The sequence below is a fragment of the Butyrivibrio fibrisolvens genome (genome assembly GCF_037113525.1).
GTDB lineage: Bacteria > Bacillota > Clostridia > Lachnospirales > Lachnospiraceae > Butyrivibrio > Butyrivibrio fibrisolvens.
Genome location: NZ_CP146963.1, coordinates 230,686 through 288,356, shown reverse-complemented (window position 1 = coordinate 288,356; position 57,671 = coordinate 230,686). Strand labels below are relative to the sequence as shown.

The following is a 57,671-nucleotide window of genomic DNA, read 5'->3' as shown; positions in this document are numbered from 1 at the left end:
TTTTCCTCTTCTGCCTGAGTCTTAAGATCTTCCTTGATATACTCAAGAAGTCCTGCCTTATCAGTAACGCCTTCAATACCAAGAGCTGTAACCTCTTCGTCTGTATAAGCAGGTGCAGAGATCTTATTGATAGTAACTGAAAAGATTACATCTACACCGGCAAGGTCAGGTGCCTGATAATCTTCAGGGAATGTAAGGTTGATATCTACAGTAGTTCCAACTTCTGCTCCGATAAGACCATCTTCGAATCCAGGAATGAAAGAACCTGAACCTATTACAAGGTCATATCCTTCCTCTGAATCATCTGTGCCGCCCTCGAAAGCTTCAAGTGTATCAGCATATTTACCTACATAGTTGATATTAGCTGTATCTCCGAGTCTTACATCTGTACGGTCTGTAACCTCTACAGCTTCAAAAGATGATCCATAGCTTGAAAGGAGTGTCTCCTCTGCATCTTCATCAGTTACATTAACGATCGGAACCTTAACTTCAAGGCCCTTATACTCTCCAAGTGTTACATAATCACTTGCTGTATATTTGGACAGGTATCCATCCTCTGAAAGAGGTTCAGCAGCTTCAGCAGATCCATCAACAGCTCCCTGAAGTGACTCTGCATTGATACCATCTGCAAGTGATGCTGATGTATTTGCGCTGTTTCCTTCAGCAGAATTATTTGTTTTGTTACATCCTGCAAGTAAAGCCCCACTTAAAACTGTTGCCAATAAAATAGTCAGTTTCTTTTTCATAAATAAAAATCCCTTCTTTTGTGCCTGTTGGCATTATATATTCAGCATAAGCCGAAATCAGATTTGAACTTCCAGTAATACAGAATCTTTTGTGCAAGTCAACTTTTACCATATTACCATACCTTACCCTGTCTTTAAAGCCTCAATAACAATAGCAATAAAAAATTTGTTAAATATGTAGGGAAGCGTTGCCTGTTTTTTTTAAAAATGTTAATATGTACTACGCACCAACTGTTTTTAGTTAATTATTTGGGAGGTTAAGTTTTGAACGCACTTAAAGAAAATTGGAAGGTTGCTCTTGTTGACGCCCTTGTCCTTGTAGTTGTAGTATTTTTGTTTGTATTTCGTCATCCAGTCCTTGCTATAGTTACTCTTGTTCTTGGCATTGCCGGAACAGTTCTCTATATTATTGGATCTAAGAGACTTGCACAGCAGGAAGAGTCTAAAGCACAGCTTGAAGCTGCTAAGCAGACTGTATCAATGTTCATCATCAGTAAGAAAAAGATGAAACTCAAGGATGCAGGACTTCCTTCAGCAGCACTTGAATCTGTTGGAAAACTCGCTCGTAACCAGAAGGTTCCTGTACTCAAGGTTAAGGTTGGATCTCAGATCATGACTCTTCTCTGCGAGCCTGAAATATTCGATTCTGTTCCTGAGAAGAAAGAAGTTAAGGCTACTGTAGCCGGTCTTTATGTAACTTCTGTTAAGGGTCTTCACGGAAACAAAGGCGTTAAGAAGGTTGAAGAAAAGAAGGGATTCTGGAAGAGAACTCTTGAAAAGGCTCAAGAAAAAGCCGGAGCTAAGCAGATTAAATAAATCAGTATCATATCGATTACTATAATAAAATCCGCAGTGACTGCGGATTTTATTTTTTGTTTAAATATAAAATTGTACCAGATTCTTCTTATTATCTGATTCTTTCTATATTAGATAATAGCAAACACTTCCCATATCAGACACTTTATATGTCGTATTCATTTATATGTCATATACTTTCGATATCGATCTTGATATCTGAATTTGATGTCACCTGTCCATCCATTTCAAGCACGTACTTAACATGAGCGCAAAGATGATCTTTTTCTTCTGTAACTTCAAGGATATCAGTTTTGACCTTCATATCCATTGCGCCATATGGTGTGTTATAGGTTGATACGTGATCAACGCCTTTTTCAAATACCATTACAGATGCAAAACTTCCCTTCCTTACCATCTTGATCCTGGTGGGTGTTATACGAAAAGAAGTCGTTACCATCTCGCCTGATTCATCTTTGGCTTCATCGCCCTTTATCACATTAGTTCCATCATCTGTAACGTCCCATGTACAGGTTCCTTTAGACTCGATAGTATCAGGGCTTGATTCTCCTCTATCGTGGATTCCTATAACCGTTATATTGGCTTTTTTCTCCATTGTTATCCTCATTTCTTTACTTTATATCTATGAAATATCTCTTATATCCTCATATAATCTAGTACATAAAAAGCCCTTAGATAAAGCTGATTCCAGACTTTAATGATATATGTTCCATCCTATTCAAGGATATATCAAAAATACCATCCAAATCAACTTTATCCAAGGGCTCATTTTTATAGCTGGAGGCCTGCCTCAATTCCTTCGTACACAGCAGTCCTTACCTGTCCGTCTTTCATCGTGATCGTTACAGGTCCAAAAGCTCCGCTATTCCATGGATCCGAATATCCTATCTTTTTAACAGGGAACAGCTCATCATCTGTAAAGTCCTCGTGACTTTCTTTTGTGATAGTCTGCGATATGAGAACATAAGGCTTTGAAGCATCATAAAGCTTAGGCCCTGACTTCATTCTTGCATATACAACTATAGATTTTTCAGAATCAGGATTTGTACCTGTAGATCTTACCAAATCTATATCTTCCCAGCCTGCAAAAATTGTCATTGCAAGCTGCTTTTCTTTTCCCATATGGTCTTTGCCCTTAAGGATTATTGCTTTATAATCGCCTTCTTCCCTGCGAATTACTTCTGTGCCGTTGTCAGGAAATCCGTATGAACCAAGGGTTATGGTTACAGGTCTTTTAAATAAAGCCAGCTTATCTACACGAACAAGACCTGAAGGCACAGGAAAATCTGCAAAGTCCATGCTTTGAACCCAGTGTCTTTCATCTTCAATCTTATAATCAAAGAACGCACGCCTGTACAAAAGTCCGTCTCTTGACCCTGACCAGAAAATCGCATTGGGATAGAGCTTCTTCCCATTATGATCATCGCCAATAACATACATCTGGGACTCTACTGCAAGGTCATTTCCTGTTACAGGCGTTGATTCCCATGGATACTTGCTGTTATAAGACAGCTTATTGTAGTTCCACATGCCATGCATGTCGTTTGATGTCTTAAACACCTTGGCACTTCTAAGTATCGTCTCGCCGTTATCCTTATGGTTCGTAAAGCAAAGCGCCGGCCCACCAAGCACAGTCTCCTTTACTTCATGCATCCTTATCTTGTCAAAAGAATTCTCCGTTTCCTTACTAGTCCAGAAGGGGTGATCCTTGGGAAGGTGGAGGCAAAGGAATGCCTTACCAAGCCAAAACGGTGACTCTGCACAGGAATAGCCCTGAACAAGCGGCGTAAACTGTCCGTAAAATCCAAGAGTAGGGACTCCGTTCCACAAAAAATCGTCACGCGAAAGGAACTGAAGAAGCGAACCTGAGCAGATACGCCTGGAAAGTCCCGGATCAGCCTCTGAATTTCTAAGGAACATATTTGCATCAAAAGCACTTGTTGCTGCGTTCCTGTAAATACAACTTCTGCCCCACATGTTGGTGAATCCGTCATTATCGAACATGTCGCTATAGGTCTTCATGAGAGCATTGGAAGCTTCTTCTATCTTCTTTGCAACATAGGGCATCTTCTCATAGCCGTACCAGTTGCACCATATAGGGCCATAGACATTGAATGCCCAACAGGAATAATAATCAAAGCACTGTCCATCCCTGTACCAGCCATCACCAACATAGTAGTTAAGGATCGCCTGAGCATGGTCGCCCATTATCTCATCATCAATCTCGTATCCGCATTTATAAAGAAATGCCAGATCCAGCATGTTGAAAAAACGCCAGTTCTGTGGAACTGTAGGGTTATATGCATAGCTTTTCAAAAAGGACGCTATATCACCTTTTTCCTTGTCAGTATACTTATCCCATATTTCCTCGCGGCAGGCATCAAGGCCTATCACAAGAGCGCAGGTTTCAACTGTCTGCTGAAAGGGCTTTATAGGGTCATCAGCAAACTTGCCAACATGGAGCTCTTCGTATGTACCTACATATGCAGGGTCATCCTTTTGACAACAGCTCTTATAGATCTGGTGCTTGTAGTAATCAGCAAGCTTTATGCCATTAATAGTAATTTCAGGCTCGTTATGGATCATTACAGACCCTATGAAAAAAGATCTGGTGAGCCCTTCAAATATTTCCGCTTTCTGCTCGGCAATGAGGGCTTCTCCTGTGCTTGCCTTATGAGGATAGGTTACATCCGTTTCCTTTCGCGGCATTACAACAGGCTTATCTATAGAATCTATGTGATTAAAAACACCTTCAAGCATATACCTTCCAGCGCTAAGCCAGCTGTCTAACGTAAGTCCCGTGTAGGGGCTAAGCTCAAAATCTGTAAACTCAGGTACCCATTTATTCTTCTCTGTCATAATACTTCTCCAATTTCAAGACCGTATCTATAACAGCAGCAATATATTATCTACTGTTACTTATCTTCATTAATCACCCGCTTACCAGATATATGTCTCTTCACCTGTAATTCTGAATATCGCCTCTATAAGATAGTAATCTCCATAGATTATCGGGAATTCATGTTCCTTGTCATGATATGCTGCAGTGCAGGACTTAAGTATATTGTCTGTGTCTGGATTCCAGTCACTGTCTTTTTCTACCAGATAACGAAGTATTCTTTCTACTGTCTGTTCATATTTTACCGCAGTTTCTTCTGCTCCATCTATAAGGTCTTTGCCCTCATTTCTAAGCGTCTTTGCAAGAAGGAGCATTCCGCTTGCTGCTATGGATGCGGCACAGGAGTCTGTATAGTCAGGCTCTTTGGGCTGTCTGAAGTCTACCGGTATTCTTCCACTTTCAGGAGTATTGTCGGCAAAAAAGTCTGCGCATCTTACGGCAGTTTCAAGATATCTCTTTTCTCCTGTATGAAGAAAGCTCATTGTAAAGCCGTATAAAGCCCAGCTCTGGCCTCTAGTCCATACTGATCCCTTTCCATATCCCTGGCCGCCCGGCTCATCAACGAAATCGCCTGTCTCTGGGGCAAATATTACGATATGTCTTGCAGATCCGTCTTCCCTTATAAAGTGCTTGATTGCTGTATCTGCGTGGATCATAGCGATCTTTTTAAATCTTGGATCGCCTGTGAGCTTTGTAGCAATATATAAAAGGGGAAGATTCATAAGACAGTCGATTATCGCCCAGCCTGCATTATCGCCCTTTTCATCATTCCAGGCACGGATGAAGCCTGCAGGATTGAACCTTCCTGCAAGATTAGCTGCTGCCAGAAGGAGTCTGTTTTTGGACTCGTTGCTACCAGTAAGGATCATGGAAGCGTGAGAAGTTGTAAGCCATTTAAAGCCTGAATCATGGTCCATTCCATTGTAATTCATAAGGTTTCCATCAAGCTTTTCTTCAAGCTCCATAGCTTTTGTTTTAAATATATCTTCTTTGGTAGCCCCATAAAGCTGCCACATCATTCCGCCCCAAAAGCCGTTGGTCCACCAGCACAGGTTCTTATCTGTCCAGTCATCGAATACACCATCATAGGCAGTGTACGGAATTTTATCTCCTATCCTTCCGGCAACGGCCAGTTCCTTATTTTTGATCTTTAATGAAATCTCTTTAGCATAATCTAACATATCGTGTCTTCCTTCCATTATTATCTTATGTAGATGTCAAAGGTATCATTTGAAACCTTTTTATATATTTACTTATAACTTGCTCTATTCACAGTCGATGCCATCATCTTCCTGACATCTGTGTCCAATAGCTTATTAGTGCCGGCATATTGCTTAAAGCTCTGATATCAGTTTAATAAATTGACTGTTCTTTTATAATATCTGATAATACATAATAACTAACATTTTCTGCTATTTATGTTTTTATTATATGGAGAAAAAATATGTACGAAGTCTATTACGGAGGCATAAGCAAAGTGCATCCCACAGGTTTTATGATGTCACGTCCAAACGGGGCAGGTCACTATGTTATTCTGCTGATAAGATCAGGTGGCACATATAATATCGCAGGTTGCGAGAAAATTGTCCCCCCTGGAAGCGCTGTTATCCTTGACCCTAAGGTTCCCTACTCATATTCAAATCCCAAGGGACAGTATATAGATGACTGGCTCCACTTTACTTTCGAAGGAGAAAACCTGATATCTAAAAAGCTCCTTCCCCTTAACACTTTTTTCCAGATAAGTGATATTGAAGATCCTGCAACGCTTCTTGGACAGGTTCTGTTCGAGATGTCTTATACCAAAAACGCAGATATTCAAAGAGATAATATAGACTGCCTTATGAACGTCCTTATGAACCATCTCTATAGCGCTTATACCATGCAGGATGATCCAAGGTATAAGAATCCATTCTATCCACAGTTTCAGGCTCTGCGCCTATCCATGCAGGGAGGAAATTTTGATGACATCAGTATGGCAAGAAAGGCTGAATCCATGTCTATAAGCGTGTCCTATTTTCAGCATCTGTATAAGGATTTCTTTGGAATATCTTATCAAAAAGATGTGATAGACATGAGGATTGAATATGCCAAGAGAATGGTGAAATCAACTGACAATAAAATAGAGCTTATTGCTAAGCTCTGCGGATATAGTAACGAAATACATTTCTATCGTCAGTTTAAAGAGATAACCGGAATGACTCCGAAACAATATAAAGAGCTGAATTCGTAAATTCAGCTCTTTTAATAATTAATAGACGAGTTATTTGGTTTATTCTGAATGTGTCAGTACACTAGTTTTGATTGTTTGAATCCTTACCCGTCAAGGTGTCACAGGTGTCTGACTAGGCGTAGCATTAGGATCTGCCGCCGGCGCTGCATTAGGGTCAGCCGGTACTGCATTGGGATCAGTAGGGGTCTGCGCCGCAGCGTTTGGATCTGCAGGTGCTGCTGTTGCCGCATTTGGATCTGTAGTCGTAGCATCAGGTGTAGTAGACTGAGTTCCCTGAGAAGAACTTTCACCTGGATAAACAACATTACCTGTTGCCGGATCTGCCATTGCTCCTGTTGGCTGACCTGTAGCAGGATCGATAACAGCACCTGTATATGGATCATACCATACAACGCCGCCAGTATGAGGATCTATCATAGACATAAGACCTGCATATGGATCCGTCGTCTCTTCCTGAGTGGTACTAGGCGTCGTAGTCTGAGTACTTGTCGTTGTAGTAGTATTATTTGTGTTCTTGTAATATCCGGAAACTACATTACCATCTTCATCAAGAGTATATCCGGAATCAGCCTGGATCTTTTCACTATATTCAAGGACTTTGGAAGACGGGCTGTAATTTTCTTCTCCAAAAAGATATTCATGGAGCCATATTACATTAGCTTCAAGGGTAACAGGAACTACGCAGCTTCCCTTTCTTCCAAGTGTTGCACCTGTTCTCATGTCAGAATTCGGGATACCTGTCGTATCTACTATGCTGTAGCTTGTGATGTTAGATACGTATCCAAGAATTTCTGATGTGGACAGTGATGTATATATTTCATCAGTTACTGCATCAATTATGGCATTAAGCTCTGAAAGCGAAGCCTTGCTGGCTGCTTCAAATACTTTTTCCAAAACGATTCGCTGTCTCTCGGTTCTCTTAAAGTCATCACCTGAGGTGTATCTGATCCTGCAATATGCAGTTGCCTGAAGACCGTTAAGGTGCTGATATCCTGACTGGGTAACAGCTATATATTCCTTGCCCTGCTGACGGGCCATTATCTTCTGGTAGTCATTAAGGTGCTTAACTTCTGCATCTGTAAGCTCTAAGTCTATTCCGCCAAGAGCATCTATTACATCAACAAGTCCCTCAAAACCTACTGTGATGAAATCTGTGATATTAAGATCCAGATTCATGTTTAGCATGTTGATAGCCTGTGTAGGTCCGCCCTGTGCATAAGCACTGTTGGCTTTGTTATAAGAGTCATTACCAAGATTAAGATATGTGTCTCTGTAAACTGAAACCAGCTTAACTTCTTTGGTCGAGTTGTTGATAGAAGCAATAAGGATAGTATCACTTCTTGTATTGTTCTCAAGATCACCGGTTCTTGTATCTACACCGAAAAGAGCAATATTGGTATAACCCTTCATCTGTCCGCTTTCAGCATTAGCCTTAACTTCAGCACTGATATTTTCCTGAAGTTCATCTACTGAAATGGCGACCTTCTGGACACGATCAAGTTTTTTTACAACATAAAGAACAGCGCCTTCGAAAAGTATCACAAGAATCTCCAGAATGATGATAGCCATTCTGAGCTTTCTTGATCTGCTCATCTTAGACGCTTTCCTCTTGGTCGGCACCTCTTTATTTTCAGTTTCTAAAATTTCTTCTTTGATATCCACAATAAGACCTCGATATTCTCGAACTATCATTCAAGTTTACTTGTAACCCCTGAATCTATAATTCAAGTCTGTATTCTAATATATATCATCCCCAAGGTCAAATTATCGCGGAATTTTTAACACTTTTTTAAGAAAAAGATATACGAAATACAACTGGATAATCTGACTTAATATCTGAATGAATGTGCAATCCATCAGTTTTGTGCTGGAAACTGCAACTTCCTCCAAGCACTTCTACATCACTTATTACCCCAGTAAAATGATTCTGATCCTCGTCGCGCCTTCTTGCAAAACTTTTCACATGATAGTCTCCGTTTAAAGACGCCTTCATTACTATAACATACATGTGATCATCTTTGACAGTAAATCTGAAATCTTCTGAAGTGTATTCCTTTGCTGTTTCAGTAAAATAGCCATCTTCTACCTTGGTAGGTCCTTCTGAAGATCTTTCATAAGGCTTTGTTCCGTATATGGCTTCACCGTTTACTTTAAGCCAGCTTCCTATCTCTTTTAACACCTTAGTCTCTTCCTCGCAGATAGTTCCATCGCCCTTAGGACCTACGTTAAGAAGAAGTCTTCCGTTTTTGGAAACTACATCCACAAGGTTCTCTATGATCTGTCTTGAAGTCTTATAACGGTTGTCAGGAATATATCCCCAGGAATAATCTCCTATAGATGTATCTGTCTGCCATATATATGGCTTAGCCTCAGCAAACTGGCCTCTCTCAACATCAGGAACGCCGCAGCCAAAAGGAAGTGCTCCATACTTGTAGTTTACGATTCCTGTAAGGCCAAGCTTCTCCATATGATTGTAATAGTACGCCATCATCTTCCTTACATAAGGTCTTGCAGCGCTGTGGTGTATCCACCAGTCAAAATAAAGAACTCTTGGCGCAAATCGGTCTATAAGTTCAACTGTTCTTGCAAGCCAGTCCTGAAGGAATTCTTCTGAAGGAGTCGGCTCGGAGAAAGGATCCATCTGATCTTCGCATTCCTTCATTGACGGCCAGTAGATATGACCTCTTTCTTCCTTGCCAGTCATATCTGAATCAAACTCTCTTGCATGGGACAAAAACCACCAGTGCTCTATCCTGTGTGATGATACTCCTGCTATCATCCCGTGCTCTCTTATAGAGTCTTCCATCTCGCCGACTACATCGCGCATAGGTCCCATCTTAGCTGCATTCCAGTCAGATATCTTACTTTTGTACATCTGAAATCCGTCGTGATGTTCGCCTACAGGAACTACATACTCAGCTCCGGCTTCTTTAAAAAGGTCATTCCACTCATCAGCACTGAACTTCTCTGCCTTAAAAAGCGGAATGAAGTCTTTGTATCCAAACTCTTTGTGAGGACCATGTGTCTTGACATGATGCTCAAATTCTCTTGTTCCCTGAATATACATCCCGCGTGGATACCATTCATTGGCATAAGCAGTCTGTGAACATACACTAAAATGTATGAATATTCCGAATTTGGCATCAGCGTACCACTTTGGTACAGGATATGTAGAAATAGATTCCCAGGTATCTTTATAAGGCCCCTTTGCTATCTGGTCGTCTATACGGGCCATTTCTTTTTGAAGATCGAATTTCATATTTAACCTCTTATCGCGAGCAAAGCAAATGGCTAATGGTTCAAATTGGCGGAGCTCGCGACACCAATTTGGTCTTGAAAAAGGAACATTTTCAAACTTAACCTCGTTATTTTTTACAATTTCTGAGTTATATAACCCGATAAAGCGATTTGCATAATACAAATCGCTTTATCTGATCATCTTGATATATTTGCCATAAAAATCATTATACTCTCTTAAATACAGGGATACTGTCTATAGGAGCCGGCGCCTTAACTGTGCATCCGCCTTCATATACCTTGCCATCACGGATGTCTTCCCACTTTCCTTCAGGAAGGTATACTTCTCTTTCTGATACACCTGCTTCAAGGACAGGTGCTACAAGGTACTTACTACCGAACATGTACTGATCATCGAGTTCCCAGCACTTCGCATCTTCAGGGAATTCAAGGAACATAGCACGCATGATTGGAAGACCTGTCTTATGAGCCTCTTTGTTGAGCTCGTCAATATATGGAACAAGACTTTCGCGAAGCTCTAAGTTCTTTTTCATAACATTAAAGACTTCATCGCCGCATGCCCACATCTCAGTAGGTGCGCCTGTGTGGAGGTATCCGCCGCCCCAGTCCTTGGTAGTGTCAAGTGCAGGGATGTTCATAGGTTCTCTATCTCCGTGGAGACGAAGGATAGGTGTGAATATAGCAAACTCGAACCATCTCTGAGCCAGCTCTTTAAAGTATTCTGTAGTCATATCACCATTCATGAAGCCGGCAACGTCTGTATTCCACCATGGGATACCTGCAATACCCATATTAAGGCCTTGGCCAACTGCTGACTGCAGAGCTTCCCAGGTTGACTGGATATCACCGTTCCATAGAAGTGTGCCGTACTTCTGTGATCCAACCCAGCCGCATCTGATAAGCGAGAAGATCTTGTCATTGCCATCAGCTTTCTGACCATCGTAGAAAGCCTTAGCATAAAGCTTAGGATAGATGTTGCTGCAGGAAAGAGCAGTCCCCATACGATAGCGGTAGTTGTCAAAATCATATACGCCAAAGTCAGGCTCAGCATTATCAAGCCAGAACATATCAATGCCGTAGTCATAGTAGTTCTTCTTGCAGATATCCCAGATATACTGACGAGCCTCAGGGTTAGTGCAATCTATCTCTACGCAGTCTCCCTGATAGTCGTAAGTCTGGTTTGAACCATGCTCTGTACGGATAAGATATCCCTTATCCCACATCTCATTAAAATGAATGGACTTCTTATCAACTGAAGGCCATACAGATACGATTACCTTTGTACCGCCAGCGTGAAGCTCATCTATCATTGACTTTGGATCAGGCCAATACTCAGGATCGAACTGCCAGTCACCCTGCCTTGTCCAATGGAAAAAGTCTATTACGATAACGTCAAGCTTGATGCCAAGCTCCTTATATTTTCTTGCTACAGAAAGAACCTCTTCCTGAGTTCTGTAACGAAGTCTTGACTGCCAAAGGCCAAATACGTCATTTCTGATCTCTGGAGCTCTACCTGTAACTTCTGTATATCTTTCTACAATCTTTGCAGGTGTATCTTCTGCTACGATCCAGTAATCAAGTTCCTTGGTTGCATATGCTTCAAACTCTGTATAGTTCTTACCAAAAGAAGCTTTACCTACTGCTGGGTTATTCCATAAGAATCCAAAGCCCTTGCTTGAAAGAGCAAAAGGAATTGATGTCTGGGAGTTACGCTGTGCAAGCTCAAGTACGCATCCTTTAAGGTCCATGTACTTTTGCTGATAGCAGCCCATACCAAAGATCTTCTCATCGTCATTGGGCTCAAAGCGCATAGTAAGCTTGTAATCTCCGCCCACTATAGGCTTAAAGTTCCTGGCAATGAGTTTAAGACATATGCTCTCCTTGGTTACAGAGGCATCATAGCTTCTATAATATTCCTTGAGAATCTTCTGTCCATTTTTGAAAAATGTGATAACACCTGAATTATTGATATGAGCAGATATATTACCATTTTCAATCGTAGCATGATCATCAAAAGTCTCGATCCTGGCACTTCCATGATCTATATCTTCCTCTAGTCCCCAGTTATTACCTGTAAATTCAGGATACATTGTAGAGCGAACACGAAGAGCATTCTTGCCCCAAGGCTCAATTCTGAGAGTCTCTCCCTCTCTTTTCCCAATTAGGATATTTCCATCCTGTGCAAAAAACATACTTTCCTCCTTATGCTGTGATCTTATGAGATCATAACTATTATTTCCAAAAAATCATTACACTCCAAAGGCTCATAAAAGCCTTATAACGAACCTGTAGCATTAAATTGTAAGTCTTATATCACGTGAAGATGAACCTATCGCATACTTGACAGACTTATTAAAGCTCTTGGAAAGCTCTGTCTCTGAGTCAAGTTCTACAGCTATATCCACGCTTCTTTCTTCGCCTGCGCGAAGGTATACTTTTTCAAAACCTGCAAGTTCCTGGAATACTTCTGCGCTTTCTCTTCTTGCATAAACCTGCACGGTTTCAAAGCCTGATACTTTTCCTATATTTTTGATACTAACTGTAATAACCTTATTACCCTTATCATCAAGCGCCAACTTAGGATCTGAATATTCAAAGCTCGTATAAGACAGACCATATCCAAACGGGAACAAAGGCTCTACATTATCAGTATCATTAAAGCGGTATCCAACCTTGAAGCCTTCTGTATAATGCGCTGTTTCAGGCTCAGGGAATCTTGCCAGAAAGTGACTTCCATAATCACTAAGGTCATGCCCTATAGTCTCTGCAAGCTTGCCGGAAGGATTGACATTGCCAAGGATCACATCTGCAAGGGCATTGCCTCCCTCAATTCCGTTATAGTAAGTCCAGATAAGAGTCTTAACCGTGTCTGCCCATGGAGTCATATTAAGAGGACTTCCTGCTACCATAACTACCACAAGATCAGGACGTATCTTAACAAGCTCTTCTATGAGCTCGTTTTGCTCATAAGGAATATCCATGTTTATCCTGTCTGTCCCTTCAGAATCAAAATCGTGATTGATTCCGCCTATGAATATAACCTGCTCATAAGACGGATCCTTTGCCATCGACAGGGCTTCCTCACGGAGCTTAGCACGAAGCTTTGACAGTTTTTTGTCTACTTTAATAACAGACTGAGTCTTACCACCGCCATTTTCAAGGGAAGCTTCCTGCCAGTTAGCTTCTGCTGCCTTCCTTATAGCATCGAGCCTCTGCCAGTTGGTTCCGCCATCTTCGAAGGCTGACGGCTCATCTGCTCTGAACCTTGAAGTATAGCCCTCTGCATAATCGATCTTGCAATTACCACCTATATGACTTCTAAGTCCCATAAGAGGAGTTATCTCATATAGAGCCTTGATCTCTGCTGATCCTCCGGCATTTGAATGGATCCTGTCACCGTTTTCACCAATTACAAGGATCTTTCTAAGCTTATCTCTCTTAAGCGGAAGTGTCTTATTATCATTTTTAAGAAGGATCACACCTTCTCTTGCAACATCAAGTGCTATCTGCCTGTGCATCGGAGTATTGTAACTTCCGCACTTTCTCACAAAGCCTTCCATCATATTAAGGCGATACATAAGAAGAAGGAGATGATAGACTTTTTTGTCAATATATGACTCATCTATCTTACCTTTTTGAACCATCTTCTTAAGAGGCCTTGCCATAACATAATCATCGAAGTTGTCTCTTACAGACATCTCAAGATCAAGGTCTGACACGGCTGCTTTATCAGTATTGTGGACACCGCCCCAGTCTGATATTACCGCTCCGTCCCACTTCCACTCATCTCTTAGTACCTTGGTAAGTAGGAATGGATTCTCATTGCAATAATCGCCCCTGAACTTGTTATAGGCACCCATTACGCTGTAGGCTCCGCCATCTTTTAACACCTTATGGAAGGCTCTTAGATATATACGACGAAGTACCTCTTCATCAACATCAGCGTCCACTTCAAGGCGCTGCGTCTCCTGATTGTTAAGTGCAAAATGCTTGACGCAGGCTGCAACGTCCCACTCCTGAAGCCCCTTAACAAACTCTGATGCAAGCTCACCTGTTATATAAGGATCTTCACTAAAATATTCAAAATTCCTTCCGCAAAGGGGAGTCCTCTTGATATTGATACCCGGAGCAAGGCTTATATCCTTGCCTCTTCCTCTGTTCTCTTCACCAAGGACGCTTCCCATATCCCTTGCAAGAGACCTGTTCCAGGTAGAAGCAAGAGATGAATTGCATGGAAGGTATGTAACCTCGTCGCTTGCATGTTGCGCCGGTATCCACTTATCAGGCTCAAAATCTGCCCTTACGCCCATAGGGCCGTCTGACATTGTAAGCGGCGGAATATTAAGATGATCCACTTTCCCGTTTTGAAAAAGGTGTGCGCCGTGGATCATGGCAATCTTGTCGTCAAGAGTCATCTTACTGATGACTTTTTCTATTTCCTCTTTAAAATCTTCTTTCATTAAAACCCTCGTACCAATAATTATTTTTGTGCATCACAAAAAGCCCCAAGAATTCTTCCCTTTGATCAAGTCCTCTAAACCTTGATCCTGTAACAGGTTAGAAATCCCTGAGCTTATCATCATCTGTAAGCTCGGTATTCTCAATCTTTTTGATTATCACGTCATAGTTATAATCCTTGCTTATAACTATATTGACGCGGTCTCCTACCTTATGTCCCATCAGGGCTTTACCAAGCGGAGATTCCACACTTATGGTTCCTTTAAGGGAGTCCGCTCTTATGGTAGTGACGATCTTATACACTTCCTCGACATCATCTTCCTCAACATAGACAGTTACAGTCTTGTTCATGCCTACCTGATCATCACTTGAGTCATCATCAATGATCTTGGCTGTCTTGATCATCCTTTCAAGAAAGCGTATGCGGCTCTCGTTCTGGTTCTTGGCCCTCTTGGCTGCATAGTACTCAAAGTTCTCGGACAGATCGCCCTGAGCCCTTGCCTCTTTGACATCCTCAAGAAGCTCTTTCCTTATATTGATCTTGCGGTTGTCAATTTCAGCCTGCATATCTTCTATGTCTTTTTTAGTCAGTTCGTTGTGCATATAAAAAACCTCACTTATAATTCCTGCTTATTCAATTTTATGATAAGAAAAAAACCATTTCAACAGGATAAAAAATACTTTAATAACTGAAAAACTAAAGAAATTTTAAACCACAGATCTTATGAGAAAATATCTGATATTGCTTGGATCATCATCTACAAACAGCCTGATATAGGGGATGTCATGGAATGCTGATTTTCTTGACGTTTTTGCAATAAATCTTTATTATATAGGGAGTAAAAGGGAGTAGCTGATCTATATATTGGCAAGGTATATAGATTTCCGGTATTCGTCAGCACAATGATCGGCAAAGGTCATTCGGAACCGGATATAACGCAGCAGACGTTTTTGTCATATCTTATGGCAAAAAAGACGGCAACTACTTATCTGCTGATATCCATGAAAAGCAAGACTTTTACCATGTTACTTTAGCTGATGGCACTTACCACCATGAATGTCATTTGCTTCCCGCTATATGCGGTCAACCACATGGCAAGGTCTTTTTTATTTTGCCAAAATCATCACAAAGGAGACAAAATGTTAACATCCAAAACCATCGCGATAGCACTTTTTGTACTTATGTATGTACTCATGGTGCTATTACCAAAGAAAAGAGCTGTTGTAGCACTTTCAACAGCGGCAATCTATGTAATCCTTACACTCATAGGAGTAGGCGGTGATCCTATCCTTCCAATCACTCAGGTACCCAGTGCTATCGACTGGAACATACTTATGATGCTGGTAGGAACCATGGTCATCGTAGACTATTTCATCGAATCCAAGATGCCCAATGTTATTGCTGAGTGGCTGCTTAGACTCGCACCCAACGTATTGTGGGTTACAATTCTCATGTCACTTTTCTCAGGTATCATCTCAGCTTTCATCGACAACGTAGCTACAGTACTTATGGTAGCTCCTGTTGGACTTGCTATCTGTAAGAAGCTGAACATATCTCCTGTATCCATGATCATCTGTATCGCAGTATCCTCAAACCTTCAGGGCGCTGCAACACTTGTTGGTGATACAACATCTATCATGCTTGCAGGCGCTGCCGGCATGAACTTCAATGACTTCTTCGTATTCCATGGAAGAGCCGGTATCTTCTTTGCTGTAGAGCTTGGTGCTCTTCTTACTGTTCCGATCATGATGATCCTCTTCCACAAGGACAAAGAGCCTGTTACATCAACAGAGCATACAGTTGTAACTGACTATGTTCCAACTATCACAATGCTGGGACATGTGGTACTTCTTATCATCGCATCCTTCATTCCTGAAGAGATGAAGCCTGAGACAACTAATGGTATCATCTGTCTTGTATGCGGCGTCCTCACTGTAGTATGGGAGATTGCCAAGCAGAAGAGCACAGATGGAATGTGGCACTCACTTAAGGCTATGGACTGGGATACAATGCTCCTTCTTACAGGTCTGTTCTGCGTTATAGCTGGTATCACCAATGTTGGTGTTATCGACGATCTTGCAACTATGATCTCCAAGGCAGGTAGCAGCAATGTATTCATTTTGTATTCAATTGTAGTATGGGGTTCTGTTCTTATCTCTGCTTTCATAGACAACATACCTTACGTTGCAACTATGCTCCCTATCCTGGGCTCTGTTGCAGCAACACTTAATATAGATGCTAACTTCCTGTATTTCGGTCTCCTTATAGGAGCAACCCTTGGCGGTAACATCACTCCTATCGGAGCCTCTGCCAATATCGCAGGTGTTGGTATGCTTAGAAAAGAAGGTTATGAGGTTAAGTTCAGAGACTTCTTCAAGATCGGTATTCCATTTACACTTACAGCTGTTATAACAGGTTATCTCTTCGTATGGCTTGTTTGGAAACCATGATAAAAGAATAATAGCTAAAGCAAAAGACCTCGGGATCAATCCGTTTGGAAAGATTCCGAGGTCTTATTTTTTATGTTTTAACCAATTATGTCATCAGATTGTATTCTCAGAACCAAGAACGTTCTTGATCTTGTGAGCTACGATATCCTTAACATACTTACGTCCATCGCCAATATACTGACGAGGATCGAAGTGATCAGGATTTGCTACGAAGTGCTCTCTGATACCTGCTGTCATACCAAGACGAAGGTCAGAGTCGATGTTGATCTTGCATACAGCGCCTCTTGCAGCTTCACGAAGCTGATCTTCCGGAACACCGATAGCATCTTTTAACTTGCCGCCGTGCTCGTTGATGATCTTAACATATTCCTGAGGAACAGAGCTTGATCCGTGAAGAACGATAGGGAATCCGGGAAGTCTTCTTGAAACTTCTGCAAGGATATCAAGACGAAGCTTAGGATTTGTTCCAGGTTTGAACTTGTATGCACCATGGCTTGTTCCGATAGCGATAGCAAGTGAATCAACGCCTGTCTTGTTAACGAATTCTTCTACCTGATCAGGATCTGTGAACATAGCCTTATCAGCATCTACTGATACAGCATCTTCAATACCTGCCAAAGTTCCAAGCTCGGCTTCTACTACTACGCCATGCTCGTGAGCGTACTCAGCAACTTTTCTTGACTCTTCAATGTTCTCTTCAAAAGAATGGCTTGAATAGTCGATCATAACTGATGTAAATCCGTTATCGATACAATCCTTACATGTTGCAAAATCTGCACCATGATCAAGATGAAGAACCATAGGAACTTCAGGATGAATCTCATTAGCAGCCTCTACCAGCTTTACAAGGTATACAGAGTTAGCATACTTTCTTGCACCCTGTGATGCCTGAAGGATTACAGGGCTCTTAAGCTCTGCTGCTGCGTCAGTGATAGCCTGAACGATTTCCATGTTGTTGATGTTGAAAGCACCAATAGCGTATCCGCCATTATAAGCTTTCTTGAACATTTCGGTTGATGTAACCAGTGCCATAGTAATACCACCTTTCTTAAATTTTGTCCTTTGGATTAGTCAGGAAAAAAGAACTCCTTCCCCCCATTGAAATAGTAAACGAATAATAGTGACTATCCTCCCGATTCCAACTTGTTTAGTATCGAATAATAGCAACTTTATATGTTTACTACCGTTATTAACAACGAATTAATTATATCGCAAAATAAAAAAAGTTACATATCAAATGTATGTAACTTTTTTACTATTATTGCCTTTTAGCGCCATTTTATTCTATATTAAAATGAAAAAATATCTCAATGCCAAAGCTTTCCTGAGGATGGTTGCAGATTATTGAATCCTCTTTATCTTAATACAGTATTTCGTATTGTTCCAATTGATATATATCCATCTATGACAGCCTGCATATCACTGCCTTCCTCAGCCTTTTCAATTGGTATAGTCTTAAGAAGAACTTCTTTCTCGCCGTCAGCATTTTCTTCAAGAACATACTGATCATCCCAGAACGCGCTCTGGGCAGGAAATCTGTCATACAAAACGCCTTTGTACTCATCAAGGCTGCATGAAGGGAAATTAACATTCCATGCAAGACCTTTTTCAAGAGGCTTTGCGATCAGTTCACTAAGTATATCTTCTATATACTTTTCTGCTACATCAGTATGGCACTCATGCTCATCAGTAAAATAGTTCTGTGAAAAGCAGATAGCAGGAACTTCGTATAAAAGAGCCTCCATGGCAGCACCAACTGTTGCAGAATACTGAATATCAAAGCCGCAGTTAGCTCCCTTGTTAACACCCGAAAGTACAAGATCAGGCTTTTCACCTTCTTTAAAAAGTCCAAGGTATGAAGCTCTTACGCAGTCTGCAGGTGTTCCTGCAAAAGCATAAGCATCAACTCCTGGCACGCCGAATTCATGCTTTCTTATAGTCATCTTATCGCGAAGGGTGATATGGTGTGACATTGCACTGCACTGCTCTTCCGGTGCAATAACTATCACTTCTCCAAACTTTTTTGCAGTTTTTGCAAGAAGCTGTATGCCTTCTGCATTTATTCCATCATCATTAGTAACAAGTATTTTCATGAATATATCCTCATACAACACACTTGACTAATGACCAGACAGCATAACTATAGTGCTACAGAAGCAAATATAAGAAGCAAAGTTAATTACTCTTCATTATCACTTTGATAATCTCAGTATTACAGAAGAATACTCTTTAAGTGTTATATTCAAGTCTCTTCCACTAGTATGGTACTTTACACTGTCTACATCAAAGCCTGCTTCATCCGTTAATATAAGTCTTTCAAAGCTGCAATCTGTAGGCACTCCCAAAGGTCTTAAGTCAAGCGCTATTTCTTTTTCTCTATTATTATTATTTAAGATTATGACAGATACGGCATCTGCTGTAAACCTTCCGTAGGTGAGGATGCCTTTGACCTTATGCTCTCCAAGCGGGATGAGTGCACCATCGGTAAATTCAGGATATTTTTTATGTATATCAATAATAGTCTTATGGAACTCGATAAGCTCCTTATCCTCATGTCCCCAAGGATAGGTTCTTCTGTTATCAGGATCTGTAAATCCGCAAACTCCAGCTTCGTCGCCGTAGTAGAGAGTCGGAGCTCCCGGCCATGTCATCTGGATAACAGTAGCTTCTTTGTATATCCCTTTGTTGGTGCCCTTATCAGCAGCCTTAGGGCCTGCCGGATCAGAAGATCTTCCGGGCTTCATATTGGTTCTTGTCATGAATCTTGAGTGATCATGGTTATCAAGCTGGTTCATAGAAGTGTACATGGAAAAGTTACCAAAGTTCTCTCCAATAGCCTTCTTCATTGACTTCCAGAAAAGAGCTGTATTATTAAGTCGTTCTTTTTTGAACTCATCCGAATGCTTCTCTTCGCCTGTAAGGAACCATGTAACAGGCTCCATGAAGGCATCGTAGTTCATGATAGTATCCCATTCATTACCTTCAAGCCAGTTTCTTGAAGAACCATAATTTTCTGCAAGAATGATCGCATTAGGATTAGCATCTCTTACTGCATTTCTAAAACGCTGCCAGAATTCGTGGTTGAAACTTTCCGAATGTCCAAGATCTGTTGCAACGTCAAGTCTCCAGCCATCAGCATTAAAGGGCGCAGAAACCCACTTTCTTGCAAGTCGTAAGACATATTCCTGAAGTGTTTTGGAACCCTCAAAATTAAGTTTTGGAAGGGTGTCATATCCCCACCATCCGTCATAGGAATTATTCTGCGGCCATTTCTTTTTCTTAAAATCAAACCACTTATGGTATGGGCTGTCTTCTGATTCATAAGCTCCGCCGCCGTATATAAGTTCTCTGTCGAGCCACTTGTTAAAAGAACCGCAGTGGTTAAATACGCCGTCGATTATGACCTTCATATTCCTTTTGTGGGCTTCATCAACAAGCTCTGCAAAAAGAAGATCTCCTGCTTCAAGATTTTTTATATTTGTAACTCTGTTTACGAATTTTGTAGCTTCTCTATTATCAGTAACATCTTCTTCAAGAAGTTTACCTTCATCTTCTACGATTCTGCCAAAGTGTGGATCAATATGATCATAGTCCATGGTATCGTACTTATGGCTTGAAGGAGATGCAAAGATCGGATTAAGATAAAGTACATCTATTCCAAGATCATGCAGATAATCAAGCTTATCTATAACGCCCTGAAGGTCTCCACCATAGAATTCCTTATAGCTTTCTGAAGGATGAGGATACTTGTCCCAATCATCTACATGAACAGTATGGCCGCCATTATAGTGATACTCATTTGTAAGAACATCATTGGACTTATCGCCATTGCAGAACCTGTCCACGAATATCTGATACATTACAGCACCTCTAGCCCATCCCGGAACATGAGCCCCTGGGAAAAGACGAAATGCCATATGGTTATCAGCTGAAGGCTTTCTTAAGTACGCGCCTCTGAAATCATAAAATACAACGTGCGCATCTTCCTTATCACCATTTACTTCAATCTTAAACGCGTAAGAAAACGGCTTATCACCAAGTTTTACTGTCACTTCATAAAAATCAAATATATCGCCAGCTCCGCTAAATCCTCTCTCTGATGCCTTGTCCGCACCCATAAGACTCATAGGATACTCATATTCCTCTGTATAAAGAAATACTGTAGCAGCCTGACCTTTGCCAACTCTAAAATATATAGTTACATCACTAAAAATATCCTGTTCTTCAGGACTTACAAACTGACCGGAAATATCATGAAATAACAGTTTTGAATCAAACAAAGCGTTTCCTCCTTTGTTGTTTTCGCATTTTTTCGTATATTGTCATTATAGCATACGCCTCCCCAAAAACGCCACCGTTTTCCATCAAAAATAATCCGTCTTTTTAATCAGATTCAAAGCCGGTATAATTCAGTTTCATCGCACTTCTCGATCAACTTAGCACTAAAAATCCCTGCCATCGAAGCAGGGATGATTAATGCACCGCATTTTTCGTACATTTTCGTACAATTCCTAAAACTTTCAGATTCCTGAGGGTAGCAACCTATAAATGATTTTCGGGTCTTTGAAAAATATATTAAATTCAAGAGCTTGATAGATGGAATGAGATATTCTGTTTGGGATTTATTGTCTGAGCGAAGCGAGTTTATAAATCCCAGAATATATCATTCCAGATATCATGCCTTGAATTTTATATATTTTTCATGACCCGAAAATCATTTATAGGCTGCCACCCTCAGGAATCGGCACAACCCAGCTATTACGTACGTCTTATCCCTTTACCGCACCTGCCGTAAGTCCTTCTACGATCTGGTTACTGAAGATACTGTAGACAACGATAGTAGGAATAACTGCGATAACAATAGCTGCAAACATCTGTACATAGTTTGTTGCGTATGGTCCTACGAAATATGTAAGAGTTACAGGAAGTGTCTTTTTCTCAGGATCAGAAATGAATACCATTGCAACAAGCAGTTCGTTCCAGGTATTAACGAAGCTCATCATTCCAGTTACAAATATACCTGTCTTGGAAAGAGGAAGTGCTATTGAGAAAAATGTCTTGTAAATTGAACATCCGTCAATACATGCTGCTTCGAAAAGCTCACCCGGCATACTTCTAAAGAAGCCAACAAGGATGAATATTGTCATCGGAAGAGCAAATGTAATATATGGAATAACGATTCCGATAAGGCTGTTTGTAAATCTGATCTCAAAAAGAGGAGTAGTAATCTTCATTTTTGAAAACATCACAAACAGAGGAATGAGTACGCAGTGTACAGGAACCATCATACCTATCATAAAGTATGTAAGTGTTGCTCCTGAAAGCTTAAATCTCATTCTTGCAATTCCAAACGCAGCCATTGCTCCAAGAAGAAGGCTTATTGCAAGTGTAAACACACATACAAATACTGAGTTCCAAAGAGCTACTCCAAGTTTACCTTTGGTCCATGCAAAAATATAGTTACCTAGCTGCCAAACCTGTGGTACCCCAAACGGATTAGAAAATACTTCCGCATTGGTCTTAAATGATACAAGCACAATCCATACAAGCGGGGCTACATATAAAACAGCTATAAGTGTCAACACAATATATATGATGACCTTAGATATGGTTATCTTTTTCATAGTAATGCCCCCTTAGTTTTCAAAATCTTTAACACTGATACATCTGTTTATGATTAATGTCACGAGCAGGCACATAATAAGAAGGATTATGGATATAGCACTTGCGTATCCGTATTTAAAATATGAAAAGCCTTCAAAATACAGCCATGTTGCCATTGTCTGTGTCTTATTATTAGGACCACCCTGTGTCATGTTATATACAAGATCAAAGAATTTGAGAGATCCGATACATGTAAGTGAAATTGTAGTTCTTGCCATTGGCTTAAGAAGCGGAAGCGTTACATGCCAGAATGTCTTTGTCTTACCTGCGCCATCAATATACGCTGCTTCAAGAAGGCTCTTGTCTATCCCGGCAATTCCTGCCATATAGAGCATCATTGTAGTACCAACATAAATCCAGAGAGCAACAACGCCGATTACCCACATGGTAAGCGGAATGTATCCGTTAACTGACATAAGCCAGTTAGGTCCCTGTATTCCAAATATTGCAAGAAGCTGATTAAGACCCATATTAGGTTTCAAAATAAAGCTGAACAAAAGACCCAGCGCTGCCGACGAAAGAACGCATGGAAGATATATTATGTTCTTATAAACATTCTTACCATAACGAAGTCCTGAAAGAATAGCAGCAAGTATAAGACCGATTATCTGCTGAGTAACCAGCGAAAAGATCATAAAGAAAATTGAATTCTTAAGAGACGTTAAAAATACATCGTCCTTTGTGAAAAGAGCTTTGAAGTTCTTTAAGCCAATGAATTTGGGCTTACTAAGTGCATTCCAATCACAAAGGGAAATATAGCCGGCATATAATATTGGTCCAAACAAAACCAATGTAAAAAGAAGTGCTGCCGGTAATATAAAGAACAGGATAGCTTTTTTATCCCTAAGTGCTTTATTCATAGCATTCCCCCATATTCTTATATAGAGAAACACGGAGATATCCGTTTATAGGGAATATCCCCGTGCTTCTAAGTTATCTAGCCAATTTACCATAATTTTGAATCAAAGATCCAAAATTACAAGAATTCCGACTTTACTGCCAAGCATTCTCTTTATAGAAGTCTTCTATATTCTGCAAGCCTTCTTCGATAGTCTCATCTCCCATTACGATTGAAACCATGTTGTTATCGAATGTATCGCCTGCTTCTACAGATACTAATGACTCATTGTAGAATCCGATTGTTCCTGTAAGGTTTGCAAGAAGATCTGAAACATAACCAAACTGCTTAGGAGCCTTGGATGTATCAACTTCAACCTTAGTTACAGGGATCTTACCAGCCTGCTCAGCTGTAGCTTTCTGTGCTGTCTCGTCTGTGAGCATCTTAAGGAATGCAACACATGCTTCAGGATGCTCAGTTGTAGCTGACATAAGGACGTTGTCTGTCTTAACGATCATATCGCCGATGCTGCCATCTACACTAGGGAATGAGAATACGCCGCACTTATCTTCGATAGTCGCAGAGTTACCATTCATCTGAGCAATGCACCATGAACCCTGGATAAGGATAGCTGCTTCTTCATTATAGAAGTGAGCTGTAGCGTCATCATTGGAATCTCCAAGATATGTATCCTGGAAGAATTTGCTTATAGCAACGAGGTCTTCACAACCCTTTACGCAGTTCTCATCTGTCCAGTGAGCTGTTCCTGCATTAAGAGCTTCTGTGTCAACGCCTTCTCTGTTCATGCAGTAACCAGCGATCATTGAAAGACACCATGCTGTTGAAGCTGAACATGTAAGAGGTGTGTATCCTGCATCTTTAAGCTTCTGGCAAGCATCAAGGAAGCCTTCCATATCTGAAGGAACTTCTGAGATCCCTGCAGCTTCGAACATCTCTGTGTTATAGAAACAGCAAGCTGCTGCAAAGTTTGTAGGAATACCATAGATGTCGCTGCCATATGTTACTCTGTCGAACATACCGCCGGCAAAAGAATCTCTCCACTCAGGATCAGCATCAAGATACTGGTTAAGAGGCTGAACAACGCCTGCGTCTACATATACGTCTGCGTTTGGTCCAGGGTTACAGATGAGAAGGTCAGGTGTATCACCTGCAGCGATCAACGCATTAACTTTAGAGTCATACTCTTCAAGGTTAGTTGTAATAACGTTTACATGGTAACCATTGTCTTCAGCATTGAAGCGCTCAACTGTCTGTGCATACAACTGAGTCATCTGGTCTGTACTAGCTTCAAGATCATCCCAGAATACCCAGGTAATCTCTTCTTCATCAGCAGAAGCTGTACTTGTGTCTGTAGTTTCTGTCTTGTTCTCAGTAGAACCTGTTGTATCAGTTCCTGTCTCTGTGCCTGCACCATCTGTTGATGGAGTAGTCTCACCAGTATCGGTAGAAACTGAACATCCAGTAAGAGCTGCTGCTACCATTGATACTGACAGCAGGATTGATAATGCCTTGCTTTTCATAATAACCCTCCTTATCTTTTTGCATCAGTTCAGTACTGATGCCCCCTCATTAACATTTACAACCTTAGATTATCAATATTACATATATTCATCTTTACAATGATTGCTATTTAATTACTAATAATTGCTATTCTTCTTCTCATAATATTGATAATCGTTAAGGCAAATGTTATATTTATGATGCTTTAAAGGTCGTAATGACTAATGTTTTGAAAGTTTTTCGAAAATCTCAGTCATATTGACTAAAACCAACGTGCAATTATTAGTAATTTTTAATTAGGAAAAAGTTAAATTAATATAGGGAGGAGTAAATATGATAGAGAATCTTAACGGGTTACATGAGACCGTTAACTATGCGTCTACAGGCAGTGTCAGACTCTATGAGAATGACGACTTTGAAGCATACCCTTCTCACTGGCATCTTCCAATAGAGATCATTATGCCAATTCAGAACAATTACAAAGTCGAGAGTTGTGGACATGTTTTTGATATAGCCGAGGACGAAATGATATTCATATGCCCCGGTGTAATACATTCCATGCCAGCTCTTCCCGGTAAAAGGCTCATCTTCCAGATCGATATATCCATGCTTCAGGCCATAAGCGGTTTCGATCATGTAGTATCACTTATATATCCTGTATATGTGATCAACCGTTCTAACTGCGCATGCTACGATCAGTTCCATTCACTTTTCAGAAAGATGTGCGAAAGTTATACCAATGCAGGGCTTATGGCAGAGCCTGAAATATATACAAATATGGCTCAGATGCTCCTTCTTCTTGGAAAGAACTATCATCAGATAAATAATTCACTTGCAGATACTAGTATTAAAAAACAAAGGGAATACGCTGAACAGATCAACAGAATATGTGATTACTTAAAGATCCACTATGCAGAGGACATAAGTCTTGAGTCTGCTTCAAAGATCGCCGGTTTTAGTAAATACCACTTCTCAAGAGTATTTAAGCAGCTCACTGGTGTAACATTCTACAGATATATAAATCAGGTTCGTATCCAGAAAGCTAAGCTCTTCCTTATGGATTCTGATTCTACTATTACCAATATAGCCATCAACTGCGGATTTAGTAGTATGTCATCCTTTATAAGGATGTTCAGGATCATCACAGGATATACTCCTACCAAGTTCAGGAGTCTTTATGACAGCAACTTTAAAACGTCCAAAGAAGAACCAGAACAATACGAACAACTTAATGCCTAGTAATCGAGTAGGCTGACACCTACTCGTTTTCGCACACGAACAGCAAATGAATTTGTATGCAAGCATCCATTCGCTTGCCGGTCTTGTGCATCAAAAAAGGAAAGCAATCGGCGCTTTCCTTTTTTATTGCTATTTTTAGGCAGCAAAAAAGACAGCTTTAGGGGTTGCTGTCTTTTTTAGAGAAGGTATTTCTTTCTTATGGGGTATAGCAAAAAACTATATAATATTGGGGGGTTACGAGTATTATAATAGCATCCGTCCCCCATACTCACAATGAACAGGTTCAACAAAATTGCCAAAGAGGCATGGGGTTTTTTGGTCATTTTTTCAGGCATTTCGTGTAAACGCTTACATCTCTTGTGATTATCACCAATTATCCTAAAAAACCCCCGAAAATCTGCATTTCGGCAGACCTCCGGGGATTTCAGTTTCTTGATTTTTATAATTTTGTAAGCGAAATTTTTATGTAAGTGAAAATACCGGCTTAGAAAGATCAATAGAAGACTCGTTTCTGTTAAAAAGTGCCTCGAATTCTTCTCTTCCAATCTTTTCTTTCTCAATAAGAAGATTAGCTGACTTATGAAGTACGTCCTGATTGTCCATAATGATCTGCTTAGCCTTCTTGTAGCATTCATCAATGATAGACTTAACTTCTCTGTCAATCTCTCCGCTCATAAGTTCTGAGTGGCTCTTTCTGTGGCCTATATCATAACCGATGAATACGTCATCTTCATTCTCGTCATAGTTGATAACACCGATATTAGATGACATACCATACTTGGTTACCATATTTCTTGCCATATTGGTAGCTTTCTGAATATCATTGGAAGCTCCTGTTGTTATATCATCGAAGACGATCTCTTCTGCGATACGTCCACCAAGGTCAACCATGATCTCTTCAAGCATCTTAGTCTTTGTAAGGAACATTTCATCCTTTTCAGGAAGTGGCATTGTATAACCTGCTGCACCTGCACCTGTAGGAATAACTGATACTGTGTATACAGGGCCCACGTGAGGAAGCACATGAAAAAGAATTGCATGACCGGACTCGTGATAAGCTGTGATCTTCTTTTCCTCAGGAGAAATAAGATGGCTCTTCTTCTCAGTTCCGATACCAACCTGAACAAATGCCTTCTTGATATCTTCCTGGAGAATGTATGGACGCTTGTCCATTGCAGCATTGATTGCAGCTTCATTGAGAAGGTTCTCAAGATCTGCACCTGTAAATCCAGCTGTTGTCTGAGCGATCTGGCTAAGATCCACGTCATCTCCAAGAGGCTTGTTCTTGGCATGTACATTAAGGATCTCTTCACGACCTCTTATATCAGGACGGCCAACAGTTATCTTTCTGTCAAAACGTCCCGGACGAAGGATAGCAGGATCAAGGATATCAACACGGTTGGTTGCCGCCATAACAATGATTCCTTCATTGACGCCGAAACCATCCATCTCTACAAGGAGCTGGTTAAGAGTCTGCTCACGTTCATCGTGACCTCCTCCCATACCGGTTCCTCTACGTCTTGCTACCGCATCTATCTCATCGATAAAGATGATACATGGGCTGTTCTTCTTGGCCTCTTCAAAAAGGTCACGCACACGGGATGCACCAACGCCGACGAACATCTCTACGAAATCAGAACCTGAAATGGAGAAGAACGGAACACCGGCTTCTCCTGCAACAGCTCTTGCAAGAAGTGTCTTACCTGTACCGGGAGCACCTTCAAGAAGTACGCCCTTAGGAATACGCGCTCCGACTTTAGTGAACTGGTCAGGATTCTTAAGGAACTCAATGATCTCTGCAAGCTGCTCTTTCTCTTCCTGAAGACCTGCAACATCATCAAGCTTGACCTTGTTGTCATCACCAACAGTCATCCTTGCTCTGCTTCTTCCAAAGTTAAGCATTCTGTTGTTGGTGGCGCTTCCTGATGACTGGGATCCATTCATCATGGACAGGAACATTACAAATATGATCACTACGACCAGTATCGGCAATGCCCAGTTAAAGAGCCAGCTGTCATCAGACACATCCCTGACTTCAGCATCAACGCCATATTCATTAAGCAGTTTTCTTACCTCTGTAACATTAGTAACATACAGAGTCTCGGTATTCTTAGTTCCATCTTTGAATTCAATGTTTACAGCACCAGTAGCATTATCGCCATTAGGAAGGATCACAGCGCTCTTTATATCACCTTCCGCCAGATCCGTCTGGAGTTTCCCGATAGTGTATGCCTGTGCGTCTGCCGTACGATTGCTGTCTCCGAAAAACTCAAGGACAACCAACAGCAGTAGCAGAACTATGATAAATCCGAAGATCGTTCCAAAACTTCTTCTGCGATTTTCCACTACTTCCTCCTTTATCTATCATCCGCTTTCTGCGGAATTGAACTTTTTTCATATTTCTGTAGATTTGAATTACAGGATGTAATTTGCACCTGTTCAGAAGTACATGGATGTACTTCTAGGTGCCTGAATTACAGGATGTAATTCGTACCTGTTTAGAAGTACATGGATGTACTTCTAGGTGCCTGAATTACAGGATGTAATTCGTACCTGTTTAGAAGTACATGGATGTACTTCTAGGTACTTTAATCAAACTCTACAACTCCGATATAAGGAAGGTTACGATATCTCTGATCATAATCAAGACCATAACCTACAACGAACTCATCCGGAATAACAAATCCTGTATAATCAACCTTGATATCTGTAACACGACGATCAGGCTTATCAAGAAGAGTTGTAAGCTTGATGCTGGACGGACCTCTGTCTCCAAGCATCTTCATAAGATAGCTGAGTGTACGTCCTGAATCTACGATATCTTCAACAATAAGAACGTCTTTATCCTTAAGAGGCTCATCAAGATCCTTAACGATCTTTACAACGCCGCTTGACTTAGTGGATGAACCATAGCTTGATGCGCTCATGAAATCAAGAGTTACCGGAACTGTGATTCGCTTGGCAAGCTCTGTCATATAAAAGCTTCCACCCTTAAGAACACAAATAAGATGTACTGTCTTGCCTGCATAATCTTTGCTGATCTGTTCACCGAGTTCTCTGATCCTCTTATCAACTTCCTCTTCAGTGAACATAACTCTAACTCTTTCTGCCATTACTGTTACTACCTCATTCCTTTTTAATTTACTGATAACGCATCTATTTCAAGGATGTGTTTTGTATTTTCTGAAATCTCATAAGCACAGCTCGACCGATGACCTATGGCCCACATAATGTTGTCGCCATCTGCCAAAAGTACTACACTGTTTCTGGATTTTTCAGGGATTTTTGCATCTGTCATAAACTTCTTAAGGCTCTTCTTATGACCCTGTCTGTCTACAACGATATAATCGCCCGGTTTACGAAAGCGAAAAGTCGGGCACGATAGTATTTTATCATAATCGAACCATTTAGTATATGGCAAGCGGGGAACCTTTGAAATAAAATCTTGTGCTTTGCCATCGGGTATTTCGTACAGTCGTGCGCGATAATCTGTTCCATTATAAGAAAAAAAACTTTCATTTTTTATTCTCATATCATCGCAAGAAGGAGCTTCTTCTGCCTTATCTGACTGGAATTCAAGAACATATTCATCGCCATTATCATCACGATCTTCAGTTTCATCGTTTTCATCAAGGATCACGATCTTAAGATCATCATAAGCTCTCAAAACACGGATCCCGTAAGGAAGGTGAAGCTCTTCACTTCCGCTTTTATTCATGCAAAGCTTGTCTATAGCTTCAATATGAGTTCCTGTTATATCCTTGCGCATGCTTGTAACAAGGTTAAGTAGCTCCATAATGATGTATTTACGGATTATATAGGGCTCTGTCCTTAACTCTTTAAGGTCAATGACAGGAGGCCTTTTGCTTTCAGATAAATCGATCTTCCTGTCTTTAAGCCATTTTCCAGCCTGCATTTCCATATATTCCTGAGCATAAGAAAGCTCATTAGCAGCGCTTGATATATGAAGGAGAGTTTCTGAATTGATCTCTTTTTCCAGATAAGGAAGGACATGGTGACGAATCCTGTTCCTTGTATGCTCATCTTCAAGATTGGTCGCATCTGTCATAAATGATATATTATTTTCTTTAAGATATACCTCAATATCCTCACGACTTGTAAGAAGGAGGGGTCTTATGATCCTGTCTCTTACTGCCCTGATCCCTGAAAGACCTCGAAGACCGCTCCCTCTTGCGAGGTTCATGATAAAGGTCTCAGCCTGATCGTTCATATTGTGGGCTATTGCAAGCTTAGAAGCTCCGATCTCATCCATCTTTTTGTAAAAAAGATCGTACCTTGCAAATCTTCCTGCTTCTTCCTCTCCAACGGACATCTCTTTGGACAAGGCAGGCACATCCACTTCCTCTATGAAACAGGGAATATTGTGCTGACTGCACAAATTCCTGACAAAATCAGCATCACAGGATGCCTCCTGCCTGATGCCGTGATTAACATGAAGGACTGAAAGCTTAAAATCAAGCTCCTTCATAAGTGAATGCAGCAAAATAAAAAGGCATACCGAATCAGCCCCGCCGGAAACCCCTGCGAGAACGTGGTCGCCTTTTTCTATCATATTCTCTTTCCTTATGTACTCAAGAACGCTCTGCCTTAAATTCATATCACTTAAACAATCCCTGTACATTGAAATGCATCCATGCATTTCAATACATGTACCAATTACATCCTGTAGTCCCTTAACGTAAACAGTGCAAACTCCCGAAAACCCAGAAGTTTGCACCCCTAATTCGATTTTTTTTCAAAAATAATCTCGCCGGGATAAACAAGTCCCAGCTTCTGTCTTGCTATATCTTCTATATATTTACGCGTTTGCGTCTCTTTTACGAACTCATCGATCTCGGTGCTTCTTAGCTCCTCTTTTGCCATCTCACTCTGAAGCTGTTCTATCCTTGTCTCATTCTCACGGACCTGCCTCAGTAAGTCTATACTCCTGACTGACACTACAAAAGTAAGTAACAGCACCACAATCGCAGCAAGGAGGATACCAAAGCGGTTCTCCCTGCGTCTTGTTCTATATCTTGCTTTCATATAGAACTCCTCTCTGCGGTCTGGATTATATTCTAAATTACATGGTAAAGATCAATTTCTGAAACAATATAGACAATTAGCTATATTAATCTTACCACCTCAGGAGTTTCGGCGCAACGACGTTTTGTTATCAATATTAAATATATTTGTATAATTCTCCTGCATTTTCCTTGTGTACAGTTTCCTGAACATCAAGTACTTCTACATTTACGTCCTTGTTACCAAACTGAATCGTAAGGTGGTCTCCAACCTTAACCTCTGTACCTGCCTTGGCCGGTCTTCCGTTGATCTGAACACGGCCTGCATCACAGGCTTCATTTGCAACACTTCTTCTTTTAATAAGGCGTGATACCTTTAAATACTTATCAAGTCTCATACTTAAACCCCGTATCCGGAAATGATCCGGAACTTTTACAAAAGCCTGCAGAGTTAAATCTCCGCAGGCCTCAAACTCGTGTATTAACACTTGTCGCTGATATTAGAAATGGTATATTGACCAATTCTATAAAAACAATTCAATTAGTGAATTATTTCTTGTTTACAGCGTCCTTAAGTGCCTTACCAGCTTTGAACTTAGGAGCAACTGATGCTGCGATCTTCATTGTAGCACCTGTCTGAGGATTTCTGCCCTGTCTTGCTGCTCTCTTAGCAACTTCGAATGTACCGAAGCCTACAAGCTGAACCTTACCCTTTTTCTTAAGCTCTGCTGTAACTGCGTCTGTGAATGCCTTAAGAGCCTTCTCAGCGTCCTTCTTTGATAATCCTGCATCTTCTGCAATTGCTGCTACTAATTCTGTCTTGTTCATTAGGAAATTCCTCCTGTAAGTATATTGCGCTTTATAGCGCCGCTTTATAGCACCGCTAAAATAGCGCTTTTGTGTACCAGCTCTGTGTGGTATATATTTACTTATATACGTTTTTGCAAAAGTTGTCAAGGAAAACCCTTATTTTAAGCCATTTTTTAGACCTTTCGTTCCAATTTGCTCCTAGTTTACTGCGTTTAAGTAGCTTCGTTTTTTCGATTTTTAGTCAGAATCTGGATTTGCGTCGTTTTCATTATCAGCAGTACTATTATCAGGATTTTCCGGTGCTGCTTCACCTCCTCCAGACTCCTCACCTCCAGTATCATTGCCGTTTTCAGCGTTTTGATCACCCTGGTTTGTATCGCCTGATTCTTCGCCTGCGTTTCCATTTTCTGTTGTTCCGCCGGCATTTGATGATGCACTTGTTGAATCATCACTTCCCGTATCGCCGCTTTGAGATCCGGAACCAGAATTATCATCAGGATCCTGACCTTCGTCACCTGTCCTTTCACCTGTAGTATCAGAATCAGATGCATCCGAAGAAGAGCCTGTCGACGCTTCTTCTGAAGAATCCGTTGACGCAGTGCTGGCGCTATCAGATGAGTCACCGCTTCCAGGATCATCTTCGCCCGAAGATTCTTTTTCCTGCCTGTCAGCATAATAGTGGGAATCTACGCCGTCGTAATTACTTACGTTTATCTCTTCTTCTATAGTCTTGTAGTCTTCAAGCTCAAGCTTTATGGTAGACGGGCCGTCGCACTGAGAATCCGGAACCTTGGTAAAGCTTACCGGATTACCATCTTCTATAACGCCTATGGATTCTCCATCAATATAAACTTCTGTCCCGTCAAGTGCATATACATCAACATTTCTTTCAAGAGCCGGGAATTCGTATACCTTGTCTTTCTTATTCCCGTCAATATATACGGAATAACTTTTTGTGACATATCCGTCTCTAGTGAGGGTTATGGTATGGCTTCCCTTAACCTTATCAAAGGAACACGGAACACTTCCCACCTCTTCTCCGTCAACATAGAGGGTCGAGCCGTAAGGAGCATCAACATATACTCCATAGCCTTCTATCTTGGTTCCGTCAGGTTCTTCCGTGCTGGCCGTACTTGCAGCTGCAGCAGGATCTACTTTCAGTTCCTCAAAAGCATACTCTTTATCTTTTTTCTCAGAATCTATACTAATGGTATAGTCCTTGGTCAGATAACCTTCCTTCTTAAGTCTTATTACATGATCACCTGTTATCTTGGTAAAAGAGCATGGAGTTATTCCAATGTAGGTGCCGTCATCATCCTTTTTGTTCTTATCAGGATCAAGATAGACTTCTACTCCCTTGGGGGCTGTGATCCTTACATAATATCCGCTTATAAGGGTTCCGGGCTTAACTGTCGCAGCTGTTGTAGCTGCTGTCGGTGTCTTGGTCTTAGTCTTGGATTTACCTGTAGAACTGTTATTGCTGTTATTTGTTTCTTTGCTGCTATCATTGGCAGAATCATTAGATGGTGTATTATCGATTGAGGCCGCCGTCGTGCTTGTATCTTCTTCCTTCTTATAATCCTCATCAACAGGAAGAGTGATCTCAACTTCTGCCTTGGATGAACCTACATGAAGATACTCTGAGCAGGGAAGATATCCTTCCGCCGTAGCTTCTATCTTGTGGGTTCCATATGTAAGTTCAATAGGCCATGCAGGATTTATTTCCTCGCCGTCTACATAAAGGCGCGCCTCAGCCGGTACTACAGTAAATGTAACAAGGCCATAATTATATTCAATCTCTATCTGGCTTGTATCTACTATAGTCTCTTTATCGCGGTCTACTGTGATCGTAGTCTCATAATCAACTCCTTTTCCCGTAAGATAGAGCTGATATGTGCCTTCAGGAACGCTTACAAGCATTCCGTCAGTAACACGGTAAACATTTCTTTCACCGATCTCAAGATAAGCTCCTGATATACTTTCATCACCTATCATGCTGGAAGAAAGAGATACATAGCCGTGTCCCTGTTTTACTTCCACACAGTATATCTCTGTGCCTACGCCCGAGACTTTAATACTGTCACCCGGAAGTACGTCTGCAATTCGCCCTGCCTTACCATCTATCAGAACCAGTGATCTGTCTGTAATATGATAATAACTTGTACCGATCTGCGCCGTTTCAGGTCCAGCCTGAAGGTCATAACCATAAGACCTTTCTATACTAAAGGCATCAGCACTTATATCAAGAGTATTAAGGTGCCTTGAACCTGACAAAAAGGTGATATCAGCTATTTCTCCAACTTCAAGGAGTGCAGCCGACAGCGCCCTTCCATATTCACTATAAATAAAAGTGGTATTGTCATAAGAAAGCGTGTAGTCACGCCCTGTATCGATATTTCGGAAGGTAATTGTCTTACCCTCCGTATCAACTGATTTGATGATGGCAAGATCCGATGAATCGTACTTGCCAACCAAAGAGACTGTATTAACAGTCTGAGCATATGAAACCGTCTGGCCTATAAAACCAGCTGGAAAAAAAGCTATAGCCACAGCTAAAGTAATAACAACAGTGAAAGTTTTTCTGAAGAAATTACGCATATCCATCTCCCCTTTATATATAACCCTTTGGTTTAACGGCATATTACAATTTCGAAAACAGACATTCCATGTCATTAATATATCGGCTATTATTATCTGTGTCTTAAGGCTTAAATCTCAGGTTTATTATAGTTCTTTAAATGCCTGATCAGATATTCTTTGTCATTATGATTAGGGTGCCTTAAAACATCCATAAGCATATTGTTAAGAATTGTTCCTATTTCCTTACCCGGAGTAACTCCTAGTGAAAGAAGGTCCTTACCTCCAACTGCAAGTTCTTTTAAAGACAGACAGTCTTTTCTTTCAAGGATTTCATGGCCAATTTTTTCAAGAAGCTTAAGTCGTCTTTCTTTTTCTTCACGCTCGAAAGTACTCTGAGCCAGCATATCAGCTCTTTTTACCTTAAGAAGGTCCTCAAAATTATCCGGTCCTACATAGTAAAGAGTTCTGCGAACATTTACATCATTAGGCTCATCCTTCATGAAGATATCATGGCATCTTACAAGATTACGCACAGCATTGGTTGTTGCATTATCGAACTTAAGCCTTCTCATGATCTCTTCAACCATCATTGAACCTTCAAACGCATGGCCCTTAAAATGGTCTCCGTACTCATCCGTAGTCTTACATTTGGGCTTTGCTATATCATGCAGGATCATAGTGAGCCTTAAAACCTTATCAGCAGGAACCTCCATTACAGAATGGATCATATGCTCGCCAACTGTATAGCAGTGGTGCTCAGTGTTTTGCTCACATTCCATACACTCATCAAACTCCGGCAAAAAAACTTTCGTAATGCCAAGTTTATAAGCATCCCTGATAACTTCAGGATGCGCAGATGTCATCATCTTGATAAATTCTGTCTGTATACGCTCTGCACTGATATTGGAAAGTGTAGGTGCAAGCTCCCCTGCCGCTTTGGCAGTTTCAGGATCTATAGTATAACCAAGCTGACCAGAAAATCTTACTGCTCTTAAAATACGAAGAGCATCCTCTTCAAATCTTTTAACAGGATCTCCTACACATCTTATAATTTTATTTTCAAGGTCACTGATTCCATCAAATTCATCAACAAGGCCTTCTTTATCGTTGTAGGCCATTGCATTTATAGTAAAATCTCGTCTCTTAAGATCCTCTATCAGACTTCTTGTAAATGTAACTTCCTTTGGGTGTCTGTGATCTTCATAAACACCGTCAAGGCGGTAAGTAGTTACTTCATAGCCTTCCTTACCCTTCATTATAGTCACGGTACCGTGCTTAATACCTGTATCAATGGTACGTTTAAAAAGCTTTTTTACTTCCTGGGGAAGGGCACTTGTAGTGATATCCCAGTCTCCGGGCACTCTGCCAAGGATACTGTCACGAACGCATCCGCCTACAATGTAAGCTTCGTATCCGGCTTCATGTAATGTGTTTAATATTTCTGCTGCCGCACTGGGCATTTCAATTTTTATATCTTCTATACGCATGTTATTACTCCTACGCATATTGTACCAAATCGTTTAAAAATAGACAAAAAAGGGCGCCGCACCAAGGTGTGACGCCCACAGTAAGTTTCTTTTGGCAGACGACGCAAAGCAATAAGCTTTCTGTCATCTCAAAAAACGCTTAATAACAATATCAATAAGCTCTGCCCCAGTAAACCATCTTAGTTGCAGGTTTTCCGCAGATCACGCACTTATCTGAGATGTTCTCCTGCTCGAAAGGTATACAACGGCTTGTAACATTGTAATCTTCCTTGATCTTGTCTTCACATTCGCGGCATCCGCACCACATAGCCTTAACAAAGCCCTTTGTCTCCTTGAAGTTCTCAGCAAACTCGTCTTTGTCATGTGCAACATATGTATGTGCTTCAAGATGAGCCTTAGCGCGGTTGTACATATCCTTCTGGATTGTCTCAAGAAGCTCTCCAACCTTTGAAGGAACTTCATCAATAGCGCACTCGTATTTCTCACGTGTATCACGTCTTACAAGAACGCACTTACCAGCTTCCATATCCTTAGGTCCGATCTCAACACGGATCGGGATACCATGCATTTCCTGTTCAGCGAACTTGAATCCAGGGCTTCTGTCTGTAAGATCGATAGATGCTCTGAAGTCGTTAAGGCTTTCATAGATCTTCTGTGCACAGTCAAGAACGCCTTCCTTCTTCTGCTGGATCGGAATTACAACTACCTGAGTAGGAGCAATCTTAGGAGGCATTACAAGGCCTTCGTTATCACCGTGAACCATGATCATAGCGCCAATAGTTCTTGTTGTAAGCCCCCATGATGTCTGGAATACGTAGTGAGGCTTATTGTCTTTACCCTGATACTGAATCTCAAATGCCTTAGCAAAACCATCACCAAAGTTGTGAGATGTAGCTGACTGAAGAGCACGGCAGTCATGCATAAGAGCTTCTACTGTGTATGTATGCTCAGCACCTGCAAACTTCTCTTTTTCTGTCTTCTGACCCTTGATAACAGGGATAGCCATATCGTTCTCTAAGAAGTCAGCATATACATTGAGCATCTGAACTGTACGCTCTTCTGCCTCTTCAAGAGTAGCATGAGCTGTGTGGCCTTCCTGCCATAAGAACTCACGTGAACGAAGGAAAGGACGTGTCTCCTTCTCCCATCTGACTACTGAACACCACTGGTTGAGAACCTGTGGAAGATCCTTGTAGGAGTGGATCTCTCCCTTATAATAATCGCAGAATAATGTCTCTGATGTAGGACGAACACAGTAACGCTCTGCAAGTGGCTCAAGTCCACCATGAGTTACCCATGCAACTTCAGGAGCGAAGCCCTCTACGTGATCCTTCTCCTTCTGAAGAAGTGATTCAGGAATGAACATTGGTAAATAAACATTTTTTACCCCTGTCTTTTTGAACCTCTCATCAAGATGCTTCTGGATAAGCTCCCAGATTGCATAACCTGAAGGCTTAATAACCATGCAGCCCTTGATATTAGAGTAGCTGATAAGACCTGCTTTGATACACACATCTGTGTACCACTGTGTGAAATCCTCATCCATGGATGTGATCTCAGATACCATTTTCTTCTTTTCGTTTGCCATAGTATTCTCCTTATTTGTACCCAGGACCAAGGCCTTTTCATTACATCCGGCAATAATATGCATAAAAAAACCTTCAGTCCATGTTTAATTAAAAACAGGGACCAAAGGTTATAAATTCATCTTCGGCGGTACCACCCTATTTAAATCTGCTTTTAGAAAAAGAAAAACAGATTTCTCTCAACTATCCCTTAACGCGGGAAACGCTATGCTTACGTCATAACACGTTTATATTATAACTTTCACATAGAACTCCAAGGCAGGTTCACGGACATCTCTGTAAAGACTTCGCACCAGATAAGTCTTCTCTCTGGGACAGGACAGTTCCATTACTATTCCTCTTCAACGTTACGTTTGATTGTAATCAATTCATAATTTATTGTCAAGGGTACCTAGAAATACATCCATGTATTTCTATACAGGTACTAGATACATCCTGTATCCGGGCACATAGAAATACATCCATGTATTTCTGGACATGTGCTAGATACATCCTGTATCCGGCTACCTAGAAATACATCCCTGAAAAGCAACTGCTTGGCCGCTTACAAGTGTGTGAAATTACAGTATATATAAGGAGTGGCTTTGAAAAACGTCGGTACTTACGATGCGTGTTTTGCATCGTTAGTACCGCTACGTTTTTCACAGAGCGGGAGCGTCCCGACGTTATATACTGTAATTTTACATACTTGTAAGCGGCCAAGCAGTTGCCGCCCACGTTCTAAATTACGCTTTTGATGCCTCAATGAGCTTATCCTTAAGCTGGGATTCGATCTGGCCGAGTTCGGCTTCGGCGGCTCTTCTCTTTTCTTTTCCATCCTTCTGGATAGCAAGAACTTCGTCGATGGTGCTGATAAGAGTCTCGTTGGTATGGCGAAGCGTCTCCATATCTATGATGCCTCTCTCAGATTCCTTGGCTGTTGCGATAGTAGCCTGTTTGAGCTTATCAGCGTTCTTCTTAAGAAGTGCATTGGTCATATCGTTAACTTCACGCTCAGCTTTAGCTGCCTGATTAGCATGCTCAACACCGATAGCGATTACCATCTGGTTCTTCCAGAGAGGAATAGTGTTAACGATTGTAGACTGGATCTTCTCAGCCATTATTGTATCTGAAGACTGTACCATTCTGATCTGAGGTCCGGTCTGCATAGCGATGGTACGAGTAAGCTCAAGGTCATAGATCTTCTTTTCAAATCTATCGCAAAGGTTTGAAAGATCCTTGGCCTTTTCTGCATCTTCCTGAAGTCCTGATGCCTGAGCCTTGTTCTGAAGTTCAACAAGTGTTGTGGATCTTACTTCTTCAAGCTTCTTCTTACCAGCCTGAATGTACATTGTAAGTTCCTTGAAGTAGTTAAGGTTAAGTGCATACATCTGATCAAGAAGAGCTACGTCCTTCATCAGTGTTACCTGATGCTGCTCAAGCTTTGATGTGATGGCATTAACATTAGTCTCAACTGTAGAATATTTAGCTTTAATAGCATTTACTCTGTTAGCGCTCTTTTTGAAAAAGGACATGATTCCTTTTTCTTCTTCATCAACGTCAAAATCCTTAAGTTCTGTAACAAGGCCTGAGAGCATGTCGCCAACTTCTCCCATGTCCTTTGTTCTTACATTATCAATAGCCTTCTGAGAGAAATCAGCAAGCTTCTTCTGTGTTCCAACACCGTAGTTCATTACTGCCTGGGAATTTGTGATATCGATCTGCTTTACAAATTCATCAACCTGTTTCTGCTCTTCAGGAGTCAGCTGAACATCTGCTTCAAACTGTCTTGTGCTCTGCTCTTTGGTCTCAGGTGCGGGAGCTGCCTGAGCAGCTGCTGCCTGTGGCTGCGGATCTCCGAATGAGAGTGTTGGTGCTGATGGCTGTGAATTAAATTCTGAAAACTGTCCTTCCATATTTTCCTCCAAATGTTAAAAACTTATTTTCAAATAATTCCTTTATCAAATGTATTTTTGGCATTTATAAATATATGCTTTAGTATTTTAGTTGCCAGTCTGGCTTTGCATCATACCGTCCTGAGCCGCCATGGCCTGTCCCTGCATAAGGCCGTCCTGAGACATCATAGTCTGCATTACAGAAATATCAGAAGCAATATCCCATGCCTGCTCCTGGAACAGATCATCAAAAAGCTTCTCAAAAGCTGTATTTATAGTGTTAAGTGCATCAGATATCTGTCTCTTGGTATCCTTGATATTGTCTCCAACCTCAGGCTGGGCATCAAGCTGTACATAAGCATTTAATAATTTCTCCGTTGTAGGGAGATAATAATTCATGAACTTACGAAGATCCTGAGCTTTCTCCGGATGCTGACCCACATGCTCGAATATCCTCTTCATGATATTCTCAAGAGCATAGAGCTTATCTGACATGTGCTCTTCATCATTATCAGGGATCATGTCATTGATCTGTCTTACCTTAACAAGGTATTCATTACCCTCATCTATAACATGCTGAGAATCTGATGTTACATTCATTCCCTGAGTATCAACCTGACTTGCCCTGTTATACATCTCCTGTTCACGCTGACTTTGAAGGAACTTCTTGTATTCATCAAAAGCATGCTCTGAAAGAATAAGTGTAGACTCGGAATCATCAAATCTTGCACCGATGAGAACGCCCTTGTTTATCATCTTCTTGATCCATTTTTTAATTTCATCTTCAGGCATCTGAACAAGATCTGAAAATTCTCTGATCGATATATATTCTCTGTCTCCTAAAGCCTTTTTAAATAAATGAAATTTCTTGGCAAGATTCTTTTTGTCATGTGCTCTCTTCCATCCAATTCCAAAGGCCGCTGTAAAAGCTGCAAAGAAGAATAATACTCCAAATCCGACAGCCTCAGCATCCGCGATCGCCATTGGAAGGCATACAAGCGTGATAACACCAAATACTACTGTAAAAATACCTAAAACAAAACTGGAAAAGGCTCCTGTAAGCTTTCCTACATGAGCTTTCTGGAATACGCTTATCTTTTTCTTGTTGAGAATATACTGCTCTGTCATATTGACATTATTTCTGTTAGACGAAGCAGTTGATGACATAAACGAATTGTATACTTTATTATTTAACGTCTGCTGTTTGAACCTTTGTGCAGTACCGTTAACTGAAGCTGATATATCACTGCTCAGCCTGCTGAAGTCACCGGTCTCAACAGCCTTGGTAACTGTATCGGCCACATCCATGACTCCCTGCATTATCTCATCACCGAATGACATTTTCCTCTCCAATCTACCCGAAACACATTCTAAGTGCATAATTATTTTCTAAAAGATGTCTACTCTATTATACACAAGCATTCAAGTGAAAAAAACTGATTTTTAAATAAAATAAGAGGATTTAAACTGTGAACAGGTAAGATTTATATACTTGAACGCCCAATTAAAACTAGGCTACAATTACCTATAGAAACCCATGTTTATTCGATAAGGAATCTTTATGGAAAAAGCTTATAAATTAGAGTTTACAGCTGAAGAAAATGAAAGCCTTTATGTGACAAGCTGCGGTCTGTCCAAGACTCAGCCACATCACCACTTTGGCCCTGCAATAAAGCCTCATCACATGATCCACTACATCTTAAGCGGCAAGGGCATTTTCAGGTTGAAGGGAAAAGAGTATAAGCTTACCGAAGGAACAGGTTTTCTTATCACACCTGATGAGCTCTCCTATTATGAAGCTGATGAAAACGATCCCTGGACATATGTATGGGTAGGTTTTGGAGGAAAGCTTGCTGCATCTATCGTTGAACAGCTCTCTCTTTCTGCAGACCAGCCAATATTCAGAAATAGTGATTCCGACAAAATTTATTCCATCGTTCATGACATGATGGAACACAATACTTTTAGTATAGCTGATTCCCTTGAAAGAAATGGTCAGCTCCACCTTTTCCTTTCTGTTGTCGCAGGAAGTCAGACTTCGGAAAGGGGCGAATCAGAAAGTGCCAATAACTATGTACAAAAGGCAATTTCTTTTATCAGGGGTAACTACTATAACCCTATAAAGATCACTGATGTTGCAGATTACGTGTGCATTAACAGGAGTTATCTATACACTCTTTTTGAAAAGACTCTTGGCGTGTCACCACAGCAGTACCTTAGTTCCTACAGAATATCAAAGGCCTGTGACCTTTTAAAAGTCACAGACCTTCCAATCGAAAGTATCGCTATATCTTCGGGTTACAACGACCCGCTCGTTTTTACAAAAGCATTTAAACTGGATAAGGGCATGTCACCCTCAAGCTATCGCAAGGCTCACAAACACGAATCTCTTAGCGGTGGAAAAGAACATCTCAAACAGCTCGAGAAATATCTGGAAGGAAAAACGAAGTAATCTTTATCGGCGATAAGTCTATATAAAGGCTTAAGCCAAATCTGGATTATTTTTTACGTATCCTCTTCCTGCTTTCTCGCTTCTTCCTGCTGCTGTGCCTTTCTTGCTTCTTTTTCCATCTTATTGCGGATCCTTAATTCAAGGAAGAACTTCTTAAGAATGCTGCTACACTCTTCTTCCATAACATCCCTCACAACTTCGCACTGATGGTTAAAGTCAGGGTTTTCAAGGATGTTAAGAAGAGTTCCTCCGCATCCTGATTTCTGGCTCCTGCTTCCTATTACGACCTTGGGGATCCTGGCCTGAACTATGGCGCCTGCACACATCTGGCAGGGTTCAAGTGTTACATATAAGGTGCAGTCTTCAAGGCGCCAGTCTTTAATGATCTTACCGGCCTTTTTCATGGCTGATATCTCGGCATGGCAAAGCACTGATTTATCAGTATTTCTCCTGTTGTAGCCTCTGCCTATTATCTCGCCGTCATACACTATTACGCATCCAATAGGTACTTCGCCAATGGCATATGCCTTTTTAGCCTGCTTCAGGGCCTCTTTCATGTAGTAATTATGCTCTTTTTCTATATTATCAAAAATTTTTTTCATTTTTTCAAATCAAATCATACTATTCTGGTAGGTTTTGTGTTATAATAAATTCACTCCATAAATATATTGCTATCATAAGCATTATTTATGTGGCCAAAAAGATTATCGGCCGGTTTATGTGAAGATTATATATAAGTTATATATTCCATGCAACAATACAGATTTACAGATTACAAAAGAGGAAAGCATTATGAAAATTTCAACTAAAGGAAGATACGCACTCAGAGTCATGATCGATCTGGCTCTTCACGATAGTGGCGAATATATTGCACTTAAAGATATCTCTGAAAGACAGGGAATCACAGTGAAGTACCTTGAGCAGATCGTAACGAATCTTAACAAGGCAGGTTTTCTTCGCAGCATGCGCGGCAACAATGGCGGCCACAGACTTGCAAGAAGACCTTATGAATATAAGGTAGGCGATATCCTCCGCACAATGGAAGGAAGTCTTTCTCCTATTGAGTGTCTTGCTGATGCCGGAAGCGACGGCGTTAACTGTCCCCGCTCAGAAGATTGTCCAACCCTCGGATTTTGGCGCGGTCTTGATAAGGTCATCAATGATTATGTAGACCGCTATACTCTTCAGGACCTGATCGATCAGGAACAGATGATCGCAGGCGGATATGACTACTCTATCTAAACTTACATAATGACTTTGCAAAAAGAGCCTTTATCCAAGGCTCTTTTTTATAATCCGCTGTAGTCAAAGGCAGGTATGAAGCTGCTCTTATCAGTTTCATCGCCCTGTATAAACGCGTTCTCAACTCCAATATCTATAGCGTGGTCAATAAGCTTATCATAATCATCACTGCTCACTGTATTAGTAAGCTCTGGAAATACAGCACTATGCGGCATGGGAGTATACTGATTCATAAGGCTTATATAGATCTTATCTCCAAACTTTTCATGAAGTTTTGTAACGATCTTAATAGAATCATCAAGATGCCCCGGCAAAAGAAGGTGTCTGACAATGGTTCCCTTCTTCATAAGAGGTCCTGTATAATCAGAGCTTTCTGTATCTTCTAAAGACTCATCTCCTGCAACAATATCATTATATTTATCAGCAGATATACTTTTATTGCAATCCTCATCGCTTGAACTTCCCGGATGGACATGCGGCATATAAAAAGACGGACTTCCTGTCTGCCTTACCATCTCTTCAATCGCAGGAAGCGCTTTTTCAAAATAGTCTGCTGCCTTACTGTATTTTGCAGATAGATCACCACTATAATATTTACAATCAGGAAGATAGATATCAACAAGGCCGTCTAAAAGCTTTAGTGACTCCACGTTTTCATAAGAACTTGTGTTATATACAACAGGAATCTTAAGTCCCTTATTCTTGGCGCTTTCCAAAGCCATTACTATACCCGGAATAAAATGCGTAGGAGTTACCAGGTTAATATTGGCAGCTTTTTTATCCTGAAGTTCAAGGAATATATCAGCTAACCTGTCTTGCGTAATCTCTTTTCTCACCTCGTCATGTGCTATCTCATAGTTTTGGCAGAAAACACATCCCATATTACAGCCTGAAAAGAAGACCGCTCCTGATCCGGTCTGACCTGATATGCAGGGTTCTTCCCAGAAATGAAGCGCAGCCCTTGCCGCTGCAGGATTTCCGCTTTCCCTGCAAAATCCCTTTTGTCCGGCAGTCCTGTCTACCCTACACATACGGGGACATAATGTGCAATTTTTATATAAACTGTTTAAATCATCTTTCATATTTTTTATCAATAGAAGCTATTCTATAATTCCTGTGATCAAAGATTTTAATGTCTTCAACCTGCGCTTTTACTAAAACGAAAATGCGACCCTGTGACGGATGCACATACCCTGCATAATAACAAGGCACCTTACAACACATGAGATGAAATGCTTAGTGCTGCTTCGTTCCCGACCTGACACGTTTCGCAAAGTCCCATTGCATAAGACCCGGCTATTTACAAAATATATGCACCCTTCACAGAGCCGCAATGCTAGTAATATATCCTTTTTTCGTTTATTTGTCAATACTGATTGGCATCAAGGTATTTGATATAGTTTGATACCATAAGGGCAATCTTGAATGTAAGTGCATCATCAAATTTACGTATATCAAGGCCTGTACTTCTCTCAAGCTTCTCAATACGATATACGAGCGTGTTACGATGTACGAACAGCTGACGTGATGTCTCTGATACATTAAGATTATTCTCAAAGAACTTGGCTATTGTACTAAGCGTCTCTTCATCAAGCTGATCGAGAACATCATTTTCTCCAAATATCTCTTCAAGGAAAATATGACACAGGTTAACAGGAAGCTGATAAATAAGTCTTCCTATACCAAGTGTGTTGTAAGCATTAACATTCTTTTCTGCATAGAAGATCTTACCTACTTCAAGTGCCATCTTGGCTTCTTTATATGACTTTGAAAGATCCTTAAGTTCTCCAACAATTGTACCGTAAGCAACACGGGCATTAAGCATAGCCTCTGTGTTCATCATGTCTACGATTGTTGTTGCAACATGAGCGATCTCATCATAGTTATCAGGATTATCTACTGACTTGATAAGAATGATACTGTTCTCATCAACAGCAGTGATATAATCACCAGCCTGAGTTGTGTAGATACTTCCAAGAAGCTCTGATACGGTATTATCATTGTCCTTGCCTGTCTCTACGATTATTACAACTCGTGGTCTTACTGCATCTATGTGGAGCTTTTTAGCTCTGTTATAGATATCTATAAGAAGAAGGTTATCAAGCATCAGATTCTGGAAGAAGTTGTTTCTGTCAAACCTCTCCTTATAAGCAACTATAAGATCCTGAAGCTGGCATACACATATCTTACCAACTGTGTATACTCCTTCATCATTGCCGCTGGCAATAAGGATATAGGCAGGCTCGCTCTCATCCATAATTTTAAGAAGATGTCTGTTGCCTATTGCCTGTGAATCTACAGGTGAATTTGCAAAGCTGACAATAAGACTTGAGTCCATCTCCTCATTGTCCTTAGTACTTGCAACAATATTACCGGAAAGATCCATAACTGTAAGATCTACCCTTGTAATAGCCTGCAACTGGCTTATACTCTGCTTGATTATCTGTGCGGAAATCATTAGTTAACCTCATTTCATATGTCATAAATACATAACAATGGTAATTTTAGCTTATTTTACGTATGTATGCAAATATCGTTATTTTTTCTTCTACTCAACAACTACAAGGTAGCTGCTGACACAATACAAGGTCTGGCCGTTATATACTACTCTGCTCCAGCCCGTTGTAGAATTATAGCCTGTTCTTGTTACTGTCTCGCCGTTCTTGATCTGTGCTATAACAACAGAGCCCTCTCCCTGGCTTGGACGATCACGAAGATTAAGTACGTCCTTACAGGTAACTGTCTCATTAACTTCTGTAAACTGCATACCAGACTCAACATTAGCTGTAACGCTTTCTGTTGCAGTATCAGACTTCTTCGAGCTTGTACCTGAATAGCCAAAGTATGCTATATCTATATCAACATTACCATTAATTCCAGGAACAGAACCTTTACTTGTATACTGCCACATACAGTAGGAACCTGAATATCCCGGGCTTGTAACAGATGGATCTGAAGGATAATATGCAAGCCAGATCTTGTTACTTCCTGCAAGAGATCCTGTATCCCAGTCTTTTCCATTAGAAAGCTCATTACGGGAAGCGTAGAACATAGGTGTATATCCGGCACTCTGAACAGTTGAAAGGAAAGTCTGTGCATAAGATGATCTGTCCTGCATGGAAATACCATACTGACGGCTTGTAGACTTATTGTATCCCTCACAGTTATAAGCAACAGGATAGGTAATTGAGTATCCACTTATTATACTGATGCAAAGGTTAGCTTCCTGAGTAGCTTCTTCTGAGCTCGTAGCTCTGGAAAAGAAATATGCGCCTGTCTTTATACCATATTTATTAGCTTCCTGGAGATTGTATCTTGCATTGGCATCTTCATGAAGAACACCGTCGTTAGATCTGTAACCAACTCTGACCATTGCAAAGCCAACGCCTGATGCAGCAACTTTCTCCCAGTTTATAACACCCTGATAGGAAGCAACATCTATACCATAAGTAACATCTCCTGTTTCAGATGCAACTGTCTTCTCCTGTACTTCTTCTACAGTTGTAGCCTCTGCAGAAGATGAACTCTCAGTTGTAGCAGTGTTTTCTTCCTGAGACTCTGCAACAAGTTTTGTTACATCAACATCTGTACCCTGAGACTGGTCATTAAGCACCATGGAATCATCTTCCTTGGAATCTGAATCGCTGACTACAGCAGGAGTACCCTCCACATAAAAAGTTTGAGCAGGAGATCCTTCTACTACAAATGTGCTTGCAGATGTAGCCGCATTTGCACTGTCGTCCTCTACCTCGATAACTACATCAGTTGTATACTCCGTGGAAGCATCCTGAATTGTATCATATGAAACTGCATCGTCAGAAAGAGCAGCCTCCTCCATGCTGGTAAGCATAACAGCAGTAGCCCCTGTATCCGGTGCCGTATACGTGCTCTCGCATCCTGTAAGAACAAGTGCAAGTATCATAACAAGGCATAATGCCGTTTCTACAGCGCCTGCAAGAATTCCGGATCTATGTAAATTATGTCTCATCTCCCATTAGTTCCCTTCATTTCCGTACAATTCCTAGTCAAACAACTTACATTATACATTAATAAACCTTAAATATGGCGGAAACTACTAAAGTTTTATCATAAATATCCGATATAGTAGTTGAAAGGAAGTAATACTATGATAAATAAAATCCTATAAAATGTCCTGTCTGCTGAGTATATCTCCGGGCAGGGCCTTTTTTTGCCTGATTTTCAACAGATCAAAATATCTGAGATGTAATTAGCACAAAAAAGGCAGAGCCAAAAGCTCTGCCTTTAAATAAACTATTATTAGTTTGTGATTGTCTTCTCTGTCTCTTTGTCGAATACGTGGATCTTCTCAACATCGAAACCGAACTTAACCTTATCACCAGGTCTAGCTGTTGTACGAGAATCAACTCTTGCTGTGATAGGGAATCCTTCGAGATCGAAGTACAGATAAACTTCTGCACCAAGAAGCTCGTATACGTTGATTGTTGACTCGAATACAGCCTTAGAAGTGTTAACGAACATCTCTGAATCATCAACATCTTCAGGACGGATACCGAATGTAACCTTCTTACCGTTGTAGTTACCCTCGATAAGCTTCTTGGACTTAGCCGGAGGAAGCTCAATCTTCTGATCAGCGATCTTGAGGTATGCTGTATCTCCAGCAACTTCAACATCAGCATCAAGGAAGTTCATCTGAGGTGATCCCATGAATCCAGCAACGAAGAGGTTTTCTGGCTTGTCATAGAGGTTCTGAGGTGTATCTACCTGCTGAACAACACCATCCTTCATAACTACGATTCTTGTACCAAGAGTCATAGCCTCTGTCTGGTCGTGTGTAACGTAGATGATTGTTGTGCCGAGTCTCTGGTGAAGCTTAGCGATCTCTGTTCTCATCTGAACACGGAGCTTAGCATCAAGGTTTGAAAGAGGCTCATCCATAAGGAATACCTTAGGATTACGAACGATAGCACGTCCCATAGCTACACGCTGTCTCTGACCACCTGAAAGAGCCTTTGGCTTACGATCAAGAAGGTTAGAAAGATCAAGGATCTTAGCTGCAGCCTTAACTTTCTGGTCGATCTCTTCCTTCGGAACTTTACGAAGTTTAAGACCGAATGCCATGTTATCATATACTGTCATATGAGGATACAGAGCGTAGTTCTGGAATACCATCGCGATATCACGATCCTTAGGCTCTACATCGTTCATTACTTTGCCGCCGATTTTAAGTGTACCTGAAGAGATATCTTCAAGACCTGCGATCATACGCAGTGTTGTTGATTTTCCGCATCCTGAAGGACCAACGAAAATGATGAATTCCTTATCTTCAACATCAAGGTTAAAGTCCTTAACAGCTACGAAACCGTTAGGATACTGTTTTGTAATATGCTCTAACTGTAAGCTTGCCATTTTTATAATCCTCCCATTCAAATAAAAGAAATAGTAGTCTGGATTTTTTCAATCCTTACTCAGTATATCGTTTACTCTGTTTTTTGTGTATGGAGCGATTTACCAAAATTAATCACAGGTCTTAGACAATATGTCCATTGGTAATTTTATTATCTGGTTTTTATGTCAATCTGACGAATAAACCGAAAACTTTTACGTCAGATTGACAAGATTACATTAGAACGTTTGTTCAATAACAGTATTCATCTGCTTTTCATATAGTCATAATTCTAAAAAGCCTGTAAAAAAGACCCGTCGACATTGTCGACAGGTCCAAAGCTTATTACTTATCGTCTTCGTCCATTCCATCATCCTGAATGATTCTGGCAACTTCATCATACTCAGCATCATCAGCACCCTGGATAGCTCTTGCAGCTGCAAGAAGTTCCTCTTCTGTAGAGAGCTCTTCTTCTTTGACTTCAGGCTCAAATCTCTTGAAAAGAGGGCTGTACAAAAGCGCACATAAAAATCCCGGAAGTGTAAGTCCAAAAAGGATGTATATCGGGAATATGCGATATATAAGATCCGGAACAAGCACAGGGAGCATAAATGCTACGCCTGTTATGACCATCATTCCAAGTGTTCTTGGAAGTCCCAGGATCGACATAAGAAAAGAGTTCTTAAGCGTATTACCAATTGTATTGGAGAATCTTGAAAGAACAGGAAATACATATAAATAAATGATAAACACGATCACTGCTACAACGCCTGTCATAATGAGCATAACCTTAGGAAAGGTATCAGAACCCATATAAATCTTGTAGTCCAAAACAAGAAGGAATGCTGCAACTTCAAAGATCAGCCATATAACTGACGCCTGCTTAAAGTTAAGCTTGAAGGATTTCCAGAAATCCTTAACAATATAAGCTTCGTCGCCTCTTACCATTTTAAGAAGAACGAAATGCATTCCGGTAATAGCACTACCCATCGGAATAGATAAAACTATGAACATCAGTATTGCCGGAAGATTAACGATTCCCTCTGTAGTATAGATCTGAAGTGCTACATAGCCTGAAAAAAGGCCCGGAACACAAAACAGAAGTGTTGAAACATTTAAGATCATAAGGTCTGCAACCTTATTAAGAATTCTCATTAAAGGACTGTCTAAATCAAATAACTTACTCATAACCCACCATTTCCTGTACTTAAAATCTTATCCTGATTCACATATACCAAATATATAAATATATTTTGAGTATATACATCAAAAAAACCAATCACAACTTTAGTTCCATAGGGAGATACCTGATGCCGTCTTCGAACTGCTCGATCTTGGCTTCTTTAAATCCCTCGTGTTTATAAAAAGGCACTGCAAAGCGCGATGCGTTAACACTCATCTTAAAACGTCTTCCTTTTTTCCTCACATACTTGGAAGCGCATTCGATAAGCTTGTGCCCTATCCCTTTACCATGGAGATCACCATCAACGAAAAGAAGAGAAATATGCCTGTTTTCGCGCAAAAGGAGCATCCCAACCATTGAGCTTTGATCAAATGCGGTTATAAGCTCATAGTTTCCGATGGCATATTGCTGATACAGTTCAGGTCCAAAGAGAAATTTTCTGAAGTTCTCCTCTCCCTCACTGCTGTAATCAGCAGCATTAAACATTTCAAACGTCCTCCATGCCAGCTCCATAGCATCGTCCCAGTCACTGGCATATCCCTTTCTGATAGTTAGCTCCATGATAACTCCCAAGAGTCAAAGCTATACAAACTGCCTAAGACCCTTATCAAAATCTGCTTATGTCAGTTCAAATGTTTTGGTCAATAAATGCAAGATAATCATTGTAGACCTTTTGTCTTTCTGGCTCATTGTGCATCTCGTGACGCATATGATCGTAGAGCTTCAAAGAAACATTCAGGCCTATATCATTTTTGTAAATATTATAAAGCTGCTCAACGCCTTCGCCGTAGTTTCCTACAGGATCTTCTTTTCCTGCTGCAAGAAGGATGGGCAGATCATGAGGAATCATCTGCATCCTCTTCTTATCACCTATAAGCAAAAGAAGTTTTGCCATGGTCTCGAATCCATTAATGGTAAAAGTAAACGTACACCATGGATTTTTGCAATAAGCTGCAACATTCTCTTCGTTATAGGAAAGCCAGTCTGAAGGAGTCTTTGGATTTTCTATCTTTGAGAGATAGGATTTAAAAGAGATATCATTCAGCATTTTTGCAACATGCTTATCGCCAAGGAATAGTTTCTGGCATCTTGCTACAAAAAGGCCGCCCTTTGCAACGCTCGCAGGCTGATTGGCTGTTCCTGAAAGGATCGCCACATCAACGTCTTTTCCAAATCTTGCAAGGTATTCTCTTGTGATAAAAGAGCCAAAGCTGTGACCAAGGATCACATACTTAAGGCCTTTATATTTCTCTTTCATCATAAGAGTAAGCTGATGTGAATCCTCAGGAAGCACCTTCTGAGGATCCTGCTTACAAAAGTACCCATACATTCCGCCTTCTGAAACGCTTTCGCCGTGTCCTAAGTGATCTTCACCGCACACGACAAAACCACGCTGTGCAAAAAACTGGGCGAATTCTTCGTACCTGTCAATATATTCCTGCATGCCATGAACTATCTGAAGGATAGCACGAGGCTCTCCTTCAGGTGTCCATATACTTGCATGGATCTTATCAGTACCATCAGCTGACTGAAAGAACATACTTTCTTTTTTTAATGTATTTCCCATGTAACCCCCACATTAGAAAAATAGTCTGTATTAGCAGATCTCAGCGCCTGAAGGCATCTTCTTTTCAGGAACCATGAGTGAAAGATTGCCATCTGCATCTTCTGCACAAAGAAGCATACCCTCTGAAGTAACTCCTGCAAGCTTAGCAGGCTTAAGGTTTACAAGGACCATAACCTTCTTACCGACCATATCTTCAGGTTCATAGTACTTATGAATTCCTGATACGATCTGAAGTGTTCTTGATCCAACCTTAACCTGTGAGCAAAGAAGCTTCTTGGACTTCGGTACTGCTTCACACTTAATAACTTCACCAACCTGGAACTGCATAGCTGCAAAATCGTCATATGCGATCTCAGCCTTAGGCTCGATATCGATAGCTTCTTCGTCAGAAGATCCTGCATCACCGCCGCGAAGCTTCTTAAGGTTTTCGCGGATCTTGTCAGCATCCTGAGATCTTCCTGCTTTATCAAGGTTAGCTGCTGCTGTTTCCTGGCTTTCAAAGAACTCAGCCTTCTGCTTCTCTGTAATTTCTGCTGTCTGCTTAAGAACTGACTCAAGATCTTTTCTTGCAAAAAGCATCACAGGCTCAGCTGATACCTTGTTGCCGTTTGGATATGTTCCAAATGTTGAAAGTGTTTCAAATCCTCTGAGCTGATCGTTGAAATTCTTAGCTGTCTGCTCAGCTGTTTCAGGCATGAACGGAGCAAGAAGTGATACACCGATCATGATTGATTCTGTAAGGTTATAGAGAACTGTAGCAAGACGGTCCTTCTTGGAATCGTCCTTTGCAAGTACCCACGGCTCTGTCTCGTCGATGTACTTGTTGCATCTCTTGAAGAGGTTGAATATCTCTGTAAGAGAATCTGCAACTCTAAGCTCATCCATCTTCTCTTCTACAACTTTATATGTTCCTGTTACAACGCTCTTAAGATCGTCATCTACAGGCTCAGTTACACCCTTATCTTCAACTACTCCGTCAAAATACTTATTGCTCATTGCAATAGTACGGCTTACAAGGTTACCAAGTGTATTAGCAAGGTCAGAGTTGAAACGCTCTACCATAAGTTCCCATGTGATAGTTCCGTCGTTATCGAAAGGCATCTCATGAAGAACAAAATAGCGTACTGCATCAACACCAAAAAGATCTACAAGATCATCAGCATAGATAACGTTTCCTTTGGACTTGGACATCTTTTCACCGCCCTGAAGGAGCCACGGGTGACCGAAGATCTGCTTTGGAAGCGGAAGATCAAGAGCCATAAGGAAGATTGGCCAGTAAATTGTATGGAATCTTAAAATGTCTTTTCCTATAAGGTGAAGATCTGCAGGCCAGTACTTCTTGAATTCTTCTGTACTGTTGCCATCGCAGTCATAGCCAATACCTGTTATATAGTTTGCAAGAGCATCAAGCCATACGTATACAACGTGCTTGTCATCAAAATCTACAGGAATTCCCCACTTAAAGCTTGTTCTGGATACGCAAAGATCCTGAACACCTGGAAGGAGGAAATTGTTCATCATCTCGTTCTTACGGGACTCAGGCTGAATAAACTCAGGATGCTCGTTGATGTAATCGATAAGTCTCTGAGTGTAGTTGCTCATCTTGAAGAAGTAAGCTTCCTCTTCTGAATCGTGTACATCGCCGCCGCATACAGGGCACTTGCCTTCGTTGAGCTGGGAATCTGTATAGAATGCCTCACACTCTGTACAGTATTTGCCCTTATATGAGCCCTTGTAGATGTCGCCCTGATCATAGAATTTCTTGAAGATCTTCTGAACCTGTTTAACGTGATCATCATCTGTTGTACGGATGAATCTGTCATAAGATGTTCCAACCTTGTTCCAGATATCCTTGATAACGCCTGAAACCTGATCTACGAATTCCTTAGGGCTGTCGCAGCCTGCTTCAATAGCTCTGGACTCAATCTTCTGACCGTGCTCGTCAGAACCTGTCTGGAAGTGAACATCATAGCCGTCAGCTCTCTTATAACGAACGATAGCATCTGCAAGGATTGCTTCGTAGGTGTTACCTATATGAGGCTTACCTGAAGTATAGGCAATAGCCGTAGTAAGATAATATTTGCCTTTGTTTTGCATGTAAAACTCCTTTATCTATATCTTTATAATTTTCTTTTAAAATGCTATATATGCCTTTAAACGTCTGCTACGGATATTAGTAAGTAAGAATCTCGCAGCCATCTTCTGTAACAAGTACCTGTACTTCCCACTGAGCTGAAGGCTTGTGGTCAGCTGTGTATACTGTCCAGTCATTTTCTTCATCAACGAAGATGCGATTAGTTCCCATGTTTACCATTGGCTCAATGGTAAATGTCATTCCGGGTACCATGAGCATCTCTGTTCCGGGTCTTGATACGAAGCTTACGAATGGATCTTCATGGAATTCTATACCGCATCCATGTCCGCCTATTTCTCTTACAACTGTATATCCGTTATCAAGTGCATGCTGATGTACGGCATTGCCCATATCGCCCAGGAATGTCCATGGCTTAACCATCTTGATACCGATCTCTACACATTCTTTGGTAACTTCAACGAGTTTTTTCTTCTCAGGAGATACGTCTCCAATGCAGAACATTCTGGATGAATCTGAATAATATCCGTTAAGGATAGTAGAACAGTCTACATTTATGATATCGCCGTCTTTTAATATATCGTGTGGTGAAGGGATTCCGTGACATACCTGATCATTGATTGAGGTACATACGCTCTTGGGGAAGCCTTCATAATTAAGAGGAGCCGGGATGCCGCCCATTTCCCTTGTAGTTTCTGCTACTATATGATCTATCTCTTCAGTTGACATGCCTGCGTGAATCTCTTTAGCCACGCGGTCAAGACAAGCTATGTTGATCTTGGCGCTTGCTTTTATGCCTTCTACCTGTTCTTTGGTCTTGATGATCCTGCGGGGTGGAACTTCATGCCCTTTAAGCTCAAACCCTATAATGCGTTCATCAAACTGCTCGTGGCACTTTTTGTACTTCTTGCCGCTGCCACACCAGCAGGGTTCGTTACTACCGATCTTTGTGTACATTTTACCTTCTTTCCGGCCTCACAGCGCGAATGATGCGCCTGGACCTGTGGCGATGCATCTTTGCTACACGCAATATCCGCATCTTATAATTTCGATTATTTATCACGCTATAGTATATCGTTAACGGGCGAAATATGCAATTGTGGAAATTCGTGAGGGGTGGTGGCGGGGGGGACGGGCGATAATAAATAATATCCCTTGCCTCATGTGAAAAAGATGCGGATATTTCTAAGGGTCTTATCCGCTGACGTGGACACGCTGTACTTTCGCTCCTAAGACCCTAAGAACTATCCGCATCTTTTTCAAAATCGGCTAGGGATATTATTTATTATCGCCCTGACTTTTGCCAAAACTTGGGCACGAAAGGCACTGCGTGCTTCGTGCTTCGGCGGCCACACAACAAGGGGCTTCGCTGAAGGAGAGTCAAGATTGCCTATTGGTAACCGATCCATTGAATTACGAAATGCGTAGTAAATGTGCGCTTCTATTTCAAGGTCGCGAATATATGTAACTATCTGGAGTATAATTAGCATATGAATATAAACACTTTATCTGATTATTTAAAAAGAACATATGGATGCAAGGTTTACAAATTGTCGCTTCAATCCGGTTGTACTTGTCCTAATCGAGATGGGACTGTGGGAAATGGTGGGTGCACGTTCTGTTCGGAAGGAGGGTCTGGGGATTTTGCGGCTTTTTTTCTGACGAAGGATAAGAATGGCAATTCCATTTCTATAGAAGAAAATATCGACAGGCAGATTGAAGCTGCAAAGGAAAAGGTGGCAGCCAAGCTTAAGGGGAAGGATCATAAGTATATAGCCTATTTTCAGTCGTTTACAAATACTTATGGGAATCCGGCAATCTTAGAAAAGATTTATAGACAGGCTTTGTTACATCCTGAGATTGTCGCTTTGTCTATTGGGACAAGGCCGGATTGTCTTCCGGACGAGATTTTGGTGATGCTGGAATCGCTTCGGAATGAGTACAAAAAGGATATCTGGATCGAGCTTGGGCTTCAGACTATTAATGAAGACACGGCACGGCACTTTAGAAGGGGATATGAGCTGCCTGTATTTGAAGATGCTTATAGAAGGTTAAAAGAAAAAGGCTTTACTGTCATAGTTCATGTGATATTGGGACTTCCGGGAGAAAGTGAAGAGGATATGCTTGCAACTGTAGGATATCTGGCAGAATTATCACCGAGGCTTGATGGTATAAAACTTCAGCTTTTACATGTGCTTAAGGGAACTGATCTTGCAAAAGAATTTGAAGAGACTGGTTTTCATGTTTTTACGCTTGAGGAATACTGCGATTTAGTGGTCAAGTGTTTGAAGCTTCTTCCTAAAGATATCGTAGTTCACAGGATAACAGGAGACGGACCAAAAAGGCTGCTGATTGCGCCCTTATGGTCCGCCAATAAAAAGCTGGTTCTTAATACACTTAATAAAGCTATTGCTGAAGCGTGATCATCAGTCAGATACATCAATATCTGCCGCAATCTGGAATGTGCATTCAGGGAAGGTTTCTTTGAGATCTTTATTTATGATCTCAAGTGCCTTCTCAGGTTCGATGGCAAAGCTAAGTACTACGTCAAATCTAACTTCTTTTGTTTCAAAATCAACATAAAAGCCATGCATCTGAACGGTAAAGTCATAAGCAAGGACTTTTTCTGAAATGGCATTACGAAGTTTTGAAGCTTCGTTATCTCCTGTATTGTAGGAGTATACTCCTACGCCGACAAGATATACCCCGGTCTCTTTCATGACCTTTTTTTCCAAACGTCTTGTAAGTTCATCAAGCTTATCAACTGTCATGGTATCAGGGACTTCGATATGGACTGTGGCCTGGTTATTGTCAGGGCCGTAGTTGTACATGATGAGGTCGTACGCACCTCTTACTTCAGGCTCCTGTTTGATAAGATTCTTGATCTTCTGTGTCATCTCCTTATCTGCTCTTACGCCGAGGATCTCGTCCAGTGTGTCTTTCATCATTTCGATACCTGACTTAATGATGATAACTGAGATGAGAGCTCCGACATACGCTTCTAAAGATACTCCTGTGAAACGAAATATGACTGCGGAAGCAAGTACTGAAGTGGATAATAAAGCATCAAATGATGCATCTTTACCAGATGCTATAAGGGATTCTGAATTAACCTTTTCACCCTGAGATTTGACGTACCTTCCTAAAATGAGTTTAACAATGATAGCTGATACGATGATCACAAGTGATACTGTGCTGTAATCGGCCTTCTCGGGATGTATTATCTTCTTTACAGACTCTACAAGTGAGGTCAAACCCGCATAAAGAACGATACCTGATACGATCATAGCGCTAAGGTACTCTATTCTTCCGTATCCAAAGGGGTGCTTCTTGTTAGGGAGCTTACCTGCAAGCTTGGTTCCAATGATCGTAATTATGGATGAAAGCGCATCTGAAAGGTTGTTAACCGCATCCAGAGTTACTGCTATAGAATTAGATACTATACCGACAAATGCTTTGAAAGAAGCAAGGAATACATTTGCGATGATGCCTATGATACTGGTTCTTATAATAACTTTATCTCTACTATTTTCCATAAAAAGCCTTTCTAAAAAAATGTCCGCAATAAATATATCAAAACAATTATATCATGTAATATAGTAAAAACTTCCCAGTTGTTTTGAAGAGATAATATAGTGTATCTGAAAGATTTCGTCAAAATCTTCGAACAGCACCATTACTCTCGCCAAAACAACTGGGAAGTTATATTTAATCAAGCTTTGAAAAAATATCATTAGCCTTTTTTATCTGCATGAAATAGCTTATATAATATGCAGCCGCTCCGATCACATAAGGGATAGTGACTGAGATGAACATATCCTTGTAAGCAGAGGGAGCCATATCCGTAAAGTTGCCGGCAATCCATATCAGGGCAAAAATGACTCCTATCAGGAAGATATACTGTCCTATCACAACGGGAATAAAAGGAAAGCGCTGGAGATAATAATGCATTGCCAGAACAAATGTAGCCAGTACGCATACTCCAAGGCATGTAAATATATTTTCAGTATAAAACCGATCCGTAAATCCGATCATCTTCTCAAAAAGGAGCTTTCCGCATACGATCAATGTAAAGCTTACACATACAACAGATAAAAAATTATGTCTGTCTATTATCTTCATAGTCATTTATCCCTTCTTTCCCTGGAGCATGTTAAGAGCCTTGTAGAATTCAGCTCTGTAGCCTCTGTTCATTACAAGGCACTCATCATTTTTAAGGTATATCAGGGTTCTCATATTCAGGTCACCCTGAAGCTTTTTTATCTTATAAAGGTTTACGATCGAGGACT

The 57,671-nt window shown here is 40.9% G+C and carries 46 protein-coding genes, 1 other RNA gene and 1 other annotated feature (2 of these 48 only partly in view); of the genes, 7 read left to right on the top strand and 40 right to left on the bottom strand.

From position 1 onward, the window contains the following. Positions 1 to 746: the 5' portion of an FKBP-type peptidyl-prolyl cis-trans isomerase gene (locus WAA20_RS01110; RefSeq protein ID WP_073388743.1), read on the bottom strand. Its footprint begins 553 nt before the window's first position; the window shows 746 of its 1,299 coding nt (coding positions 1-746); the start codon lies at positions 744 to 746; its stop codon lies beyond the left edge, outside the window. 264 nt (positions 747 to 1,010) lie between these two features. On the opposite strand from WAA20_RS01110, the gene WAA20_RS01105 reads away from it, so the two are divergent. Further along, positions 1,011 to 1,562, top strand: a complete 552-nt coding sequence (locus WAA20_RS01105; protein ID WP_242951199.1) for a hypothetical protein — start codon at positions 1,011 to 1,013, stop codon at positions 1,560 to 1,562. Positions 1,563 to 1,731: 169 nt separating this feature from the next. Here WAA20_RS01105 and WAA20_RS01100 read toward each other — a convergent pair whose 3' ends face one another. From WAA20_RS01100 to WAA20_RS01090, 3 genes are all read right to left on the bottom strand, one after another. Further along, the gene (locus WAA20_RS01100; protein ID WP_073388741.1) at positions 1,732 to 2,157 is read right to left on the bottom strand and encodes a DUF1934 domain-containing protein; all 426 of its coding nucleotides are present in this window, start codon (positions 2,155 to 2,157) and stop codon (positions 1,732 to 1,734) included. Between the two features lie 176 nt (positions 2,158 to 2,333). Beyond that, positions 2,334 to 4,421: a DUF2264 domain-containing protein gene (locus WAA20_RS01095; protein WP_073388740.1), complete on the bottom strand. Its 2,088-nt coding sequence runs from the start codon at positions 4,419 to 4,421 to the stop codon at positions 2,334 to 2,336. 81 nt (positions 4,422 to 4,502) lie between these two features. Then, positions 4,503 to 5,642, bottom strand: coding sequence for a glycoside hydrolase family 88 protein (locus tag WAA20_RS01090; protein ID WP_242951198.1), 1,140 nt, complete (start codon positions 5,640 to 5,642; stop codon positions 4,503 to 4,505). Between the two features lie 263 nt (positions 5,643 to 5,905). Here WAA20_RS01090 and WAA20_RS01085 point away from each other — a divergent pair, with 263 nt between their 5' ends. Beyond that, positions 5,906 to 6,691, top strand: coding sequence for an AraC family transcriptional regulator (locus WAA20_RS01085; protein WP_073388737.1), 786 nt, complete (start codon positions 5,906 to 5,908; stop codon positions 6,689 to 6,691). A gap of 90 nt (positions 6,692 to 6,781) precedes the next feature. Here WAA20_RS01085 and WAA20_RS01080 read toward each other — a convergent pair whose 3' ends face one another. The 5 genes from WAA20_RS01080 to greA all read right to left on the bottom strand — a co-directional run bounded on the left by WAA20_RS01080 (position 6,782) and on the right by greA (position 15,010). Then, positions 6,782 to 8,383: an LCP family protein gene (locus WAA20_RS01080; protein WP_081373889.1), complete on the bottom strand. Its 1,602-nt coding sequence runs from the start codon at positions 8,381 to 8,383 to the stop codon at positions 6,782 to 6,784. A gap of 97 nt (positions 8,384 to 8,480) precedes the next feature. Next, positions 8,481 to 9,950 (bottom strand): alpha-L-fucosidase, encoded by a 1,470-nt coding sequence (locus WAA20_RS01075; RefSeq protein WP_073388734.1) that lies wholly within the window; start codon positions 9,948 to 9,950, stop codon positions 8,481 to 8,483. 205 nt (positions 9,951 to 10,155) lie between these two features. Beyond that, entirely contained in the window at positions 10,156 to 12,141 is a 1,986-nt protein-coding gene (locus tag WAA20_RS01070; RefSeq protein WP_139263788.1) for a TIM-barrel domain-containing protein, read from the bottom strand. A 102-nt stretch (positions 12,142 to 12,243) separates the two neighbouring features. Continuing rightward, positions 12,244 to 14,409: a glycoside hydrolase family 3 C-terminal domain-containing protein gene (locus WAA20_RS01065; RefSeq protein ID WP_073388731.1), complete on the bottom strand. Its 2,166-nt coding sequence runs from the start codon at positions 14,407 to 14,409 to the stop codon at positions 12,244 to 12,246. Between the two features lie 97 nt (positions 14,410 to 14,506). Next, positions 14,507 to 15,010 (bottom strand): transcription elongation factor GreA, encoded by a 504-nt coding sequence (gene greA, locus WAA20_RS01060; RefSeq protein ID WP_022757367.1) that lies wholly within the window; start codon positions 15,008 to 15,010, stop codon positions 14,507 to 14,509. 537 nt (positions 15,011 to 15,547) lie between these two features. On the opposite strand from greA, the gene WAA20_RS01055 reads away from it, so the two are divergent. Next, positions 15,548 to 16,858, top strand: a complete 1,311-nt coding sequence (locus WAA20_RS01055; protein WP_027217266.1) for an SLC13 family permease — start codon at positions 15,548 to 15,550, stop codon at positions 16,856 to 16,858. Between the two features lie 93 nt (positions 16,859 to 16,951). On the opposite strand, the gene fba is transcribed toward WAA20_RS01055, so the two are convergent. The 6 genes from fba to WAA20_RS01025 form a co-directional block, all read right to left on the bottom strand. Then, positions 16,952 to 17,890, bottom strand: a complete 939-nt coding sequence (gene fba, locus WAA20_RS01050) for a class II fructose-1,6-bisphosphate aldolase (protein ID WP_073388730.1) — start codon at positions 17,888 to 17,890, stop codon at positions 16,952 to 16,954. Positions 17,891 to 18,213: 323 nt separating this feature from the next. Continuing rightward, a complete protein-coding gene (gene surE, locus WAA20_RS01045; protein ID WP_073388728.1) occupies positions 18,214 to 18,951 on the bottom strand; it encodes a 5'/3'-nucleotidase SurE in 738 nt (245 codons plus the stop codon). Positions 18,952 to 19,050: 99 nt separating this feature from the next. Then, positions 19,051 to 21,138, bottom strand: a complete 2,088-nt coding sequence (locus WAA20_RS01040) for a glycoside hydrolase family 13 protein (protein ID WP_073388727.1) — start codon at positions 21,136 to 21,138, stop codon at positions 19,051 to 19,053. 489 nt (positions 21,139 to 21,627) lie between these two features. Next, on the bottom strand, positions 21,628 to 22,482 hold the full coding sequence (locus WAA20_RS01035; protein WP_338802031.1) for a carbohydrate ABC transporter permease: 855 nt from the start codon (positions 22,480 to 22,482) through the stop codon (positions 21,628 to 21,630). 12 nt (positions 22,483 to 22,494) lie between these two features. Then, positions 22,495 to 23,382: a carbohydrate ABC transporter permease gene (locus tag WAA20_RS01030; protein ID WP_073388723.1), complete on the bottom strand. Its 888-nt coding sequence runs from the start codon at positions 23,380 to 23,382 to the stop codon at positions 22,495 to 22,497. 133 nt (positions 23,383 to 23,515) lie between these two features. After that, a complete protein-coding gene (locus WAA20_RS01025; protein ID WP_073388722.1) occupies positions 23,516 to 24,901 on the bottom strand; it encodes an extracellular solute-binding protein in 1,386 nt (461 codons plus the stop codon). Between the two features lie 313 nt (positions 24,902 to 25,214). Here WAA20_RS01025 and WAA20_RS01020 point away from each other — a divergent pair, with 313 nt between their 5' ends. Then, positions 25,215 to 26,120, top strand: coding sequence for an AraC family transcriptional regulator (locus WAA20_RS01020; RefSeq protein ID WP_073388720.1), 906 nt, complete (start codon positions 25,215 to 25,217; stop codon positions 26,118 to 26,120). A 462-nt stretch (positions 26,121 to 26,582) separates the two neighbouring features. Here the strand turns inward: WAA20_RS01020 and ftsH are convergent, their stop codons facing one another. From ftsH to WAA20_RS00965, 11 genes are all read right to left on the bottom strand, one after another. Continuing rightward, complete coding sequence (gene ftsH / locus WAA20_RS01015; RefSeq protein ID WP_073388719.1) at positions 26,583 to 28,466, bottom strand: ATP-dependent zinc metalloprotease FtsH; 1,884 nt, start codon at positions 28,464 to 28,466, stop codon at positions 26,583 to 26,585. Between the two features lie 242 nt (positions 28,467 to 28,708). Further along, positions 28,709 to 29,233 (bottom strand): hypoxanthine phosphoribosyltransferase, encoded by a 525-nt coding sequence (hpt, locus tag WAA20_RS01010; protein WP_073388717.1) that lies wholly within the window; start codon positions 29,231 to 29,233, stop codon positions 28,709 to 28,711. Positions 29,234 to 29,256: 23 nt separating this feature from the next. Continuing rightward, entirely contained in the window at positions 29,257 to 30,738 is a 1,482-nt protein-coding gene (gene tilS / locus WAA20_RS01005; RefSeq protein ID WP_167562736.1) for a tRNA lysidine(34) synthetase TilS, read from the bottom strand. Positions 30,739 to 30,860: 122 nt separating this feature from the next. Continuing rightward, entirely contained in the window at positions 30,861 to 31,166 is a 306-nt protein-coding gene (locus tag WAA20_RS01000) for a septum formation initiator family protein (protein ID WP_073388714.1), read from the bottom strand. A gap of 136 nt (positions 31,167 to 31,302) precedes the next feature. Next, positions 31,303 to 31,542: an RNA-binding S4 domain-containing protein gene (locus WAA20_RS00995; RefSeq protein WP_073388713.1), complete on the bottom strand. Its 240-nt coding sequence runs from the start codon at positions 31,540 to 31,542 to the stop codon at positions 31,303 to 31,305. Between the two features lie 151 nt (positions 31,543 to 31,693). Next, on the bottom strand, positions 31,694 to 31,972 hold the full coding sequence (locus WAA20_RS00990) for an HU family DNA-binding protein (protein WP_022753808.1): 279 nt from the start codon (positions 31,970 to 31,972) through the stop codon (positions 31,694 to 31,696). Between the two features lie 219 nt (positions 31,973 to 32,191). Then, positions 32,192 to 34,552, bottom strand: coding sequence for a PEGA domain-containing protein (locus WAA20_RS00985; protein WP_073388711.1), 2,361 nt, complete (start codon positions 34,550 to 34,552; stop codon positions 32,192 to 32,194). Positions 34,553 to 34,662: 110 nt separating this feature from the next. After that, on the bottom strand, positions 34,663 to 36,021 hold the full coding sequence (locus WAA20_RS00980; protein ID WP_242951197.1) for a CCA tRNA nucleotidyltransferase: 1,359 nt from the start codon (positions 36,019 to 36,021) through the stop codon (positions 34,663 to 34,665). A 151-nt stretch (positions 36,022 to 36,172) separates the two neighbouring features. After that, entirely contained in the window at positions 36,173 to 37,609 is a 1,437-nt protein-coding gene (proS, locus tag WAA20_RS00975) for a proline--tRNA ligase (protein WP_073388761.1), read from the bottom strand. 93 nt (positions 37,610 to 37,702) lie between these two features. Then, positions 37,703 to 37,961: a binding site (T-box leader), on the bottom strand. Between the two features lie 371 nt (positions 37,962 to 38,332). After that, the gene (locus WAA20_RS00970) at positions 38,333 to 39,502 is read right to left on the bottom strand and encodes a toxic anion resistance protein (RefSeq protein WP_073388710.1); all 1,170 of its coding nucleotides are present in this window, start codon (positions 39,500 to 39,502) and stop codon (positions 38,333 to 38,335) included. Between the two features lie 87 nt (positions 39,503 to 39,589). Then, complete coding sequence (locus WAA20_RS00965) at positions 39,590 to 40,822, bottom strand: 5-bromo-4-chloroindolyl phosphate hydrolysis family protein (protein ID WP_073388708.1); 1,233 nt, start codon at positions 40,820 to 40,822, stop codon at positions 39,590 to 39,592. 220 nt (positions 40,823 to 41,042) lie between these two features. On the opposite strand from WAA20_RS00965, the gene WAA20_RS00960 reads away from it, so the two are divergent. Further along, complete coding sequence (locus WAA20_RS00960) at positions 41,043 to 41,933, top strand: AraC family transcriptional regulator (RefSeq protein WP_073388707.1); 891 nt, start codon at positions 41,043 to 41,045, stop codon at positions 41,931 to 41,933. 53 nt (positions 41,934 to 41,986) lie between these two features. On the opposite strand, the gene tadA is transcribed toward WAA20_RS00960, so the two are convergent. Then, a complete protein-coding gene (gene tadA / locus WAA20_RS00955; protein ID WP_073388705.1) occupies positions 41,987 to 42,535 on the bottom strand; it encodes a tRNA adenosine(34) deaminase TadA in 549 nt (182 codons plus the stop codon). Between the two features lie 190 nt (positions 42,536 to 42,725). Here tadA and WAA20_RS00950 point away from each other — a divergent pair, with 190 nt between their 5' ends. After that, positions 42,726 to 43,175, top strand: coding sequence for an Rrf2 family transcriptional regulator (locus tag WAA20_RS00950; RefSeq protein WP_073388704.1), 450 nt, complete (start codon positions 42,726 to 42,728; stop codon positions 43,173 to 43,175). 47 nt (positions 43,176 to 43,222) lie between these two features. Here the strand turns inward: WAA20_RS00950 and WAA20_RS00945 are convergent, their stop codons facing one another. From WAA20_RS00945 to WAA20_RS00900, 10 genes are all read right to left on the bottom strand, one after another. Beyond that, complete coding sequence (locus WAA20_RS00945; RefSeq protein WP_242951196.1) at positions 43,223 to 44,206, bottom strand: radical SAM protein; 984 nt, start codon at positions 44,204 to 44,206, stop codon at positions 43,223 to 43,225. 168 nt (positions 44,207 to 44,374) lie between these two features. Next, positions 44,375 to 44,473, bottom strand: an RNA gene (gene ffs / locus WAA20_RS00940) — signal recognition particle sRNA small type. A gap of 68 nt (positions 44,474 to 44,541) precedes the next feature. Then, positions 44,542 to 45,633 (bottom strand): helix-turn-helix domain-containing protein, encoded by a 1,092-nt coding sequence (locus tag WAA20_RS00935; protein WP_073388701.1) that lies wholly within the window; start codon positions 45,631 to 45,633, stop codon positions 44,542 to 44,544. A gap of 90 nt (positions 45,634 to 45,723) precedes the next feature. Continuing rightward, positions 45,724 to 47,163, bottom strand: coding sequence for a glycoside hydrolase family 25 protein (locus tag WAA20_RS00930; RefSeq protein ID WP_073388699.1), 1,440 nt, complete (start codon positions 47,161 to 47,163; stop codon positions 45,724 to 45,726). Between the two features lie 290 nt (positions 47,164 to 47,453). Next, positions 47,454 to 48,563: a sn-glycerol-3-phosphate ABC transporter ATP-binding protein UgpC gene (ugpC, locus tag WAA20_RS00925; RefSeq protein WP_073388698.1), complete on the bottom strand. Its 1,110-nt coding sequence runs from the start codon at positions 48,561 to 48,563 to the stop codon at positions 47,454 to 47,456. Between the two features lie 322 nt (positions 48,564 to 48,885). Then, positions 48,886 to 49,728 carry a DUF624 domain-containing protein gene (locus WAA20_RS00920; RefSeq protein ID WP_073388696.1) on the bottom strand — a complete coding sequence of 281 codons (843 nt, stop codon included), beginning with the start codon at positions 49,726 to 49,728 and terminating at the stop codon, positions 48,886 to 48,888. 91 nt (positions 49,729 to 49,819) lie between these two features. After that, entirely contained in the window at positions 49,820 to 50,284 is a 465-nt protein-coding gene (locus WAA20_RS00915) for a GNAT family N-acetyltransferase (protein WP_073388695.1), read from the bottom strand. Positions 50,285 to 50,351: 67 nt separating this feature from the next. Next, positions 50,352 to 51,290: an alpha/beta hydrolase gene (locus WAA20_RS00910; protein WP_073388693.1), complete on the bottom strand. Its 939-nt coding sequence runs from the start codon at positions 51,288 to 51,290 to the stop codon at positions 50,352 to 50,354. A gap of 30 nt (positions 51,291 to 51,320) precedes the next feature. Further along, entirely contained in the window at positions 51,321 to 53,387 is a 2,067-nt protein-coding gene (metG, locus tag WAA20_RS00905; protein ID WP_073388692.1) for a methionine--tRNA ligase, read from the bottom strand. Positions 53,388 to 53,463: 76 nt separating this feature from the next. After that, on the bottom strand, positions 53,464 to 54,339 hold the full coding sequence (locus tag WAA20_RS00900) for a methionyl aminopeptidase (RefSeq protein WP_073388690.1): 876 nt from the start codon (positions 54,337 to 54,339) through the stop codon (positions 53,464 to 53,466). 533 nt (positions 54,340 to 54,872) lie between these two features. Between WAA20_RS00900 and WAA20_RS00895 the strand changes: the two genes are divergently transcribed. Next, positions 54,873 to 55,805 (top strand): TIGR01212 family radical SAM protein, encoded by a 933-nt coding sequence (locus WAA20_RS00895; protein WP_073388689.1) that lies wholly within the window; start codon positions 54,873 to 54,875, stop codon positions 55,803 to 55,805. A gap of 3 nt (positions 55,806 to 55,808) precedes the next feature. Here WAA20_RS00895 and WAA20_RS00890 read toward each other — a convergent pair whose 3' ends face one another. The 3 genes from WAA20_RS00890 to WAA20_RS00880 all read right to left on the bottom strand — a co-directional run. Further along, positions 55,809 to 56,918, bottom strand: coding sequence for a cation diffusion facilitator family transporter (locus tag WAA20_RS00890; protein ID WP_081373885.1), 1,110 nt, complete (start codon positions 56,916 to 56,918; stop codon positions 55,809 to 55,811). A gap of 172 nt (positions 56,919 to 57,090) precedes the next feature. Further along, positions 57,091 to 57,510, bottom strand: coding sequence for a DUF6608 family protein (locus tag WAA20_RS00885; protein ID WP_073388685.1), 420 nt, complete (start codon positions 57,508 to 57,510; stop codon positions 57,091 to 57,093). Beyond that, positions 57,511 to 57,671, bottom strand: partial view of a LytTR family DNA-binding domain-containing protein gene (locus tag WAA20_RS00880; RefSeq protein WP_073388682.1) — the 3' end only. Its footprint extends 295 nt past the window's final position; only the last 161 of its 456 coding nucleotides appear in the window; the start codon falls outside the window, past its right edge; it ends in the stop codon at positions 57,511 to 57,513.

Bases quoted from the DNA above. Each gene is read 5' to 3' on its own strand.
- WAA20_RS01100 (WP_073388741.1), bottom strand. From the start codon at position 2,157: ATGGAGAAAAAAGCCAATATAACGGTTATAGGAATCCACGATAGAGGA.
- WAA20_RS01095 (WP_073388740.1), bottom strand. From the start codon at position 4,421: ATGACAGAGAAGAATAAATGGGTACCTGAGTTTACAGATTTTGAGCTT.
- WAA20_RS01090 (WP_242951198.1), bottom strand. From the start codon at position 5,642: ATGTTAGATTATGCTAAAGAGATTTCATTAAAGATCAAAAATAAGGAA.
- WAA20_RS01085 (WP_073388737.1), top strand. From the start codon at position 5,906: ATGTACGAAGTCTATTACGGAGGCATAAGCAAAGTGCATCCCACAGGT.
- WAA20_RS01080 (WP_081373889.1), bottom strand. From the start codon at position 8,383: ATGATAGTTCGAGAATATCGAGGTCTTATTGTGGATATCAAAGAAGAA.
- WAA20_RS01075 (WP_073388734.1), bottom strand. From the start codon at position 9,950: ATGAAATTCGATCTTCAAAAAGAAATGGCCCGTATAGACGACCAGATA.
- WAA20_RS01070 (WP_139263788.1), bottom strand. From the start codon at position 12,141: ATGTTTTTTGCACAGGATGGAAATATCCTAATTGGGAAAAGAGAGGGA.
- WAA20_RS01065 (WP_073388731.1), bottom strand. From the start codon at position 14,409: ATGAAAGAAGATTTTAAAGAGGAAATAGAAAAAGTCATCAGTAAGATG.
- greA (WP_022757367.1), bottom strand. From the start codon at position 15,010: ATGCACAACGAACTGACTAAAAAAGACATAGAAGATATGCAGGCTGAA.
- WAA20_RS01055 (WP_027217266.1), top strand. From the start codon at position 15,548: ATGTTAACATCCAAAACCATCGCGATAGCACTTTTTGTACTTATGTAT.
- fba (WP_073388730.1), bottom strand. From the start codon at position 17,890: ATGGCACTGGTTACATCAACCGAAATGTTCAAGAAAGCTTATAATGGC.
- surE (WP_073388728.1), bottom strand. From the start codon at position 18,951: ATGAAAATACTTGTTACTAATGATGATGGAATAAATGCAGAAGGCATA.
- WAA20_RS01035 (WP_338802031.1), bottom strand. From the start codon at position 22,482: ATGAAAAAGATAACCATATCTAAGGTCATCATATATATTGTGTTGACA.
- WAA20_RS01030 (WP_073388723.1), bottom strand. From the start codon at position 23,382: ATGAATAAAGCACTTAGGGATAAAAAAGCTATCCTGTTCTTTATATTA.
- WAA20_RS01025 (WP_073388722.1), bottom strand. From the start codon at position 24,901: ATGAAAAGCAAGGCATTATCAATCCTGCTGTCAGTATCAATGGTAGCA.
- WAA20_RS01020 (WP_073388720.1), top strand. From the start codon at position 25,215: ATGATAGAGAATCTTAACGGGTTACATGAGACCGTTAACTATGCGTCT.
- hpt (WP_073388717.1), bottom strand. From the start codon at position 29,233: ATGGCAGAAAGAGTTAGAGTTATGTTCACTGAAGAGGAAGTTGATAAG.
- tilS (WP_167562736.1), bottom strand. From the start codon at position 30,738: ATGAATTTAAGGCAGAGCGTTCTTGAGTACATAAGGAAAGAGAATATG.
- WAA20_RS01000 (WP_073388714.1), bottom strand. From the start codon at position 31,166: ATGAAAGCAAGATATAGAACAAGACGCAGGGAGAACCGCTTTGGTATC.
- WAA20_RS00995 (WP_073388713.1), bottom strand. From the start codon at position 31,542: ATGAGACTTGATAAGTATTTAAAGGTATCACGCCTTATTAAAAGAAGA.
- WAA20_RS00990 (WP_022753808.1), bottom strand. From the start codon at position 31,972: ATGAACAAGACAGAATTAGTAGCAGCAATTGCAGAAGATGCAGGATTA.
- WAA20_RS00985 (WP_073388711.1), bottom strand. From the start codon at position 34,552: ATGCGTAATTTCTTCAGAAAAACTTTCACTGTTGTTATTACTTTAGCT.
- WAA20_RS00980 (WP_242951197.1), bottom strand. From the start codon at position 36,021: ATGCGTATAGAAGATATAAAAATTGAAATGCCCAGTGCGGCAGCAGAA.
- proS (WP_073388761.1), bottom strand. From the start codon at position 37,609: ATGGCAAACGAAAAGAAGAAAATGGTATCTGAGATCACATCCATGGAT.
- WAA20_RS00970 (WP_073388710.1), bottom strand. From the start codon at position 39,502: ATGGAAGGACAGTTTTCAGAATTTAATTCACAGCCATCAGCACCAACA.
- WAA20_RS00965 (WP_073388708.1), bottom strand. From the start codon at position 40,822: ATGTCATTCGGTGATGAGATAATGCAGGGAGTCATGGATGTGGCCGAT.
- WAA20_RS00960 (WP_073388707.1), top strand. From the start codon at position 41,043: ATGGAAAAAGCTTATAAATTAGAGTTTACAGCTGAAGAAAATGAAAGC.
- tadA (WP_073388705.1), bottom strand. From the start codon at position 42,535: ATGAAAAAAATTTTTGATAATATAGAAAAAGAGCATAATTACTACATG.
- WAA20_RS00950 (WP_073388704.1), top strand. From the start codon at position 42,726: ATGAAAATTTCAACTAAAGGAAGATACGCACTCAGAGTCATGATCGAT.
- WAA20_RS00945 (WP_242951196.1), bottom strand. From the start codon at position 44,206: ATGTGTAGGGTAGACAGGACTGCCGGACAAAAGGGATTTTGCAGGGAA.
- WAA20_RS00935 (WP_073388701.1), bottom strand. From the start codon at position 45,633: ATGATTTCCGCACAGATAATCAAGCAGAGTATAAGCCAGTTGCAGGCT.
- WAA20_RS00930 (WP_073388699.1), bottom strand. From the start codon at position 47,163: ATGAGACATAATTTACATAGATCCGGAATTCTTGCAGGCGCTGTAGAA.
- ugpC (WP_073388698.1), bottom strand. From the start codon at position 48,563: ATGGCAAGCTTACAGTTAGAGCATATTACAAAACAGTATCCTAACGGT.
- WAA20_RS00920 (WP_073388696.1), bottom strand. From the start codon at position 49,728: ATGAGTAAGTTATTTGATTTAGACAGTCCTTTAATGAGAATTCTTAAT.
- WAA20_RS00915 (WP_073388695.1), bottom strand. From the start codon at position 50,284: ATGGAGCTAACTATCAGAAAGGGATATGCCAGTGACTGGGACGATGCT.
- WAA20_RS00910 (WP_073388693.1), bottom strand. From the start codon at position 51,290: ATGGGAAATACATTAAAAAAAGAAAGTATGTTCTTTCAGTCAGCTGAT.
- metG (WP_073388692.1), bottom strand. From the start codon at position 53,387: ATGCAAAACAAAGGCAAATATTATCTTACTACGGCTATTGCCTATACT.
- WAA20_RS00900 (WP_073388690.1), bottom strand. From the start codon at position 54,339: ATGTACACAAAGATCGGTAGTAACGAACCCTGCTGGTGTGGCAGCGGC.
- WAA20_RS00895 (WP_073388689.1), top strand. From the start codon at position 54,873: ATGAATATAAACACTTTATCTGATTATTTAAAAAGAACATATGGATGC.
- WAA20_RS00890 (WP_081373885.1), bottom strand. From the start codon at position 56,918: ATGGAAAATAGTAGAGATAAAGTTATTATAAGAACCAGTATCATAGGC.
- WAA20_RS00885 (WP_073388685.1), bottom strand. From the start codon at position 57,510: ATGACTATGAAGATAATAGACAGACATAATTTTTTATCTGTTGTATGT.